Origin of the sequence: Pseudomonas sp. GV085 (genome assembly GCF_003050925.1) — a bacterium.
In the GTDB taxonomy this organism is placed as follows: domain Bacteria; phylum Pseudomonadota; class Gammaproteobacteria; order Pseudomonadales; family Pseudomonadaceae; genus Aquipseudomonas.
The window spans coordinates 726,458-784,128 of sequence record NZ_QAOV01000001.1 but is presented as its reverse complement, the minus strand read 5'-3'; the positions used below and the strand labels follow the sequence as shown (position 1 = coordinate 784,128).

Below are 57,671 nucleotides of genomic sequence, written 5' to 3'. Positions count from 1 at the left end.
TATTCCCGTACGGCCATCATTTTACACCAGTAAGGGTCGAACATCCGGGTCAGGTCTGAATTTTTCTTTCTCGCCCGGATGAAACACCTTAGCCAAGACGACCAATGGAAGATAAGCAATTATATGGCCCACAATGCCATATCGCCATCTTGGCCTGAGCGCACCAAAATATGATTCAATTGCTTATCTGACTCAGCAACTGCACGACTCATTTTAATAAGTTCGGGTCGAGCATCAACCGGAGCCATAACCTTGGGCAATCAACTGCCCTTAATAAAGTCCAGTTTCAATAGACGCTCTTTGATACCAGACACATCCAGAAGGACCGCCAATGCGGAACTATTATCAGGAGCACAATCCAGTCCAGCGCCTGACTCAACGATCACGCGGATCCCTCTCCTCGAAAAGCTGTCATGATTGGGCAACCGGCAGCAAGATGTGATTGGATTTTACTGTATAGTGCGTAGGACATATCCCCCACCACTTAAACCAACCAACAAAACTGAGAAACTCTCAAATATTTCCGACATCCAGCCCACAGAACGCCGCGCCGACAATAACAAATCATAAAAATAGTGATTATTTTGCTCTACTCCTGTAGCCACTCGAGCACACCACCGCTGCCAAAAGTTAATATTTCCTTCCAGTCTTAACAACCTGGCAGCATCTACCATCGCGCCCGTAAACTATGCGGCACAAATACCCCCAGCAAATACCACACCAAGTTACATCTCATTAAAAATCAAAGCCGACAGACGTTTCCCTCCTATATTATTGGGAAGCTGCGCTATCTACCGAATTGAAAAAAATTGCAGATATAAAAAATCGAAAATGATGATTTACCCATACCTCGAAAAACATCATTAATCCGTCAACCGAACACTCATCTCTTTATAATTTACTTGGCTGACGCTCGAGGCACCTTCCTGCCCCTAAGCAATAGCCAATACAATAGAGGTCCCAATACCATCCCTACCAACAGCGACAGCACTACAATTACCGACACGGGCAATGCAGGCCCTGTCCATCCAAGAAACACCATCGAAATGGCTTGTTGATTTTCCAGGACGAACACCAAGACCACTAAAGTCAATAGCAACAACAAAACCGCAAGAATTACGCGTTTGAAATTAGGCATTGGTAACAATCCAAACTCCATTTACTATCACGACACTTCCTCCTCATCCTCATTCACCCGATCACGCAACTCCTTGCCGGGCTTGAAATGCGGAACGAACTTGCCATCGAGACTGACAGACTGACCTGTTTTCGGATTACGCCCCACGCGCGGCGCGCGATAGTGCAGTGAAAAACTGCCGAAGCCACGGATCTCGATGCGATCGCCGGTGGCCAGGCATTGAGACATTTGCTCAAGCATGGTCTTGATGGCCAGCTCCACATCCTTTGATGAGAGCAGTCCTTGATGGGTGACAATTCGTTCGATCAACTCCGACTTCGTCATATTTTTCCCTTCTTTTTCAAGCAGCTAGATCAGCGCTTCAAAGGTTTTAGCACGCCCGGACGATTTTGAACAGCCCATTGTATTTACCCCATTCTCTCTCTGCATGAGCGTCCAATACAGAAGCGGCCGCGCCCCGGCACCCTGCTCGGCTACAGATAACCAACATGGTCCGTGTCAATAAACCCGCAGGATTGAAGCCAAAAAAGTATTCTTCTTCATGCTTGGCATCGTCGGACCTTGCCACCACCTTGTAACCTTCCCCCTTACATTCCCTGTCGGCACGCTTTTGACACCTCTCCCACCCCGATCCCAGCCCCGAGCGATCGATCTCGACGTGACTGACTCCGCGTCCCGCATGGATCCTGCACTAGTCGCACAACCCGCCAATATCAGTACGACAATCACGACGATGAGCCTTTTCATTCACATATTCATGCCAGAACCTTCGCCTGACCGTCGTTCGCCTTCAGGCATAAGACTAGCTGCAAATAAACGACTGATCCGATTAAAGAAAGAGACAATCTGAAGAGCCTTGGGTTTCTGCAACCCTCCCTGGGAACCAATATCCTGTTCAACCCGAGTGATAGCACAGGAGAATCAGTAGCTAATGGCTTGTCGCGCGGGTTCTGGATTACTTTTGGAGCGGCGAGGCCATCGTTTCGTACGCTACGCCGATGATGCGAACATTTATGTGCGCAGACGTCGTGCCGGTGAGCGAGTGATCGCCGGCGTCGAGCGGTTCTTGAGGCAGCGTCTGAAACTGACGCTGAACCGGGAAAAAAAGCCGGGTAGCCGGGTCAGGGATGTGTGACTACTTGGGCTACGGGATGAGCCGGCATCAACAGCCAAGGATGAGAGTGGCGACGATGAGTCTGGGTCGCTTGCGCGAGCGACTCGCAGAGCTACTGCGCGGAGCGCGGGGCCACAAGTTTGTATCATGCGGACAATGGGCTGGCAGGCGCGCTGGTGTACCTCGACAAGTATCAGACCTACTACAACGGAGCGGCTTTGGCCTCTTCCGGTAAGGTTGTAGCGCAGGCTCTCGCAGGATGAAAATTCAGCACAGACAATCGCCGCGCAGCGGAAAGATCAACACGGAACTCGTCTATGCCGACGGTACCTATAGGGTCGGTCCTCCTTGCGATACGGAAAAGGTAGCTTTGGCTGCAGCCAAGAAGGCTGAAGCGCAGAAGCAGCCCAAGCGATCCTATGCCAGGGACGGCTGGTGTGTTGTCGCAGACCAGTCTCAAAGCTGATAGCATGCCGGCCTTATGAGTATATGTTCACCCAAAGGACGACAGGCAATGACTTTGGCCAAGGTAATACCCTGTGCATCGCCGAAACGGATTACGTTGGCGGGGTTGGCCCTGGTTTAGATTTCTTCCTCTGCGCTGGGCTCGTCTTTGGTAGAGTAAGCAGCTGCAGCTTGGAAAACGGCAGATCAGGAAGCGAGAGATTGTAGTATCCCGGATATGGACCTGATTGATGCGGTCCCAAAATCCGTAAGAGATCAAGAGGGATGCCAAATCAAAGCAGGCTCGCGTTCTTGGACCCAGCAAATCCAATCTGACATGTCCTGTGCGATAGCTTCTCTGGATATAGTGGGGGGTGATCAAGCAGGAAAGTTACGACAGGGTATGCATCGTGGAGCTCACCCGAGCTAAGCGAGACTCGATTGTGGCAAGCGCCAAGTAGATCCCGAGGGCCCAATACACTTGCCGGCTATCGGCTTAGCATTTCAAGGAAATCAAGAATGTATTCATCATTCATCAATCGGGGCCATCTCTTGCTTGCCCCTGCTTTAGCGCTGTGTTCATGGATATCTTTGAATCCGTACTTTTTATGGGGCTCCAGTAGGCATATTGTACTTGCCGGACTAACGGCTGGCGTCATTGCGGTGCTCGCGTTTATCGCTGGTGATCGGCCACGTAAAAGTGAAATGATCGGCTTTGCCATGATGGCAATTTTTATAGTCTACATAAGCTTGCTCCCCAAAACGGACGGAAGCTTTACACGTTGGTATTTCGTTCTGCCGACTATGCTAGCGCTCTTCGTATTCGAAGACAGTCGGAGAGCCGAGCTTATAAAAGCATTTTCGATTATCTTCGGGTTGAGCTTGCTGCCAGGTATTTTGGTATCGATTGGCTCCATTCTCGGGCTTCAAATCAGCTTCGATCACAAGCCGCTTCTAAACCCTGTAATGGCCACAGCGGGGGGCTATTATCTCAATGTGCCCGGTGTGCTATTGCTTGGGAATAACGTGATGTCTCTACCATGGGGCGGAGCGCTCTTCCGTTTGTGTGCGGTTTATGATGAACCGGGGATGGTGGGTACCGTTTCAGCATTTCTGCTCGCTGCCCATAGGTTCCGGATCAGGTCCACAGCCACCATCCTACTTTTCGTAGGCGGGTTGCTCTCGTTTTCTTTGGCGTTTGCAGTGCTGACAGTCGCTGGTTTTGCTGCTCGGCTGGTGCTGACCCGATCCGCCAGAACCTTGGCGCCTCTCGCTCTGAGCGTAGTTGTGGGGCTGCTTGCCGCAGGAGTCATCAAGCCAGATTCTTTTCACACAGAAACGAATGCGAAAGGCCCTGGAGTTGAAGTCACTACATCGGCATCGGCGCCTAGCTTGACAAGACCATTGTCTTCTCCTCCGGAGCTAGTTGCTGGCCTTCCAGAGACGCAGGCATCGGACGCTTCGGTAGTGAAAAATACCACTGTATTACCGGCCTCAACCTTGCGTCAGACTCAATATATAAACAATAGATCGCTTCCTGAAATGCAAAAGCTGATCAATGACTATTGGTCTTCAGGTTTTAAGACTCTTATGTTCGGGGTAAGCTCTGACGCTAGCGTAACGTTTGGTGGAGTCTCTCAAGTAGTAACGAGAATATTCACGGACTTTGGGATCATCGGAATGATCCTTTTTGCCGGCTCTATGATTTTGCTTGCTATCGCACTTCTGCGTAGAGCTGATTTTCCGAAATGGGCATTACTGTTTTTCGCGCTGTTCCTGTTTAGTATATATCAGCGGCCAATTGTCTGGATGCCTTACGCGTTCACGCTGTTCATTTGTTGCCCGGTATTAGCTGGAGTTAACGTGAAGAAACGAATCAGCGTTACTTAAACGTTATGACTTCATAACAACTTCAATCTCAACATAACCCGCTACGGCGGGTTTTTTTATGCCTGGAGAAGGGTATGGGCAGCGGCAACCGGTTTAGTTGCGCAAGACGGGATGCCCGGACGCGTACCGAAATACGCACCTTGGATATAGCGCATAAGAAAAATGCCCTCATCTTGCGATTCGGGCATTTTCTTTAACTAGCCAGCAGATTGCCAGGTTTTCACACAGCCTGCAATGATCGGCCTTTTTCGTTCAATCACACACTTAGTTCAATTCGATCCTCTCGCGATTCCTGTCCAGAAGCGCTTTACCGATCCCCTTCACTTCCAGCAATTCATCTACCGACGCAAATGGTCCATTACTTTCACGATATGCAACAATCGCTTTGGCTTTGGCCTCGCCTATACCCGACAGTTCACGCTGCAGCGTTGCTGAATCGGCACTATTAAGATCGATTTTGCCCACTTGCTCCTTGGCGGCCACATCCAGTACCCGAGGTGCTTTGAGCATCTCGGGACTGCTCGCTGGAGCAGCGAAAGTAACGGCGGGAACACTGGTGAGAAGGGCAAAGACCAGAGAGTAAAAGTAGCCTGTACGCATGATTGAAGCTCCATGACGGCGTTTGAGAAAGCAGCTTTTCCGAAGCTGCTCCTCAAACTTAGGCTATGTAATGGCACTGTCAAAAATATGTACATTGCAAAATATTAAACAATCAGGGCTCGAGGCGCCGCTGCTGGTAGATCCAGTCGACGATTTCACCATCCGGGGAGTAGCCGCTAACCGTGTCGCGCAACAACTGGCGAACACGTGCATAATCGTCTTGATCAACAGCGCGGAGCAATTCGCTCAGCTTGACCTTCAGCACATCCCAGGACAGGTAATCCTCGTTGGCAGTCATGATCATCGGGTGCTGAGTGGCAGCCACGTTGTCACCGATCAACAATTCCTCATAAAGCTTTTCACCCGGACGCAGCCCCGTGAACTCGATTGAGATGTCGCCATGCGGGTTTTTTTCCGAACGGACACTCAAACCGGATAAATGGATCATCTTCTCGGCGAGCTCGACAATCCTGACAGGCTCCCCCATATCCAAAACGAAGACATCACCACCCTGCCCCATGGAACCCGCTTGAATAACCAGTTGTGCGGCTTCGGGAATGGTCATGAAGTATCGAGTGATCTTTGGGTGGGTGACCGTCAGCGGCCCCCCCGACTTGATCTGTTTGTGAAATAACGGAATAACCGAACCGGACGATCCCAGAACATTTCCAAACCGAACCATCGTGAAGCGCGTCTTGTTCACCCGAGAAACGTTGGTCGTGTCACCAAACAATACCGGCGCCAACTCTCGACTGAGCGCCTGCAGCGTCATCTCGGAAAGACGCTTGGTACTGCCCATTACATTGGTAGGCCTCACGGCCTTGTCGGTCGAAATCAATACAAAGTTGGAGACACCTGCCTGAAGTGCGGCCTGGGCTGTATTGAGCGTGCCAATCACATTGTTGAGCAGACCTTCGGCAATATTATGCTCGACCATTGGCACGTGCTTGTAGGCTGCGGCGTGATACACCGTATCCACGCGCCAGGATTTCATCACATCGAGAAGTTTTTCCTGGTTGCGCACGGACCCCAGGATTGGCAAAAGACGGATCGATAATGACTCTCGTGCAACTCTCTGTTCCAGCTCGGACAATATGCTGTAGAGATTGAATTCGCTATGTTCAAACAATAAAAGTGTCGTGGGCCCGAGCTCCAGAATCTGACGGCAGAGTTCGGAGCCGATGGAGCCTCCGGCACCCGTGACCAGAACGCACTGCCCCTTGATGCAGTGCTCAAGTAACTCCCCCTGGGCCGGAACAGCGTCACGGCCGAGCAGGTCAGCAATGTCTACCTCCTGGATGTCGTCCACCTTGACCCTGCCACTGGCCAGATCCATGAACCCCGGAATACTCCGAACATGCAGAGGGAAACCTTCGAGAAAACCAAGAATCTCGCGGCGGCGACCACGATTGGACGACGGGATGGCAAGGAGAATTTCCTGAGCGCCCGTATTGTCGATCATTTGCTGGATATGTTTAGGCTTATAGACTTGCAGCCCTGAAATAACCCTGTCGGCAATACCGCTATCATCATCGATAAAGGCAACAGGTCGCATGACCCTCCCCATTCGCAAGGCGGTAACGAGTTGATTGCCTGCGGCCCCGGCACCGTAAATCGCAACTTTTGGCAATCCGTCATCCCTGTTCGTGAACGGGACATGCTGAGCTGCGCTGAACCAATCACCCATAAAATACTGGCGCATGGCCAAGCGTAATCCCCCGATCATGATCAGACTCAACCACCAGTAGTTGAATATGATCGAGCGGGGAACGACGTTCTGATGATTGCTGTACCAGTACACCAAGACGCCGAGGATCAGGGACGATAATGTGACAGCCTTGATAATGGCAATAAGTGCATCATTGCCGAAATACCGCATCACCGCGCGGTACATGCCAAAGCGGATGAATAAAGGAATTGCCACGACAGGCGCGCTGACAAAAAGCCAAACATGCTGAGTGAGGGGATTGATCATCTCGTCCAGCCCCAGACGCACAACAAACGCCATCCACAAGGCAAACCAGACCAAAAAAATATCAGTCAATACCTGCAAAATGCGCTTATGTCGTCTTGGCAGACTTAATAAATTTGCCCGAATCTTATCCATAACCCCTCTAAACACCTCTCGAAGCCCCTAGCATTGATACAACAACTACAGCTTTTGGTATCGCTTGTGGACCAGGCATTGCGTGATAGCCAGAGCAACCATCACGCATTACTCGCGACTTCCAACTCGCCAGCGTGGAATTTGAAAGCCAGTGCCACCAACGGCACATAGGCCAGAATCAATCCCGTCGAACCATCCAGGTACCGCATGACGACCAATATAGCGACCGGCAATAACCACAACAAATTGATAGCGGCTATTGCAACCGTGACCACACGATGGCTGCCGAATTTCCGTGAAGCGTACTGGTATCCATGGCTGCGATGAGCCTCATAGACCTTGTCACCACGCAACAGGCGGCGCAGCAAGGTAAAGGTAGCGTCAACAATGAAGACTCCCAACAGGATAAGCCATGCCCACAGAAACACCGGGGCAGTCCATGCGGCATGCAGGGCCAACACCGCCAGTACCATGCCTAGAAAACCACTCCCGGCATCGCCCATGAAAATACGCGCAGGCGGGAAATTCCAGACAAGGAAACCGAGTACGGCCATTGTCAGCACAAACGGGGGAATGGAGAGACTCGGATGGCCACCAATCCAATACACCAGACAAGCGCCGACACAGGCGCAAATCGCTTCGACACTCGCCAGACCATCAATACCATCCATAAAGTTATAGAGGTTGAGCATCCAGACCAGAAACAACGCCCCGATGACATAACCAAACCATCCCAGGCTTATTTCGTAACCGAACACATTGATCGGGGCCATGCCGCCAATCCAGAACAATGCCCAGATGGCACCAGCGAAATGCGCCAGCAGGCGCCACCGGGCAGCAATGTGTCCGTGGTCGTCAAGAAACCCTATGACTGCAATCCATCCACCGGCTCCAAGTAGAGCCAACGCCATGGGCCAAGCCATGTCATCTACCCAGACAAGCGCCGGTAACGCAATCAGAAAACTCAGGACGATGGCCACACCTCCACCACGCGGTGTCGGGACCGAATGTGAACTTCGTGAATTCGGAATATCTATCAAACTGCGTGCCAAGGCATATTTGCGCAATGCACCCGTGGCCAAAAATGAAACACCAACCACAGCAGTCAACAACCAAATTGTGTTCAAAGATCAACTTCCTGAAACAGCCAAAATCAATTTTGCAATTGAACCAGCACTGCCGTTAGCCAGCTTATCGCTGCCTATCCTTGTAGTAGTTCGCAGCCGACACCAGAGCTTCATCGACGCTGACGGGAGGAGACCAGCCCAGCAGTTTTCGAGTTTTGCTTATATCGACCTGCAACGACCCGCAAAGCCGTTGCGATAAAGCCTGCTTGCCTAAAAGCTGCGCCCCACGCTCAAGCAGCACACTCGGAACAGGCAACAACCGTGCAGGCTTGCCCAGCGCTTGCCCCATGCGCCTCAACAGCTGCGTAGTGGACAGATCTTCCCCATCACTAACAAGGAAAATCTGATTAGCTGCAGCCGGGTGGCGAATACAGGTCGCTATTAAATCAACAAGATTGTCGAGCGCGACCAGACTGCGTCGATTATGGATAGCCCCGAATGGCAGCGGCACCCCTTTGTCCAGCCAGCGCATCATGTTCAGGAAATTAGCCCTTACACCCGCGCCGTAAACGAGCACGGGACGAATAATAACGACCTCCATCCCTGAATCGTTCGCGATTTCGAACAACCCTTGCTCGGCCTCCATTTTTGAAACGCCATAGGGGTCCGCTGGTGCGGGTGGAGCATCTGCAAGATAGGGTTCATTGAGGGGCGTACCCTCACCATTCACCTTGATCGAGCTGATGAACACAAAACGTCGAACCCCCTGGTCAGCTGCCTGCCGGGCAAGATTGAGTGTGCCTTCGACATTTACTTTGCGAAACGCCACAAGCGGATCGGACTCGGTGTCATTCATCACATGGACACGCGCCGCGCTGTGAATGACGACCTCCACCCGATCCAGCGCTTGGGACCAATCGGCATCACTTTCGAGCCCGACGGTTTGAATAGTTGTAACGCGCGCCGGACAGTCAGGCAGGGCATGCCCGCGAATGGCGGCCACCGGCTCCAGATCTTCAGAAGCCGCTAATCGGCCCAGGACTGCACGACCTACGAAACCGGTGGCACCTGTCAACAAAACACGCATTTTCAAACCTCGACGCCGCTCAGGGTTTCGACCAGACCGTACGGTTGATGTAGTCGGTATAACTCAATACGACCCGAACCACCTGCTTGGACACTGGACCCGCCTGGTAATCCCTGACCACAGGGATGACACGCTGATCACGATCATGCTGACTGGTCACCACACGTACGGCATTAAGAACGCCATCCACTTTCAGGCCACTCATAATGAGTGTCCCTTCGTCCATCCCCTCCGGACGCTCATGTGCATTACGGATGGTAATGGCAGGCAAGTTCAGCAGAGAGGCTTCTTCTGTGATGGTGCCACTATCGGACAGGACGCAAAATGCCGACATCTGTAGCTTGATGTAGTCAAGCAGACCGAACGGCTTGGAAAAGCGGATCAACGGGTGATCCAGCGATTCGCCTATCGCCTCCAGACGCTTGCGGGTGCGGGGGTGAGTGGAGACGATGATCGGAAACTTATACTCGTCAGCCAAGGCTCGCAGCGTCTTGAGCAAATCCCGGAGGTTTTCCGGCGTATCGACGTTTTCCTCTCGGTGAGCGCTGATGATGAAGAATTTATCCTGCTCCAGCCCTTCTCGAACCAGCACATCGGAGGTGAGAATTTTCGGCATGTAGTAGTCGAGCACTTCCTCCATATGCGAACCGGTCTTGATGATGGTTTCAGGACGAATCCCTTCAGCGATCAGATAACGCCGAGCATGCTCGGTCAGAACCATATTGATATCGCTCAGGTGATCGAGCACCTTGCGATTCAGTTCCTCGGGAACTCGCTGATCAAAACAGCGATTGCCGGCTTCCATATGGAATACCGGTATCTTGCGGCGCTTGGCGGCAATGACTGCTAGACAGGTATTGGTATCGCCATAGAGCAGAAGCGCGTCCGGCTTTTCAACTTCAAATACTTCATCCGCCTTCGAAATCACCTCGGCGATGGTCTTGGCAGCCGTATCACCGGCGGCGCCCAGAAAGTAATCAGGCTTTCGAATTTCAAGATCATCGAAAAATACCTGATTCAATTCGAAGTCATAGTTTTGGCCGGAGTGGACCAACACATGATTGACTTGCTTATCCAGCTCTGCAATAACACGACTCATCTTGATAAGTTCTGGTCGCGTGCCGACCAGCGTCATGACCTTAAGCATCAAGTTTCTCCTGAATGTATTCCAGATTCAAAAGAACTTTCTTCACGCCTTCAACATCGAGACGTTCCGTATTATGCGAGGTGTAATCTTCAAGATCGGAAATCTCCTGCTCACCCTCAACAAAGAACTTCTTGTAGTTCAGGTCGCGATTGTCAGCCGGGATTCGATAGTAACGCCCCATGTCTTCGGCTTTGGCCATTTCTTCACGGGAAATCAGCGACTCATAGAGTTTTTCGCCATGACGGGTGCCAATGACCTTGACAGTATTGTCACGAGAGAACAGCTCCTTGAGCGCTTGCGCCAGGTCCGCGACTGTTGAGGCAGGTGCTTTCTGGACGAAAATATCGCCTTGCTCGGCATGCTCGAAAGCGTGCAGCACCAGGTCGACAGAGTCCTCCAGCGACATCAGAAAGCGGGTCATGTTCGGATCGGTGACGGTCAGCGGCTCTTCATTTTGCAATTGGTTGATAAACAACGGGATCACTGACCCGCGTGAGGCCATGACATTGCCGTAACGAGTCGCGCAGATCACAGGTCCCGATGCCGGAATCATACGCGACCTGGCCACCATCAGTTTTTCAGCCATGGCTTTGGAAATACCCATGGCATTGATTGGATAAACAGCCTTGTCGGTACTTAGCACGACAACGCGCTTAACACCCGAAGCAATCGCCGAATTCAGAACGTTTTCGGTACCGATAATGTTAGTACGCACGGCTTCCATAGGGTAGAACTCACAGGAAGGCACCTGCTTCAATGCGGCCGCGTGAAAAATGTAATCCACGCCGACCATCGCCTGATCAAGGCTATCGCGATCGCGAACATCACCGATATAGAACTTCACCTTGTCGTTCGACAGGGCAATGCGCATATCTTCCTGTTTTTTTTCATCGCGGCTGAATACGCGAATTTCTTTTACGTCAGTATCAAGAAAACGCTTCAACACTGTATGACCAAATGACCCTGTGCCGCCCGTGATCATCAAAATTTTATTATCAAACATAACTACCGTCCAAAACTTGATTGTATTTAATGATCAACGCGATGCGCGCATTGATTTGACCAATTCCAACCATGAAGGTGGAGCATAACCGGTCGCGGATTGGAATTTTGATGAGTCCAGCGAACGATTGATAGAAAGATCACTGTCAGCGACGATATCGATTTCCTTCTCATAAACTTCTGCCACCAATTTCAGCAGAGACAATTTATCAATGGGTGCCACCGATACATGATAAAGGCCCTTAAGCTCCGGGTTCGGGATCACATAATCTCGAATGACACGCGCCAGCTCCACGGTAGGAAGCCCCGAAAAAATGGCCTTTTCGTAGCCCTTGACGACCCCGTTCTGGGATAGAAGCCAATCCACCAGCGAGTATTGGCTTCCGAGTTCGTGACCGATGATTGAAGTCCGGAGGGTGACTGCATTCGGCTGGGCATGAAGCTCGCCAATGTACTTGGACTTGCCGTAGAGATCCTCCGCATCGGAGATATCCTCTTCAGTGTAAAGCCCTTTACGCCCGGAAAACACGCAGTCGGTACTGATGTGAATCAAGCGAGCGCCAGACAGTTCGCACAACCTGGCAATGCGATGCGGCAACATGGCATTGATGGGAAGCGCTGAAAGGGGATCCTTGGCATCGGCCAGTTGCTTGATCAAGCCGACGCAGTTGATGACGACATCAGGCTTGACCTTTGCCAGCACCGAAACCAGCGAGTCCTGGTCCAGCACGTCAACATTGCTGATTAACGAACCGCGAGTTTCGTCTGAAAAGTATTTTGCGCCACCCGGGTTACGTAAAGTGCCCCACACCTCAAAACGTGGGTTTCCATGGAATTGCCTGAACACCGTGCTACCCAGCATCCCGGTGACCCCTAACACTAGAACTTTCATTTTGAGCTACCTTTCAATTCATTGATCCTGGTACAGAGGATTTCGACGAGACGCTGGCTTTGACGCTCCATTTCGAAATGCTCGAGGTAGTACGCCCTGCCCGACTGCCCCAATGATTCCCGTTCATCCGAACTCATGTGGAAAAGTTGCTCAATGCACCTGGCCATGCCTTCGGCATCTTGCGCCGGGCTCGTCAGGCCTGCATTGGCCTCTTGAATGATCCGAGCCCCTTCACCATCCAGCGCGGCGACAATCGGCCTTCCCGCTGCCAGGTAAGCCTGGACTTTACTGGGAATGGTATAGGAGAACGCCTCATCTTGCTTCAACGTCACCAACAATCCAGTGGCACGACTGAAAAAATGTGGCATTTCACTTACCGGAAACCGACCGGCGAGGACAAGGTTGTCCAATGATCGGGATTTTTTCTGGCTTTCGATCCAGCTCAGCATGCTACCGCTGCCGACCAGCACAATTCGGAGTTTGGATAGATGGCGAAGCCTGTCTGCTACCTCAACCAAGGTTTCGACCGATTGTGCGGTCCCCAGATTGCCAGCAAAAACGAGACAGAAATGGTTTTCGAGCTCCGCAAGCAGCGATGCAGGAATCAGAGTCTCTTCCGAGCCTGACGGAGTATCCTGATAGCAATTTGGGTAATATACGACCTTACCAGGATCAGCATAGCGAGCAACCGGCTCCCGGAATGCCCTCGACTGGACGAGTAAAGTGTCAACGCAGGCGTAAATGCCTCTGACTCCCCACCCTACCACGCGCAAGAGCGATTTATTCCGGATAAATCCCGTCGCACTCAAGCTCTCTGGCCAGAGATCCTGGACCCATACTGCCAGATGACTCTTGAGTTTCCATTTCAAATAGATGGCAGGAATGACTGACGTAATCGGGGAAGGTGCAAACACAAAGATTGCGTCATAACTCTCACCCTTTACAGCGTTCGGGTAAAATCTCAGTCCATTTACGATATAGGACAAATAGTTCAGTATCAGGTTTTTTGCGCCCGAAGAGCCGCGAGGTCTAAGCGGTGCACGGCATACTCTAACTGTCGTTTCGTAACTTTCTTCCTGATATCCGCAAGCTTGGTAGCCGTCGAACACAACACCATCCGGATAATTCGGCTTGCCGGTAAGAACTTTTACGACGTGCCCCTGGGCAGATAAGCGCTTGACCAGGTCGTTGATAATAAAAGATTCCGGCCAGAAATACTGCGATACCACGAGAACTCTCATTTATCAAACACCCACTTTGTGTAACTTAGCCAACACCAGCAGTTCGGAGCACTTTTTTCTTGAGGTATCTTCCCATTCAAACTTATCACTTTGCGCGACCGTCGCAACGGCCAGCTTTTTCAAAAGTTTGGGATTAGTTAAAACCTCTGTCAGTACCTGACCTATGTCTTGGGAATCAAACGGCGAAAAACAAACTGCTGCGTCCGATCCAAATTCCGGCATAGGCATAACATTAGAACAAATCATCGGCCGACCTGAAGCGAGCACATCAAGAAGGATGTTTGGGCAGTTGTCGCACGACGAGGCAAAGAGATTCAGATGAGCGTGGTGATACAGCAGGAGAAGCCCCTGACAAGGAGTAGCGCCCAGTAGCAGGGCCCGATCTTCCAGGCCTAGCGTTGCAATCAGAGCCTTTACACGCTCCGCTTCCGGCAGATTTGTTTCCCCGACAAGAATCAGCGAAAACCTTTCGCAAAGTTCCCTGGATAGCTCCCCACAAGCACTGACCACTTTAAAATGGTGTTTGTAATCGTCAGATCTCAACACATATGAAATGCACTTTTTCCCGGGCAAGAAGTCCGGACAAACAGCACTTTTACCGAGCGCCCAAAACACAGAGCCAATTCCATGATGGATAGTAACGAGTTCTTTAGCTTTGGTCAGCGACTCGATGATACTTCGTGCATAGTTTGAAATAAATATCGCCAGATCAGCTTCAGATATGCTCTTGAGCATAATGCGGTTCAACAACCAGTTTCTGAGTTGTTGCAACCCCAGCGATAAACTTTTTTGTACGCGCAAATCAAGTGGATTCATGCTCCAAAACATCTTCGCTACCTTGCAAGCTGCCGGTGCGCGAGTGCCCACTACTCCCCCGGGACAAAATGGTACGTCAGCCTTTTCAGCCTTCAAGATACCGGGCAGCACCCACTTTTCCCACAAGGCTCTGACAATCGAATTTTTTGTCGGCCAGGCAGGTTCGTCTCGACGGATCCTTGGGTGATCCCGCAGCTTGAGTGATGAAGGGGCGAACACGCGAATCTCAAGATCCTTGCCGAAGGGTAGGAACTGAAAAAGGTTAATCAGATATGTCTGACCTCCACCTAGATGGGCAGAGAGCGCACTGAAAACTATCTTCATGGAAAACCTTTTGCTCAATCTGAATTAGCGACTATTTTTATCAGGCTAGGATTGGAACATAAGAATATTCCACAAATGAAGACTACGATCGTACGTTCCGTTTTGATGCTGGAACCACGCTGGGCGAGTTTTCTGACAATCGAAATACCCCTCTCTCCTGATTCGCTCCTCAGCTAGCAAGCCCTCTACCCACCTCTCTCAATAGTCCACGCACCGTTGCGCCAGTAGAATAGAGAAGCCCGCCTTGGGTCTATCGAAGAACGAGGTAGGTACATATCTCTTAAGCAGTTCGCGAAGCAGCCATTTCCCGCCGCCATTTTTGATCAACTGCTCTGAAGACAAAAAAACGCCGGTTACGCGACTCGATGATCGAGCAAGGGTGCCCGGGTTTCGAGGCTCGCGCTCATGGCACCACGGTCGACCCTTACCAGCAGATCATCCGGCAAGTACTGAGAAACATCCCATCGGTGCATTTCTTCGATGTAATCGTCCATCGACCCCCAAGAGACGTCGCCCTGATCTTGACCGTCAATACCCAGCACCACATTGCCTGTAGGTTGCCATTGCGACTACATTTGCGCCAGAAAACCTCGACAACTAAAGCCAAAACAACAATGAATTCCCGTCTCAACGAACGCGCGCAGGATACCGCATCATTGCACCGGCTGAACACCAGAAAAAATTTCAATAAAATCAATGCTCAACTTACCATCCCCTAGTCCCGACCCTCAAGGTACAAGCAGACACAACACTGCCTCCCCACACAATCATTCCGACCAGGAATGAAACAACGCCAAAAATCGACAACTGAAGCTGCGGTGAAGAAAAACCTGAAAAGGAGACAGCAACAAACTGCTGATTTTCCAGCACGAAGAGCAGGCATGGAATTGATACAAACAACACAATCCCTGTGATCACGAATCGCTTGAAACGACTGCTGTCTCGCCAACTAATCATCACGGCAACCTTCCTCATCCTCATTCACCCGATCTCTAAGCTCTTTCCCTGGCTTGAAATGCGGAGTGAATTTTCCGTCAAGACTGACAGACTGCCCGGTTTTCGGATTACGGCCTACCCGTGGTGCGCGATAGTGCAGAGAGAAGCTGCCAACCCCCCGGATTTCGATACGATCCCCGGTAGCCAGACATTGGGACATTTGCTCAAGCATGGTCTTGATGGCCAGCTCCACATCCTTGGATGAGAGTAGCCCTTGATGGGTGACAATTCGCTCGATCAACTCCGACTTCGTCATATTTTTCCCTTCTTTTTCAAGCAGCTAGATCAGCGCTTTAGAGGTTCTAGTACGCCGGCATGATTTTGAACAGCCCGAGTTTTGCCATACATTCCCCAACCCCAAAATGCTTGATTCCTGAAAGACGCAAGACCTCTGAACGGTTACCAGCTCATCGGCAAATCACCAACATAGTGCGCGTCAGGAAACCTGCGGGGTTGAATCCAAAGAGGAAGCTTTCCTCCTCTTCCTTGACATCATCAGATCTCGCGACGACTTTGTAGCCTGCCCCTCTGCACTCCTTGGCCGCGCGTTTGTAACACCTCTCCCATCTCGAACCGAGCCCCGAACAATCGACCTCTATGCCGCTGACCCCGCGCACCACGTGAGTTTTGGCACTGGTGGTACAACCCGCTAGCGCCAGCACTGCTACTGCGACAATTAGCTTGTTCATTCACGTCCTTTTGCCAGAACGCCCACCGGGCGATCATTAGTCTCAGGCTAAAGACTAGCTGCAAATAAGTGCTTGATCCGACTAAACAATCAGACATTTTTTCAGCACCTTTGGTTCACGACTCGAGTAGCTACAGCCGAGCGAAATTCACCAAACTCCAGGCACAAAAAAGGGCGACCGAAGTCGCCCTTTTTTACAGAAAGTCAGAACTTAGTTCTGTTTTTCCATTTGTGCACGCAGCAGGTCACCCAGAGTGGTGGCCACAGGAGCATCAGTAGCTACTGGCTTGTCGCGCAGGCTCTGAATTGCTTCTTTCTCGTCTTCAACGTCTTTCGACTTGATCGAGAGCTGAATTACACGGCTCTTACGGTCAACGCTGATGATCTTGGCTTCTACTTCTTCGCCTTCTTTCAGAACGTTGCGCGCGTCTTCAACGCGGTCACGGCTGATTTCGGAGGCTTTCAGAGTCGCTTCGATATCGTCGGCCAGAGTGATGATGGCGCCTTTAGCGTCAACTTCCTTCACGATGCCTTTAACGATGGCGCCTTTGTCGTTCTCTTGAACGTACTCGGAGAACGGATCGCTTTCCAGTTGCTTGATACCCAGGGAGATGCGCTCGCGCTCTGGGTCAACCGACAGGATAACGGTGTCCAGCTCGTCGCCCTTCTTGAAGCGGCGAACGGCTTCTTCGCCCACTTCGTTCCAGGAGATGTCGGACAGGTGAACCAGACCGTCGATGCCACCGTCCAGACCAATGAAGATACCGAAATCGGTGATCGACTTGATGGTGCCGGAGATTTTATCGCCCTTGTTGAACTGGCCAGAGAAATCTTCCCATGGGTTGGATTTGCACTGCTTGATGCCCAGGGAGATACGACGACGCTCTTCGTCGATGTCCAGAACCATGACTTCCACTTCGTCGCCGACTTGTACGACTTTCGAAGGGTGGATGTTCTTGTTGGTCCAGTCCATTTCAGAAACGTGCACCAGACCTTCAACGCCTTCTTCCAGCTCAGCGAAGCAGCCGTAGTCGGTCAGGTTGGTTACACGCGCGGTAACGCGAGTGCTTTCCGGGTAACGGGCTTTGATAGCAACCCATGGGTCTTCGCCCAGTTGCTTCAGGCCCAGGGAAACACGATTGCGCTCGCGATCGTACTTCAGAACCTTGACATCGATCTCGTCGCCAACGTTGACGATTTCGGAAGGATGCTTGATACGCTTCCAGGCCATGTCGGTAATGTGCAGCAAGCCATCGACGCCACCCAGATCGACGAATGCGCCGTAATCGGTGAGGTTCTTGACGATACCTTTGACTTGTTGGCCTTCCTGCAGGGATTCCAGCAGAGCTTCGCGCTCGGCGGAGTTCTCGGCTTCCAGGACGCTGCGACGGGAAACGACAACGTTGTTGCGCTTCTGGTCCAGCTTGATGACCTTGAATTCCAGCTCTTTGCCTTCCAGGTGCGTGGTGTCGCGCACTGGACGGACGTCAACCAGAGAACCTGGCAGGAACGCACGGATGCCGTTAACGTCGACAGTGAAGCCGCCCTTAACCTTACCGTTGATAACGCCCTTGACCACTTCTTCGGCTGCGAAGGCTGCTTCCAGAACAATCCAGCATTCAGCGCGCTTGGCTTTTTCACGGGACAGCTTGGTTTCACCAAAGCCGTCTTCAACCGAGTCCAGAGCAACGTGAACTTCGTCACCGACGTTGATGTTCAGTTCGCCAGCGTCGTTGTAGAACTGCTCAAGCGGGATGAGTGCTTCAGACTTCAGGCCAGCGTGAACGGTTACCCAGCGAGCCTGGTAATCGATATCAACGATAACACCGGTGATGATGGAGCCTGCCTGAAGGTTCAGGGTTTTTAGGCTTTCTTCAAAGAGTTCCGCAAAGCTTTCGCTCATTTTAATTCCTGTTGATGAGGGCGAAGAATACGCCCATCTCCACACCCCAGACGGTGTGGGTTAGTTTCATTTAAAAGAAGCCACCGCAGGACTATGACTGGTCCCCTGCGGCCTTCTTGGTCACCCGGCGATATCGCGAATGGCGATCTCGCTCATGATGCGTTCCAGCACCTGGTCGATGGATAATTCCGTGGAATCCAGCTGTATGGCGTCAGCCGCCGGTTTGAGCGGGGCTACCGCTCGCTGGGTGTCACGCTCATCGCGTGCACGTATCTCATCTAGCAGACTCGACAGACTAACACCCTCGACTTTGCCCTTCAACTGCAAATATCGACGGCGTGCCCGCTCCTCGGCACTGGCGGTCAGAAAAATCTTCAGCGGCGCATCAGGAAAAACCACGGTACCCATGTCGCGACCATCCGCCACAAGACCCGGCGCTTCCTGAAAAGCTCGCTGGCGCTGCAGCAGCGCCTCGCGTACAGCAGGCAGCGCAGCGACCTGGGACGCGCCGGAACCGACGCTTTCGGTGCGAATGACATCGCTGACTTCATCACCTTCCAGAATGATGCGCTGCAACTGACCGTCCGTCGCCGCGATGAACTGCACATCCAGATGAGCGGCGAGTTTCTTCAGCAGCTCTTCATTGGTCAGGTCGACACCATGGTTATGCGCGGCGAAGGCCAGCAATCGGTACAACGCACCGGAGTCCAACAGGTTCCAGCCCAGGCGTTTGGCCAGAATCCCGGCTACCGTGCCCTTGCCCGAACCGCTTGGCCCATCGATGGTGATGACCGGTGCAATGCTGATCACGACTGTGCCTCTTGTGCCACGCGAATACCGACCTGCGCGCACAGCGCCAGGAAATTCGGGAACGACGTCGCGACATTGGCGCAATCATGAATGCGGATCGGGGCACTGGCGCGTAGCGAAGCAACGCTGAACGCCATGGCGATACGGTGATCGCCATGGCCGTGCACTTCACCGCCGCCGATCTGGCCGCCGTCGATGATGATGCCATCCGGGGTCGGTTCGCACTTGACGCCCAGTGCCAGTAGACCATCCGCCATGACCTGGATCCGATCCGACTCCTTGACCCGCAGCTCTTCGGCGCCACGCAACACGGTGCGCCCTTCGGCACAGGCAGCGGCGACGAAAAGCACCGGGAATTCGTCAATGGCCAATGGAACCAGCGCCTCGGGAATCTCGATACCTTTGAGTTTAGCTGCACGCACGCGCAAGTCAGCCACCGGTTCGCCGCCCACTTCACGCTGGTTTTCCAGGGTGATATCGGCGCCCATCAGGCGCAGGATGTCGATCACACCGGTACGGGTCGGGTTGATGCCGACGTGCTCGAGCACCAGCTCCGAACCTTCGGCGATCGAGGCTGCCACCAGGAAAAATGCCGAGGACGAGATATCACCCGGGACTTCAATGTGGGTCGCGGCCAGTTTGCTGCCAGACTCGACCGATGCGGTAGCACCCTTGACCGTTACCGGATAGCCGAAACCGCGCAGCATGCGCTCGGTATGGTCCCGGGTCGGAGCAGGCTCGGTAACCGTGGTCTTGCCTTCGGCATACAGGCCGGCCAACAGCAGGCAGGACTTAACCTGGGCACTGGCCATCGGCATGGTGTAGGTCAGGCCCTTGAGCTTGTTGCCACCACGAATGGTCATCGGTGGACGACCTTCGGCGGCGGTTTCGATCACGGCGCCCATTTCACGCAGCGGATTGGCCACGCGATTCATCGGGCGCTTGGACAGCGAAGCGTCGCCGGTCAGGGTGCTGTCGAAGCTCTGCGCAGCCAGCAGGCCGGACAGCAGACGCATCGAAGTACCGGAGTTGCCCAGATAGATCGGGCCCGGTGCCGGCTTCAGGCCATGCAGGCCGACACCGTGAATGGTCACGCGACCGTGGTGCGGGCCTTCGATGACGACGCCCATGTCACGGAATGCCTGCAAGGTCGCCAGGGCATCTTCACCCTCGAGGAAACCTTCGACTTCGGTGACGCCTTCAGCCAGGGAACCGAGCATGATCGAACGGTGGGAAATCGATTTGTCACCTGGTACGCGAATCCGACCGGACAAGCGGCCACCAGGTTGAGCCAGGAAAATCAGATCGTTGGAATTCATAGCGTCCACATAGGCCCTGCGGGCCAGGATTTTACTGAAATGCTCGCGGGCAACCCGGGCGCGAGTGAATACGCCCAACAATTGGTGCCCATCCCCTGCATCGACCGCGTCGCGCAAGGCGTCGAGATCGCTGCGAAATGTATCGAGTGTGCGCAGGACAGCTTCGCGGTTGGCGAGGAAGATGTCGTGCCACATGACCGGGTCGCTTCCGGCGATTCTCGTGAAATCGCGGAAACCGCCCGCAGCGTAACGGAAGATCTCAAGATTTTCATTGCGCTTGGCCAACGAATCGACCAAGCCGAACGCCAGCAAATGCGGCAGATGACTGGTCGCCGCCAAGACTTCGTCGTGACGTTCGACCTGCATGTGCTCGACGTCGGCGCCCAATTCGCGCCACAAACGGTCGACTACCGCCAGGGCTGCCGGATCGGTCTGATCCAGCGGCGTGAGGATCACTTTGTGGCGACGAAACAGCTCGGCGTTGGAGGCTTCCACTCCGCTCTGCTCGGAACCGGCAATCGGATGGCCCGGCACGAACCGCACCGGCATGCCGCCGAACGCCTCGGTTGCCGCACGCACCACATTGCCTTTGGCGCTGCCGACATCGGTCAGGATCGCTTGCCCCAGATCCATGCTCGCCAAACGCGCGAGCACTTTTTCCATGGCCAGAATCGGCACTGCCAGCTGAATCACATCAGCACCCTGACAAGCAATGCCCAGGTCTTCCTCACAGCGATCCACCACACCCAATTCGACCGCGAGTTTGCGCGATTGCGGATCGAGATCAACCCCAACCACTTCGCGGCATATGCCGCTCTCACGCAAACCCTTGGCAAACGAACCGCCGATCAACCCAAGACCGACCACCACCAGGCGACCGATCATAGGTTCAGCAGATTGCAGCGCAGTGACATCAACCACGAGCCAGAACCTTGGTCAGCGCCTCAAGGAAGCGGCTGTTCTCTGCCGGCAGACCAATGGTGACGCGCAGGTGATTCGGCATGCCGTAGTTCGCTACCGGACGCACGATCACGCCTTCACGAAGCAAGCCCTGGAACACTGGCGCTGCAACCTGAGCCAGGTCCACGCAAATGAAGTTGCCCCTGGACGCAATCCAGCTGAGCCCCAGCTCACGGAAACCGGCTTCCAGTTGCTGCATGCCGGACTCGTTCAACTGACGGCTTTGCGCCAGATACTCTTCATCCTTCAACGCCGCACAGGCCGCGGCCAGTGCCAGGCTGTTGACGTTGAACGGCTGGCGTACACGGTTCAGCACGTCCGCGACCACTGCCGTGGACAAGCCATAACCCACGCGCAGTGCTGCCAGGCCATAGGCCTTGGAGAAGGTGCGGGAAACCAGCAGGTTCGGATAAGCCGCCAGGAAGTCCAGGCCATCCGGCAAGTCGCTGCCTTCGGCGTACTCGATGTAGGCCTCGTCCAGCACCACCAGCACATGCTCCGGAACATCCTGCAGAAATTCGTCCAGCGCCTCGGCGTCGAACCAGGTCCCGGTCGGGTTGTTCGGGTTGGCGATGAAGACCACACGGGTATTGGCATCGATCGCCGCCAGCATGGCGGGCAGGTCATGCCCCCAATCCTTGGCCGGAACCACCTTGGCCTGCGCGCCGACCGCCTGAGTGGCAATCGGGTAGACAGCGAACGCATGCTCGCTGAATACGGCATTCAGGCCCGGTGCCAGATAGGCGCGCGCCACCAGCTCAAGAATGTCGTTGGAGCCATTACCCAGCGTCACTTGATTGAGCTCGACACGGCACTGCTCGGCCAGCAGGGTCTTGAGCGCAAAACCGTTGCCGTCCGGATAGCGGGTCAGCTCGACCAGCGCATCGCGGATGGCCGCCAGCGCCTTGGGGCCGGCGCCCAGCGGGTTTTCGTTGCTTGCCAGTTTGATGATGCTGGCTGGATCGAGATCGAGCTCGCGAGCCAGTTCGTCCACGGGCTTGCCCGGAACATAAGGCGAAAGTTGTTGCACGCCCGGCTGCGCCAGATCGAGGAAATTGCCACTCATTTGCTACCGCCCCTTAGAGAACTGCTTTCGGGTAGGAACCCAGCACTTTGAGTGCCACTGCTTCCTGACTGATCTTTTCCAGCACACTTTTGACCAGCGGGTCGCGGTGGTGGCCGACGAAGTCGATGAAGAACACGTAGGTCCACTTGCCGCTGCGCGACGGACGAGTCTCGATTCGCGTCAGGTCGATACCATTGTCGTGGAACGGCACCAGCAACTCATGAAGCGCACCCGGCTTGTTGCTCATGGAAACGATGATCGAGGTCTTGTCGTCGCCAGTCGGTGGCACTTCCTGGTTGCCAATCATCAGGAAGCGCGTGGAGTTGTCCGGGCGATCCTCGATCTTATCGGCCAAACGGGTCAGCCCGTACAGATCGGCCGCCATGTCACCGGCAATCGCCGCCGAGTTCCACTCGCCCTTGACCCGCTTGGCCGCTTCGGCGTTGCTGGACACCGCCACGCGCTCGACATTCGGGTAGTGGGCGTCCAGCCACTTGCGGCACTGGGCCAGGGACTGGGCGTGGGAGTAGATGCGGCTGATGCTGTCGGTCTTGGTGTTTTCACCGACCAACAGGTGATGGTGGATACGCAGCTCGACCTCGCCGCAGATCACCATGTCATGTTCCAGGAAGCTGTCGAGGGTGTGGTTGACCGCGCCTTCGGTGGAGTTCTCCACCGGGACCACGCCAAAATTCACCGCACCGGCCGCCACTTCACGGAACACTTCGTCGATCGCCGCCATCGGCTTGCTGATCACAGCGTGACCAAAGTGCTTAATGGCAGCAGCCTGGGTAAAGGTGCCTTCAGGGCCGAGATAAGCCACTTTCAGCGGCTGCTCGAGTGCCAGGCACGAAGACATGATTTCACGGAACAACCGTGCCATTTCTTCGTTGCCTAGCGGCCCCTGGTTACGCTCCATGACACGCTTGAGCACCTGAGCTTCGCGCTCAGGACGATAGAACACCGGCACTTCGCCTTCGGCCAGCGAGGCCATCTTTACTCGCGCGACTTCCTGGGCGCAGCGCGCACGCTCACTGATCAGCTCCAGGACTTTTTCGTCCAGGGCATCAATGCGCAGGCGCAGTGCCTTGAGTTCTTGCTCAGACATTAGCCGTGTTCCTTCTCGAACTCTGCCATATACGAAATCAGCGCATTGACGGCGTTGATGTCGACGGCGTTATAGATGGAGGCGCGCATGCCACCCACGGAACGGTGCCCCTTGAGGTTCAACAGGCCACGCTCATCGGCACCCGCCAGGAACGGCTTGTCCAGACGATCATCCGCCAGGCGGAACGGCACGTTCATCCACGAGCGGTCCGAATTGTTGATCGGGTTGCTGTACAGGTCGCTGGCATCGATGAAGCTGTACAGCGTGCGCTGCTTGACTTCGTTGAGCTTGCCGATGGCCTCGACGCCGCCCTGCTCTTTCAGCCACTCGAACACCAGGCCGGACAGGTACCAGGCCAGGGTCGGCGGGGTGTTGTACATCGAACCGTTATCGGCCGCGACCTTGTAGTCGAGCATAGTCGGGCACAGGGAACGGGCGTGGCCCAGCAGGTCTTCGCGAACGATGTTGACGACGATACCGCTCGGACCGATGTTTTTCTGGGCGCCGGCGTAGATCATGCCGAAACGTGAAACATCCACCGGACGCGACAGGATGTCCGAAGACATGTCGGCGACCAGCGGTACATCGCCGGTTTCCGGAATCCATTGGAATTCCAGGCCGCCGATGGTTTCGTTCGGCGCGTAGTGGACATAGGCTGCGTCTTTCGACAGCGTCCACTCGTTCTGGCCGGGAATGGCGAAATAATCGTAAGGCTTGGCGGTGCCGGCAACATTGACGTGGCCGTAGCGCGAAGCTTCTTCGATGGCTTTCTGCGACCAGATACCGGTGTCGATATAGTCGGCCGAGCCGTTTTCCGGCAACAGGTTCAGAGGAATCTGAGCAAATTGCTGGCTGGCGCCGCCCTGCAGAAACAGCACTTTATAGTTCGAGGGGATATTCAGCAGATCACGTAGATCCTGCTCGGCCTTGGTGGCAATGGACACGAACTCATCACTGCGATGGCTCATTTCCATGACCGACAGGCCCTTGCCGTGCCAGTCGAGGAGTTCACCCTGGGCGCGCTGCAGGACAGCTTCGGGAAGCGCCGCAGGACCGGCACAGAAGTTATAGGCTCTCTTGCTCACATCCAATCTCGCTCTGATTTGGTGGTATCACGCAATAAATCGCAACATCAATCGACACCCTGTAGGAGCGAGCTTGCTCGCGAAAAACCTGAGAACGCCGCGGGATGCCAGGCCTCCCGCGTAATCGTTAACGTCCATCGCGAGCGAGCTCGCTCCTACAGAAGGGACAAAATTATTCAAAGGGACAAACAACAAGGGGGCGAATTTTCATCCGCCCCCTGCTTACCCGCTTATTCCTGTGGTTCTTCGTCAGCGGCGGCGTCGAGTTGCTGGTCTTCGGCAACGTCGTCGATCACGACTTCACCGACAAATCCTTCACCCTCTTCACCTTCCAGCTCTTCGCCCTCGACTTCCGACGGCTCCTGAACCCGCTCCAGACCGACCAGCGTTTCATCGTTGGCCAGTTTGATCAGGGTCACGCCCTGGGTGTTACGACCCAGGCTGGAGACTTCGTCGACACGGGTACGAACCAAAGTACCTTGGTCGGAAATCAGCATGATTTCTTCGCCATCAAGCACCTGGACCGCGCCGACCAGACGGCCGTTACGCTCGTTGCTGACCATGGCGATAACGCCCTGACCACCACGCTTGTACTCAGGGAACTCGGTGATCGCGGTGCGCTTGCCGAAACCACGCGCCGAAGCGGTGAGGATCTGGCTGCCTTCTTCCGGGATCAGCATGGAAATCAGCTTCTGGCCTTCCGGCAGACGCATACCGCGGACACCGCGAGCGGTACGACCCATGGCGCGAACGTCGGTTTCCTTGAAGCGAGTCACCTTGCCACCGTCGGAGAACAGCATGACTTCACGCTCGCCATCGGTGATGGCGGCGGAGATCAATACGTCGCCTTCATCCAGTTCCAACGCGATCAGGCCGACGCTGCGTTGACGGCTGAAGGACTCCAGCGGGGTCTTCTTCACGGTGCCTTTGGCAGTCGCCATGAAGATGAAATGGCCTTCGGTGTATTCCTCGACGGGCAGCATGGTGGTGATGTATTCATCACTGTCCAGCGGCAGCAGATTGACCAGCGGACGACCACGGGCAGCGCGGGACGCTTCAGGGATTTCGTAGGTTTTCAGCCAGTACACCTTGCCCTTGCTGGAGAACAGCAGCAGCGTGGTGTGGCTGTTGGCAACCAGCAGGTGAGCGATGTAGTCCTCATCCTTGACGCCGGTTGCCGACTTGCCTTTACCACCACGACGCTGGGCCTGGTACGCAGCCAGCGGTTGGGTCTTGGCGTAGCCACCGTGGGAAATGGTCACGACGCGCTCTTCTTCCGGGATCATGTCACCCAGGGTCAGGTCGAGACGGGCGTCGAGGATTTCGGTACGACGCACGTCGCCGTATTCGGCGCGAATCACTTCCAGCTCTTCGCGGATCACTTCCATCAGGCGCGTGGCGCTGTTGAGGATGCGGATCAGCTCGCCGATCTGGTTGAGGATCTCTTGATACTCGGCCAGCAGTTTTTCGTGTTCCAGACCGGTCAGACGGTGCAGACGCAGTTCCAGAATGGCTTGCGCCTGTTCTGGCGACAGGAAGTACTTGCCGTCACGCAGGCCGTATTGCGGATCGAGGTTTTCAGGACGGCACGAATCGGCACCGGCACGCTCGACCATCGCCACCACGGCCGAGGACTCCCAAGGCGTGCTGATCAGCGCTTCCTTGGCTTCCGACGGGGTTGGCGACGCCTTGATCAGGGCGATGACCGGGTCGATGTTCGACAGGGCAACCGCTTGACCTTCAAGGATGTGACCACGCTCGCGCGCCTTGCGCAGTTCGAACACGGTACGACGGGTCACCACTTCGCGGCGGTGACGGACGAAGGCTTCCAGCAGGTCCTTGAGGTTCAGGATCCGCGGACGGCCGTCGATCAGCGCGACGATGTTGATACCGAACACCGCTTGCAGCTGGGTCTGGGCGTAGAGGTTGTTGAGGATGACCTCAGGCACTTCGCCGCGACGCAGTTCGATCACGACGCGCATACCGTCCTTGTCGGACTCGTCGCGCAGTTCGGTGATGCCTTCAAGCTTCTTCTCTTTTACCAGCTCGGCGATCTTCTCGATCAGACGCGCCTTGTTCAACTGGTAAGGGAGCTCGGTGATGACGATCTGCTGACGGCCACCGACCTTGTCGATGTCTTCGATCATCGAGCGGGCGCGCATGTAAATGCGGCCGCGACCGGTGCGGTAGGCTTCGATGATACCGGCGCGACCGTTGATGATCGCAGCGGTCGGGAAGTCCGGACCAGGGATGTATTGCATCAGTTCATCGACGGTCAGCTCGGGGTTGTCGATGAGCGCCAGGCAACCGTCGATGACTTCACCGAGGTTGTGCGGCGGAATGTTGGTCGCCATGCCTACGGCAATACCGCTGGAGCCGTTGACCAACAGGTTGGGAATACGGGTCGGCATGACCGCCGGGATCATTTCGGTGCCGTCGTAGTTCGGCACCCAGTCCACGGTTTCTTTGTGCAGGTCAGCCAGCAGCTCGTGCGCCAGCTTGGTCATGCGCACTTCGGTGTATCGCATGGCCGCGGCGTTGTCGCCGTCCACCGAACCGAAGTTGCCCTGGCCGTCTACCAGCAGGTAGCGCAGGGAGAATGGCTGCGCCATCCGAACGATGGTGTCGTACACCGCGGTATCACCGTGCGGGTGATACTTACCGATCACGTCACCGACAACACGGGCAGATTTCTTGTACGGCTTGTTGAAGTCGTTGCCCAGCTCGCTCATTGCGAACAGCACGCGCCGGTGCACGGGCTTCAAGCCATCGCGCGCATCCGGCAGTGCCCGCCCGACAATTACGCTCATCGCGTAGTCGAGGTAGGACTGCTTCAGCTCGTCTTCGATATTGACCGGGAGGATTTCTTTGGCCAGTTCGCCCATGAGAAGCCTGATTCCTTTTTCTGGTGAAACTTCGTCACATCCATATGGGACGAACGAAGCTCGCCGATGCAGACTGAGTGCCATGCACCGACTTACGACAAATCAACGAGTTATGCCATGGATCTGCGCAGTACGGGCCGCCACTTCGGGCAACCCTGGAAACCGCGGGATGTTATCACAAGAGCCGCCACGCACCTATCCCCCAGATGCGCATGGAGAGTAGTTAGTTGACCGGTGACAGGCTTGAAGGGGACGAGAGGGGCTTAGAGGTGTGATCAACCGGCATTCAACGGTATTTTTCACTTGCAAACACCGACCTGTAGGAGCTGCCGAAGGCTGCGATCATTTCGGGACCGTTACCGACTTATGCCGGGAAGATCAAAAGATCGCAGCCTTCGGCAGCTCCTACAGGGATTTCGTGCACCCCGAATGATTTAATGCAGACGCTTGCGGCACATCAACTGCGCCATTTTCGCGGTATCCGGGCGCTCGACGATGCCTTTTTCGGTGACGATCGCATCGATCAGGTCCGCCGGCGTCACGTCGAACACCGGGTTAAAGGCATGGACGTCGGCCCCGACGCGCTTGCCGCCAACCTCCAGCAACTCGCGACCATCACGCTCTTCAATCGGGATGTCATCGCCGCTGGCCAGGTTCATGTCGATGGTTGAACTCGGCGCCACCACCATGAAGCGCACGCCGTGGTGCATGGCGTTGACGGCCAGTTGATAGGTGCCGATCTTGTTGGCCACGTCACCATTGGCGGTGATCCGGTCAGCGCCGACGATGACCCAGGTAGGGCCTTTGGTCTTCATGATATGCGCAGCGGCGGAATCGACATTGAGGGTCACGGGAATGCCTTCATTGGCCAGTTCCCACGCGGTCAGCCGCGAGCCCTGCAACCATGGGCGGGTTTCGTCGACATAGACCTGCTCGACCATGCCCTCGATGAATGCGCCACGAATCACCCCCAGCGCGGTGCCAAAGCCGCCCGTGGCCAGCGCGCCGGTGTTGCAGTGGGTCAGGATCGCCTGGGCGTTGCCCTGATGCTTGCGGATCAGGTCCACACCCAGTTGCGCCATGGTCAGGTTGGCTTCGCGATCACTTTCATGAATGGCGATGGCCTCGGCCTCCAGCGCCGCCAGCGGATCGGCATTGTCTTTCAGGCGATCGAGCCGGTCGTGCATGCGACCCAGCGCCCAGAACAGGTTGACGGCGGTAGGACGGGAATCGGCCAACAGCATGAAATCTTCTTCCAGCGCAGCGTACCAGTCGCCACCTTCGGCAATCCGGGCACGAGCCGCCAGTACGATGCCATAAGCCGCACTGATACCAATCGCCGGCGCACCGCGCACCACCATCGAGCGAATGGCCTCGGCCACGCCAGCAGCACTGGTGTAGGCAATCCAGGTTTCCTCGAACGGCAAAATACGCTGATCCAGCAGATGGAGAGCGCCATCACGCCAATCGATGGCCTTTACCTTTTCCGCAGCCAACAGTCGATCGCGCATCCCTCACCCCGCACTCATGAACAAAAGCCGCCGATTATAGCGATCCCCCCGCGAAGACGCTCGGGTATACTTCGCCATCCTATACAAAAGCACTGGAACCCACCTTCGATGCCGAACACTGCCGCTGCGCTCGACCTGTTATTGCTGCCGACCTGGCTGGTACCCGTCGAACCCGCTGGTGTTGTCCTCAAGGAACATGGCGTGGGCATCCGTGATGGACGCATCGTGTTTATCGGCCCACGTTCTGCCGCACTGAAGCTTAACGCAACCGAAATCCGTGAATTGCCCGACATGTTGCTCAGCCCCGGTCTGATCAATGCCCACGGGCACGCGGCGATGACACTGTTCCGTGGCCTGGCCGATGACCTGCCATTGATGACCTGGCTGGAAAACCATATCTGGCCCGCCGAGGCCAAATGGGTCGATGAAGATTTCGTGCGCGACGGCACCGACCTTGCCATCGCCGAGCAAATCAAAGGCGGCATCACCTGTTTCTCTGACATGTACTTCTTCCCGAAGATTGCCAGCGAGCGCGTGCACAACAGTGGCATTCGCGCACAAATCGCGATTCCGATCCTCGATTTCCCGATTCCTGGCGCCGGTACGGCGGACGAAGCCATCCGTCAGGGCGTTGAGCTGTTTGGCGATTTCAAGCACCACGAACGCATCAAAATCACCTTCGGCCCCCATGCCCCCTACACCGTAGGCGACGAAAACCTGGAAAAAATCCGGATGATCGCCGAGGAACTGGACGCTTCGATCCACATGCACGTGCATGAAACCGCCTTCGAAGTACAACAATCAGTCGAACAGCGCGGTGAACGACCACTGGCCCGACTGGCGCGCCTGGGTTTGCTGGGGCCGCGCTTCCAGGCGGTTCACATGACCCAGATCAGCGAGGAAGACCTGGCACTGCTGGTAGAAAGCAACAGCAGTGTGATTCATTGCCCGGAGTCGAACCTGAAGCTGGCCAGCGGGTTCTGCCCGGTCGAGCGTTTGTGGCAGGCTGGGGTCAATGTCGCGGTCGGCACCGATGGCGCAGCCAGCAACAATGACCTGGACCTGCTCGGCGAAACCCGCACCGCGGCCTTGCTGGCCAAGGCTGTCGCTGGCTCGGCTACCGCGCTGGACGCCCATCGTGCCTTGCGCATGGCCACCCTCAACGGAGCCCGGGCACTGGGTATCGAGGCCGAAACCGGCTCACTGGAAATCGGCAAAGCCGCGGACATGGTCGCGTTCGACCTCTCCGGCCTGGCCCAGCAACCGGTCTACGATCCGGTTTCGCAGCTTATATACGCCACCGGGCGGGACTGCGTGAAACACCTTTGGGTTGCCGGCAAGCAGCTACTCGACGACCGTCGCCTGACACGCCTGGATGAACAACAGCTTGGCACTGTCGCGAGGGCCTGGGGCCAGCGCATCAGCGGCCGTACCGAATCGTAAGCCCCCTGGAGCACAACCCGGGGCAACAGGATTTTTCAAGTTTTAGAGGACTAGACCATGAGCAACGTCGACTACGCCGAAATCGCCAAATTCGAGGCCCTGGCCCATCGCTGGTGGGACCGCGAAAGCGAATTCAAACCGCTGCACGATATCAACCCGCTGCGAGTCAACTGGATCGACGAACGCGTCAACCTGGCCGGCAAGAAGGTCCTCGACGTCGGTTGCGGCGGCGGCATCCTCAGCGAAGCCATGGCTCAGCGCGGCGCGACCGTGATGGGTATCGACATGGGTGAAGCGCCGTTGGCGGTCGCGCAGTTGCATCAGCTGGAGTCGGGCGTCAACGTCGAATACCGGCAGATCACCGCCGAAGCCCTGGCCGAGGAAATGCCCGAGCAGTTCGACGTGGTCACCTGCCTGGAAATGCTCGAGCACGTGCCGGACCCTTCGTCGGTCATCCGCGCCTGCTTCCGCATGGTCAAGCCCGGCGGCCAGGTGTTCTTCTCCACCATCAACCGCAACCCGAAAGCGTATCTGTTCGCCATCGTCGGCGCCGAATACATCATGAAGTTGCTGCCGCGCGGCACCCACGACTTCAAGAAATTCATCCGCCCGTCCGAACTCGGCGCCTGGAGCCGCATGGCCGGCCTGACCGTCAAGGACATCATCGGCCTGACCTACAACCCGCTGACCAAGCACTACAAACTGGCGGCCGACGTGGACGTCAACTACATGATCCAGACCCTGCGCGAGGAGTAAGCCGATGCCAATCAGAGCAGTTCTTTTCGACATGGACGGCACCCTGCTCGACACCGCGCCGGACTTCATTGCGATCTGCCAGGCGATGCGTGCCGACCGCGGTTTGCCACCCATGAACGACAAGCATATCCGCGACGAGATTTCCGGCGGCGCCCGCGCAATGGTCGCAGTGACCTTCGCCATGGACCCGGAATCGCCGGGGTTCGAAGCGTTGCGCCTGGAGTTCCTGGAGCGCTACCTCGTGGGTTGCGCCGTTCATAGCAAGCTGTTCGACGGCATGGCTCAATTGCTCGCCGACATCGAAAAAGCCAACCTGGTCTGGGGTGTGGTCACCAACAAGCCACTGCGATTCGCCGAGCGGATCATGCAACAGCTGGGGCTGGCCGAGCGATCGGCACTGCTGATCTGCCCCGATCACGTGAAAAACAGCAAACCGGATCCCGAGCCGCTGATTCTGGCCTGCAAGATGCTCGACCTGGACCCGGCCAGCGTGCTGTTCGTAGGTGATGACTTGCGCGACATCGAATCGGGCCGCGATGCCGGCACCAAGACTGCTGCGGTGACCTTCGGCTATATCCACCCGGATGACAACCCGCGGCATTGGGGTGCAGATGTGGTGGTCGATCATCCGCTGGAGTTGCGCAAGGTGCTCGATAGCGCGCTGTGCAACTGCTAAGTCGAATCGCTTTTTTGTAGGAGGTAGGAGCGAGCTTGCTCGCGATGGTCGTCAACGATTACGCGCAAAGTCTGACACCCAGCGGCGTTCTCAGGTTTTTCGCGAGCAAGCTCGCTCCTACAAGGGCAGCGCCTGTCTTCTGATTTGTTGAGGTTTTTTTATGTTTGATTATTCCGCCCGCCCCGAACTGCTCAAGGATCGGGTCATTCTGGTCACCGGTGCAGGACGTGGTATTGGCGCCGCAGCGGCAAAAACCTACGCGGCCCACGGCGCAACCGTGCTGCTGCTGGGCAAGACCGAAGCTAATCTGACCCAGGTCTACGACGAAATCGAAGCCGCCGGCCATCCACAACCGGCAGTCATCCCCTTCAACCTCGAAACCGCCCTGCCCCATCAATACGATGAGCTAGCGGCGATGATCGAAAGCGAATTCGGGCATCTCGACGGCCTGCTGCACAATGCTTCGATCATCGGCCCGCGCACGCCGATCGAGCAGTTGTCCGGCGAAAACTTCATGCGGGTCATGCAAGTCAACGTCAATGCCATGTTCATGCTCACCAGCACTCTGCTGCCGCTGCTCAAGCTGTCGCAAGATGCTTCGGTGGTGTTCACGTCCAGCAGCGTCGGCCGCAAGGGACGTGCGTACTGGGGCGCTTACGGCGTCTCAAAATTCGCCACTGAAGGCCTGATGCAAACCCTGGCCGACGAAGTCGATACCGTGGCCCCGGTACGCTCCAACAGCATCAACCCGGGCGCTACCCGCACCAGCATGCGCGCCCAGGCTTACCCGGGCGAAAATCCGCTGAACAACCCGACGCCCGAGGAGATCATGCCGGTCTACCTTTACCTGATGGGCCCGGACAGCACCGGTATCAACGGCCAGGCGTTCAACGCCCAGTAGCGACCGTACGTCGCTTTTAAGTGCCGCGCCAGCTTACTGTCGCGGCACTCGAAGGCTCCCGGACTCGAGCCAGGCACCTGTCAAACAAACGTCACACGCGGTGCTACACAGGCAACAAAAAAACAACAATCCGTTGATTTAGCACAGCTTTTACTCAGATGAACCAAATGGCACGACTTTCGCTCCAAGTTTGCTCAGACACGAAACGTGAAAGCAGTCGGGACGAAGCTTGAGTGCGGCGATTACTTATCTCCTACAAAGCAGATTAAACTTGTACGAAATGTCCTACGGGACTGACGGACCAGTACGACGCGCAGCCTAAGCCGCTCTCACCCTGCTTGTAAGACAGCCTTACCGCTTAGGGGCGCACACCTTATGAAACCACCTTCCCAGACCAACGCAATTGACTTCGATAGCGCCAAATTGCAGCGCCTGGGCTTTGGTCAGCAGCCGCCTCCTCTGACAAGGCCTGTCAGTCTTGCGCAATTGCGCCAGCAACTGAGCCTGCAGCTGCAAACCAGTCTGGAACCGCAACGCATTCTTGGGACGTTCTATCGCGAGATTCAGCGATTGGTGCCGCTGGACGCTTTGTGCTACCTGCACAAGAGCAGTGACTTGCGTCTGGAGTTCGGCCAACGCGGCCACCATTCCATCAGTTACAGCCTCAGCCACGAAGGCGAACACCTGGGTGAGCTGATTTTCCGCCGCAATCAGCGTTTCAGCGAACAGGAACAGGGCAATCTCGAATCACTGCTGGCCGCGCTGCTTTTCCCGATGCGCAACGCGCTGCTTTACCGTACCGCCACCCAATGCGCACTGCGCGACCCGCTGACGGGCACCGGCAACCGAATCGCCATGGACCAGACGTTGCAAAGGGAAATCGAGCTATCCAGGCGCCATCTGCAACCGTTATCGGTGTTGATGCTGGACATCGATCATTTCAAGCAGGTCAATGACACCCACGGCCACAGCACAGGCGATGACGTGCTCAAGGCGGTCGCTGCCTCGATCAAAAACCAGCTGCGCAACGTGGACATGGTGTTTCGCTATGGCGGTGAAGAGTTCCTGATCCTGCTGTCGAACACCAGCCGTGAGGCGGCGGCCATGGTCGGCGAGCGGCTGCGTTTTGCAGTGCAGTCGCAAGAGTACCTGGCCGATAGTCATATGATCGTACTGACAGTCAGCCTCGGCTGTTCGACACTGTTACCCGGCGAGTCTGCCGAAAGCCTGTTGCGACGGGCAGACAGCGCATTGTATGTAGCCAAGCGCGAAGGTCGTAACCGACTGAAGATGGCGGGCTGAGTCATTAGCCGCGACACAAGACAATGTGGGAGCGAGCCTGCTCGCGAATGGGATCTGACCTTCAACGATGATGTTGACTGACAGTCCGAATTCGCGAGCAGGCTCGCTCCCACAGTTTTTTCAAGCAGCGATTGAATCAGCCTTCAGCCAGTGCCATCCGCTCACGCGCGACCGGCGCTCTTTCTGCGTGCTCCAACTGCATGCAACGTTCGAGAAACAGGTACATGTAGTCGTAGCTCTTGCACACAGCCTGGCGCAACTCCACCTGCAGGGACTTGCTCGGGTTGGTGCCTGCCAATGTGCAGATGATTTCCAGGGCTTCCCAAGGATGGGCATCGTCGTACTGGGCATGCATCTTCAGCCACTTCATCGCCCGCTTGCGATCCTCCTCGGGGAACGAGGTGGCGTAGATGCCGTTGGAACAGACTACCGCCGACCATTCCCCGGTCGCCCCTTCGATGGCGTAGTTGGTGGCGGCAATCGCAACGATCAGCGAGTCGGCTGAACTGGTATGCCAGCACCAATGACTCAAGGCATGAAGCTCCGGTGCAACCTGCTGCGCCTGAAGGTCTTCCAGGCTGACACCGTGCGCGCGGCTCCAGTGCACCCAGTAATCGGCGTGGTTCAATTCGACGCGGATATTACGCATCAGCCAGCGACGGGCCATGTCTTCGCCGGGATGACGGGCAAAGCGTGTCTTGGTGAGGTTTTGTGCCATATACAACGCGAACTGTTCGACCACCGGCCAGCCACCGATCAGGTATTGGCGCATGGTCTTTGCACTGAGTTTGTTGTCTCGCATGCGTTGGTACAGTTCGTGTTCGACAACCCGGCGCTTGCTCTCGCTGCAATCCTGGATCAGGCGTTGAGCCCAGGCAGGGTAACTTGCAGCTTCCATGAGCGGTCCGGTTCGGTTGAATGTGTCGATCACTGTCGAGCTCCTTTTGATTGTGATTGTAAGACCGGCAGGAGTTTCAACGGAACGTGCCAGGGGCCTTGAACAACAGCGGCTGAGGCCTGGCGGGACGACTTAGCAGGCTATCAAAGGTAAACAAATGCGGGCGTTCAATCACATACCCTTGAGCGTAATCCACCCCAATCTCCAGCAATGCCTGCTCGATCTGGGGCGTTTCGACAAACTCGGCAATCGTGCGCTTACCCATGACATGACCGATGTGATTGATCACTTCGACCATGGCGCGGTTGATCGGGTCGTCCAGCATATCCTTTACGAAACTCCCATCGATCTTCAGGAAGTCTACAGGCAAATGTTTCAGGTACGCGAATGAGGACATTCCGGCACAAAAATCATCCAGTGAAAAATAGCATCCTAAGCCTTTGAGTTCATTAATGAATCGAATGGCGCTGCCAAGATTTGAAATAGCACTGGTTTCAGTAATTTCAAAACAAATCATTTCAGGCGGAATCGAATACGTCACAAACTGTTCGCGCAGGAAGTCCAGGAACGCCTCATCCCCGATCGTCGTGCCTGACAGATTGATCGCACACATGGCCAGCGGCCCACGGTGTGGCTCGGCCCGGCATTGGGCAATGATCTTGAACACATTCTGCACAACCCAACGATCCAGCGAACTCATCAGGCCATAGCGTTCAGCTGCCGGAATGAAGCTGTCGGGCAAGATCATCCGCCCGGCTTCGTCATGCAATCGCAGCAGAATCTCAATGTGCCCGCCGCCCCGTTCGACATGACCCAAGGGGGCAATTTCCTGGGCGTACAGGCAGAAGCGGTCCTCCTCCAGCGCCATGTGCAAACGCTGCACCCAGGCCATTTCACCGAAGCGCAGGGACAATTCCGAGTCATCCGGATGATAGACCTGGACCCGGTTCCGGCCCTTTTCCTTGGCCATGTAGCACGCCATGTCGGCAGCACGCAGCGAGGCTTCGAGCGTCGTCGGATTCTGCGCAACATGGACCAGCCCGATACTGACAGTGGTCACGAAAGGCCGGCCCTTCCAGACAAAATGCAGATTCTGCACCGTCTGACGCAGGCTCTCGGCAATTTTCTCCGCCGCTTCCAGTGCGCAGTTTTCCAGCAGGATACCGAACTCGTCGCCGCCAAGGCGCGCCAGGGTATCGCCTTCGCGCAACCCGGATTGCAACAAGGCACAGATATGCCGCAACAGTTCGTCGCCCGCCGCGTGACCGCAGGTATCGTTGACCAGCTTGAACTGATCCAGATCGAGGAACATCAGGGCATGGCGACCCGAATGGCGGGTCAGGTTGTGCAGCGCCTGTTCCAGGCGATATTCGAATTCGCGGCGGTTGGCAAGCCCGGTCAAGGCGTCGTGGGTCGCCTGCCACGACAGATTGGCGATGTATTGCCGCTCCTGGGTCATGTCATGCAGCACCAGCACCGTTCCGCTGACTTTGCCGGCATTGCGGATCGGCGCCCCCACCAGCGTGACCGACACCGTGCTGCCGTCCAGGCGTTGAATCAACTTGGAGTGCTCACTGCCGCCACTGAGTTGGCCGCTCAGAATATGCTCGATCAGGGTGAAACCGTCGGTCTGTGCATTTTCATCCAGCAGGTTGAACAGCGCCGCCAGCGGCAACCCTGTCGCCTGCTCGGCCTTCCAGTGGGTCAATGCCTCGGCCGCCGGATTCATGTAGGCAATCGCACCGGAAACATCCGTGGTGATCACGCCGTCGCCAATCGATTGCAGAGTGATCTGCGCCCGCTCTTTCTCCAGTTGCAGCGCATCGGCGAAGGCATGGCGCTGTTTGAGCAGTTTATGGGTACGCATCAAGGCCAATACAATCAAGCCCAGGGCGGTGGCAAGGTTGATCACCAGCAACAGTCGCAGGATCATCCGCGAGCCTTCGCCCAAGGCATCGCTGAAGGCCTTCGCCGCCGGTGTCACACTTTCGTTGATGACGAAAATCTGATCCTTCCAGCGTTTGATATCGGCATCGGTGGCCTGTCTGGTGGTGATGCGCTGATGCATCTCCCGCGCAATGGCATCGAGTTGCACCAGATACGCGTCGCCCACCATCCAAAGGTCGATGGCTTTCTCGTGGTAACTGAAGTGCCGGAAATTCAGGTACAGCCAGATCACACTGGTGATGTCATCCGGATGGTTGCCGCCCTTGAGGATCGCCACACGTGCCGCCTCGATGTTCGGCGGCCGATGATCCAGCGCCACACGCAATTCATGCCCACCCTGAGGCACGGAAATGGCGTTCTGGTATTTATGAAAAATCGCTTCGTCGCCGTTGTCGGCGTAGAGATTGAGGTAGTAGATGGCGTCTTTCTGGCCCTTGGACCACAGGCTCTCACCGGCGACATAACCGCGAACAGCCGACAGTACATAAAGGCTGACACCGCCCAAGAGGGCCTGAAACACCACAACGGCGATAAATGGCCAGACGATGCCCAACAGCCGTGGCGTTCCGAGAGTCCGCTTTTGATTCATGAGGTCCCTTGTATTAGCACTGCTTGCTCGTCTTCCGGACGAAATCGCTACAGCTAGACTAGGTTGCGATCCCGGTCCCGGCAAGCGACAAGCTTTGCCTGGGGGGAACATCGCGGCCGCTGTATTCGGTCGCGATCATGTTTTTTTATCGTAGTGAATCGGCGGCTCGCTACAACTGCTGCAAATGCCCATACAGCTTGGCGTATAACCCACCATCGGCAATCAACTGCTGATGGTCGCCATCCTCGGCAACCTGCCCACCATCGAACACCAGCACCCGGTCGGCCTGCTTCACGGCCGACAACCGGTGCGCAATGATCAACGTGGTGCGGTTGCTCAGGAACCGCGCCAGTGCCTGGTGCAGGTTGTATTCGGTGGCGGCATCGAGCGCGGAGGTGGCTTCGTCGAGGATCACCACCTTGGGCTCGGCCAGGACCATCCGGGCGATGGCCAGGCGTTGGCGCTGCCCGCCGGACAAACGCACGCCGGAGCGACCGACGATGCTGTCCAGGCCATTGGGCAAATCCCGGACCGTAGCGTGCAACTGGGCGATTTCCAGTGCCTGCCAGCAGGCCTCGTCACTGCGTTCGCGGCCCATGGTCAGGTTGGCGCGGATGGTGTCGTTGAACAGCGCCGGATGTTGCAGGACCACGGCAACATTTTCCCGCACGGTTTCCAGGCCGATCTCTTGCTGGGTTGAACCACCGAAGCGAATGGTGCCGGCCAACGGCGTATACAAGCCCAGCAGCAGTTGCACCAGCGTGCTCTTGCCACCGCCACTGGCACCGACGATCGCGACCTTTTCGCCGGGGGCGATGGACAGGTTCATCCGGTTCAACACCAGTTCATCACCGTAGCCGAAACTCAACCCCTGTACTTCCAGCCCGACCGTCTCGCGACCACTGAACGGGTCGACTCCACCCGAGTACTCGGGCTCATCGTCACGGGACAGCAGTTCGTTGATCCGCGACAGCGCACCATCGGCTGCGTAGTAGGCATATTGCAGGTTCAGCAGTTGTTCCACCGGACCGATCATGAACCACAGGTAGCTGAACACCGCGAGCATCTGGCCGATTGAAAGGTCGGAAAACAGTACGGTAAGCATCGCCGCGGCACGGAAAATATCGATGCCGAACTGGAACAGCAAGCCGCTGGCGCGGTTCGACGCATCGGTTTTCCATTGCGAGTTCACCGCATAGTCGCGCACGTCCCGGGCGCGCTGCCCCAAGCGACCAAGGAAAAACCCCTGGCGGTTACCGGCGCGAACTTCCTGGATCGCATCCAGCGTTTCGGTCAGCGCCTGGGTGAAGCGCGAAGTGCTGTCGTTCTCGAGTTTCTTCAGGTGTTTGACCCGCTTGCCCAACTGCACCGTGGCGTAGATCACCAGGGGGTTGAACAGCAGGATCAGCAGCGCGAGTTTCCAGTGCATCCACATCAGGATGGAGGCGGTGCCCACCAGGGTCAGCATGGCCACGAGGAAACGGCTGAGGGTTTCACCGACGAACTTGTCCAGGGTGTCCAGGTCGGTGACCAGATGCGTGGTCACCGAGCCGCTGCCCAGGCTTTCGTATTCACCCAGCGAGATACGCTTGAGCCGTTCGATCAGGCGTATGCGAATGCGATAGACGATGTCCTTGGCCAGTCCGGCGAACAATTTCGCCTGCACTACGTTGAACATCAACGCCGCGCAGCGCAGGGTCAGAGTCACCAGCAGCATCAGGCCGATGTAGCCCGTGGCTTTCTGCCAGCCTTCAGGCAGCGCGAGGTTCATGATCTTCAGCGCCGCATCACCGTGCCCCAGCAACACCTCGTCCACCAGCAATGGCAGGAGCAAGGGAATCGGCACGCTGCACAAGGTCGCCAGCACGGCCACGCCGTTGGCGATCCACAGGGATTTCTTGTGATGCAGGGCCAGGCGACGGATTTCCGCCCAGCTCAGACGGTCGACACGTTTAGCGGGTGCAACATCATCGGGCAGGTCATGCACAGGCAGCACGCTCCAGCCAGCGGCCGAGCAGCGCAGACAACTCGCTCAATGGCTGATAGCCGTTGGTCAACAGCGCCAGTTGGCCGTTACGCTCAGCCAGCAGGGTGGGGAAACCGGCAATGCCCAGGTCCTGGACCCAGGTGAAATCAGCTGCCGTCGCGGTGTGCATATCGGCGCGGTCAAACGCGGCGGCGAATTCGATGCGCGGCAGACCGGCCTGTTCGGCCAGTTCCACCAGAACGCTGGCGCGGGTGACGTCGCGTCCTTCGGCATAAAATGCGTGCTGAATCAGCCCGAGCAGTTTCCAGGCACAATCCGGCGCCAGTGTGCGCGCCGTCACCAGTGCCCGGCAGGCAGGCTCGGTATCGTAGACAAAGCCATCGGGTAATGCGCCTTCAAGCTTGAAGGGCTGGCCGGTGGCCTCGGTGACCGCCTGCCAGTGCTCAAGGATATAGCGCCGGGTACTCGGCTCCAGCGCGGCACCACTGCCAGTGCGCAGACCGCCCACAATCAGGTGCACGTCCACGCCTGCGGCTTGCGCCTGCTCGACCAGTGCGTTGGCCACCGGGGCAAACCCCCAGCACCAGGAACACATCGGGTCCATCACATAGAGCAGGCGCGCAGACATGGTTCAGGCCTCGGAAGATGCTTGCTTGTAGTTGTAGCCGATCGGGTGAGGCTGGTTTCGAGCCTTGGCCAGCTCGATCTGCTTCTGCCGGTCGATCGCACTGCGACGGGTCTTCTCACTCAGCTTATCCCAGCAATGCGGGCAGCTGATGCCGGCCACGTAATGCTCGGACGCGCGGTCTTCCACGCTGACCGGCGTGCGGCAGGCATGACATTGATCGTAGTCGCCTTCGCTGAGGTCGTGACGAACGGTCACGCGGTTGTCGAACACGAAGCAGTCGCCCTGCCACTTGGTTTCTTCCTGCGGCACCTCTTCGAGGTACTTCAGGATGCCGCCCTTGAGGTGAAAGACCTCACCGTAGCCCTCGCTGAGCATGTAGCTCGAGGCCTTCTCGCAGCGGATGCCGCCGGTGCAGAACATCGCGACCTTCTTGTGCACGGCCGGGTCGAAGTTGGCTTTGATGTAATCGGGAAATTCGCGAAAACTGGTGGTTTTCGGGTCGATGGCGCCTTCGAAGGTACCGATCGAGACTTCGTAATCGTTACGGGTGTCGATCAACAGCACTTCGGGATCGCTGATCAGCGCGTTCCAGTCCTGCGGATCGACGTAGGTGCCGACCTTTTTGTTCGGGTCCACGCCATCCACGCCGAGGGTGACGATTTCTTTCTTGAGTTTGACTTTGGTGCGATAGAACGGCTGATCGTCGCAGTACGACTCTTTGTGATCGATGTCGTCCATTCGCGGGTCGTTCTTGAGCCAGGCCATCAGCCCGTCGATGCCTTCGCGGCTGCCGGACACGGTGCCGTTGATGCCTTCTTCGGCGATCAGCAGCGTGCCTTTGATGCCGTTGTCGACCATCGCCTGCAGCAGGGGCTCGCGCAGGGCGACGTAATCTTCCAGGGTGACGAACTTATACAGTGCCGCCACGACAATCTGTTGTGTCATGGGTAAATCTCCAGGTGGCTACCCTCGTAAGGGGTGAACCGGATGCGAAAAAAAACGCGCCGAGGGAGCGGCGCGTTGCGTAGTCTAACAAATATTTGTAGGAGCTGGCTTGTCGGGTCGCCGCATCGCAGCGAAGGCGTCCTCGAGATCGCTTTCGCTGGCAAGCCAGCTCCTACAGGGCAGCGTTAGTGCTTGCTGCCGCCGGCACAGGTCGGCGAGGCCGGGGCCGCGTCGATCTGTGCCCATTCGTCTGGCGTGTAGGTATGCAGCGCCAACGCATGGAACTCGCCCATCAGCTCGCCGAGCGTGCCGTAGACCTTCTGGTGGCGCTTGACCCGGTTCAGGCCTTCGAACTGCGCGCTGACCACCACAGCCTTGAAATGGGTCGAAAGCCCACGGCTGTGCATATGGCTCTCATCCAGCACTTGCAGATGCTCGGGCTGAAGCAGGGCCAGTGTCGATTCGATGCGTTGTTGCATGGTCATACCGAACTCCGCTTAAGGCTTTTTCTTGGCTGGCGCAGCCGCGTCTTTCGGCGTCAGTTCGGCGGTCATGTCAGCCAACAGCTTGTTGACCACCGGCACCGCGCTTTCCAGCTTGGCCTGGGTCATCTGGGCCGATTGCTGGGTCAGCTGGGGCATTTTTTCCAGGACTTTCTTGCCCAGTGGCGACTGGTAGAACGCAACCAGGTCCTTGAGCTCGGACTCGGTGAAGTTGGTGGTGTAGAGCTTGATCATGTCCGGCTTGAGCTTGTTCCAGCCAATGGCCTGGTCCAGAGCGGCGTTGGCCTTGGCCTGGTAAGTTTCCAGCACGGCTTTTTTCGACTCAGGGGCTTTGGTCTGTTCGAAACGCTGGGCAAACATCTGCTGTACTTGCATGTACACCGGGGTGCCCAGTTTGTCAGCGTGCGCCATGGTCAGGAAAGCCTCGGCACTGGCGTTATGGCTGGCGGTGTCGGCAAGAACCTGGCCGCTGGCGCAGACCAAAGCAACGGCGGTACAGATGGCACGAAGACGAGTCATCGAGTTTCCTTATCTAGCTGGCGAGGTAAGACCCCAAGGGCGTCCATTCTGCGCCTAAAAAAGTCTGTCGCTCAACCCCAAGCCTTGTCGCACCTGATTTAGAGGGGTTGAATGGTCAAATTCAGACTAATGGAACCACGGCCGTCGATCACGGCCTAAACTGCGCAATCGGACCTACAGGAGTGAGCAAGATGAGCCGTATCGAAACCGACAGCCTCGGCGAGGTTGAAGTCCCGGATGAAGCCTACTGGGGCGCTCAGACGCAACGCTCGCTGATCAACTTCGCCATTGGCAACGAACGCATGCCGCTGGCGGTGTTGCATGCCCTGGCGCTGATCAAGAAAGCCGCGGCACGGGTCAACGATCGCAACGGCGACGTGCCCGCCGACATCGCCCGCCTGATCGAGCAGGCAGCCGACGAAGTGCTCGGCGGCGACCACGACGACCAGTTTCCGCTGGTGGTATGGCAAACCGGCAGTGGCACCCAGAGCAACATGAACGTCAACGAAGTCATCGCCGGTCGCGCCAACGAGCTGGCGGGCAACCCGCGCGGCGGCAAGTCCCCGGTGCACCCCAACGATCACGTCAATCGCTCCCAGAGTTCCAACGACTGCTTCCCCACTGCCATGCACATCGCCGCCGTCCAGGCGGTGCAACAGCACTTGCTGCCGGCGATCAGCGAACTGTCCGGCGGGCTGGCCGAGCTGTCCGCCCGCCATATGAAACTGGTCAAGACCGGCCGCACCCACATGATGGATGCGACTCCGATCAGCTTCGGTCAGGAAATCTCGGCGTTCATCGCGCAACTCGATTACGCCGAGCGGGCGATCCGCAGCGCACTGCCCGCGGTCTGCGAGCTGGCCCAGGGCGGAACGGCCGTCGGCACCGGGCTCAATTCACCCCACGGCTTCGGTGAGGCCATCGCCGCAGAATTGGCCGCCCTCTCCGGCTTGCCGTTTATCACCGCACCGAACAAGTTCGCCGCACTGGCCGGCCATGAGCCGCTGACCACGCTGTCGGGCGCGCTGAAAACCCTCGCCGTGACCCTGATGAAGATCGCCAACGATCTGCGCCTGCTGGGTTCCGGTCCGCGCGCCGGCTTCGCCGAAGTCAGGCTGCCGGCCAATGAACCGGGTAGTTCGATCATGCCGGGCAAGGTCAACCCGACCCAGTGCGAAGCCTTGTCGATGCTGGCCTGCCAGGTGTTGGGCAACGACGTCGCCATCGGCTTTGCCGCCAGTCAGGGCCACTTGCAGCTGAACGTGTTCAAACCGGTGATCATCCATAACCTGCTGCAATCGATCCGTTTGCTGGGTGATGGCTGCAGCAACTTCCAGCAGCACTGCGTGGCCGGTCTGGAGCCTGATGCGCAAAAGATGGCTGAACACCTGGAGCGAGGCCTGATGCTGGTGACGGCGCTCAACCCGCACATTGGCTATGACAAATCGGCGCAGATCGCCAAGAAGGCCTACAGCGAAGGGCTGACCTTGCGCGAGGCGGCGTTGCAGCTCGGGTATCTGACTGACGAAGAGTTCGATGCGTGGGTGAGGCCGGAGAACATGCTGGAGGCTGGGGCCAAGGGCTGAGTTTTGCGGTGATTGAAAGTCCGTCTTCGCGAGCAGGCTCGCTCCCACACTGGATCTCTGTGGGAGCGAGCCTGCTCGCGAAGGGCGCGATGAAGATTTTCAGCCAACGACCATTTTGGCTTTTCTGGCCTTCAACCCGGCAATCAACGAAGGCCCCAACGCCACCAGCGCCGACCCCAGCACCACCAGCACCGCGCCGCCATATCCCAGACCATTGATCGTCTCGGCATGCACGTAGTCGGGCCACAGCCACGCAGCCATGGCAACCGCCACAAAGGTCACCAGCGGCGTGATGGCCAGCGTCGCGCTGACCCGGGAGGCTTCCCAATGGGCCAGGGCCTCGGCAAACGCGCCATAGGCAATCAGGGTGTTGAGGCAGCACGCCAGCAGCAACCAACCCTGCAACGGGTTCAATTGCAACGCTTCGAGCGGATGCACCCACGGCGTCAACAGCAGCGCGCAAAACAGGTAGATCACCATCATCACCTGCAACGAATTCCACACCGTCAGCAATTGCTTCTGCCCCAGGGCATAGAAGGTCCAGACCGTGGACGCCAACAGCACCAACAGCACGCCGGCGGTGTAGTCGGTCAGCGACGTGAGCAATTCACTCAAGCGCTGGTTGAAAAACAGCGCAAAACCGATCAGCAGCACCAGCAGGCCAATCCCCTGCCCCAGGCTGAAACGCTCCTTGAACACAAACAGACTGGCGATCAGCAGCATGATCGGCCCCATCTGCACCACCAGTTGCGCCGTGCCGGGGCTGAGCAGGTTCAGGCCCATCAGATACAGCACATAGTTACCGACCAGGCCGAGCACCGCCATCAGTACCAGCCAGCCACCGCGAGGACCGAGCACTTCGCGGCTGGGCAGACGCCTGGTGGCCGCCAGATAAATGAACAGGCAGCCGCCAGACACCAACAGGCGAAACCAGGTCACCGTCACCGGGTCCATCACCAGCAGCACTTGCTTGAGCTTGATCGGCAGGATTCCCCACAACAACGCGGTCAACAAGGCCAGGAACAGACCGTAACCCCAGCGACCCGATGAAATGTGCATGTGAACCCCAACGCCAACTGACAGGAGTCGCCATTCTAGGCCCGCAGCGGTGGCGTACACAGGCACAGTTTGGGTCTGGCCGCGAATGAAACTGTGCGGGTCGTAATGTTTGGGGGATGTTTTTGACCGCGGCGCGCCCATCGCGAGCAGGCTCGCTCCCACAGGTTTTGTGGCGTACACAACATTTGTGATCGCAGCTGAACACTGTGGGAGCGAGCCTGCTCGCGATGGCTATCTAACTGACAACGAAAAATATCGAGGCTTAACGCACCGCCTCAAACAACCCCGTAGCCCCCATCCCGCCCCCCACGCACATGGTGACGATGCCGTAACGCAGACTGCGTCGCTGCAATTCACGAACCAGATGCCCGACCTGACGCGAACCGGTCATGCCGAACGGGTGACCGATGGAAATCGAGCCACCATTGACGTTGTACCGGGCATTGTCGATTTCCAGTCGGTTGCGGCTGTACAGGCACTGCGAGGCGAAGGCTTCGTTGAGTTCCCACAGGTCGATGTCGTCAATCCGCAAACCTTTGGCCTTAAGCAGTTTCGGTACCGAAAACACCGGGCCGATGCCCATCTCGTCCGGTGCGCAACCGGCCACGGTAAAACCGCGGAAGAACGCTTTCGGCTTGAGCCTCAGTTCCAGCGCTTTTTCCAGGCTCATTACCAGGGTCATTGACGCGCCGTCAGACAGTTGCGACGAGTTGCCGGCCGTGACCGAGCCATCTTCGGCGAACACCGGTTTCAACCCGGACAGACTTTCCAGGGTGGTGTCCGGGCGGTTGCAGTCATCACGATCAACGACACCGTCGACGATCTGCACCTGACCGGTGCTTTTGTCTTCGACGCGATACTTCACCGCCATCGGCACGATTTCATCAGAGAACAGCCCGGCGGCTTGCGCCTCTGCGGTACGCTGCTGGCTTTGCAGCGCATACAGGTCCTGCTCTTCACGGCTGACGCTGTACCGACGCGCGACAATTTCAGCGGTCTGGCCCATCGGGAAGTAGATGCCCGGCACCTGCTCCTTGAGCAGCGGGTTGATCAGGTTGTCGGTGTTGACGCTCTTCATGGTCAGGCTGATGGACTCGACACCGCCAGCGACGATGATGTCGCTGCAACCCGAAGCGATCTGGTTGGCGGCAATGGCGATCGCCTGCAAGCCCGAGGAACAGAAGCGGTTGAGGGTCATGCCGGCCGTGCCGATGCCCAGGCGCGACAGCACCGCGACATTGCGACCGATATTGAAACCCTGGGCGCCTTCGTTGGAACCGGCGCCAACGATGCAGTCCTCGACGCTCGCCGGATCGATACCGGAACGCGCCAACAGTGCATCGACACAGTGTGCCGCCATGTCGTCCGGGCGGGTCATGTTGAATTTACCGCGAAAGGATTTGGCCAGGCCGGTCCGCACGCTGTCGACGATCACCACTTCACGCATGACATACCTCGTTGTTGTTATCGGTTGAGAGTGGACCGAGCATAAGTCCAGCTCTTCACCGACCGCGACAATCATTCACCTCGCGTATGCGTAACCATCGCTTCAATCCTTGTCCTTACGCTTCTTGTTCTCACGCCGGTCGGATTTTTCGAAAGCCTCCTCCAGTGCGCGATTGATGGTGCGCAAGACTTTGACCCGTGCCCAGCGCTTGTCGTTGGCTTCCACCAGGGTCCATGGCGCAATCTCGGTGCTGGTACGGTCGACCATGTCGCCAACCGCCGCGCGATAATCATCCCACTTTTCACGGTTGCGCCAGTCATCGTCAGTGATCTTGAAGCGTTTGAAGGGAATCTTTTCGCGCTCCTCGAAGCGCTCCAGTTGCGTCTGTTTGTCGATGGACAGCCAGAACTTGACCACGATCACCCCGGCGTCGGTGAGCTGCTCTTCGAAATCGTTGATTTCACCATAGGCCCGCAGCCAGTCCGCCGGGCTGCAAAAACCTTCAATGCGCTCCACCAACACCCGGCCATACCAGGAGCGGTCGAACACAGTGAACTTGCCCCGGGCCGGCAGGTGCCGCCAGAAGCGCCACAGATAGGGCTGTGCTCGTTCTTCTTCGGTGGGCGCGGCAATCGGCACGATGCTGTACTGGCGCGGATCAAGCGCTGCCGCCACCCGACGGATCGCCCCGCCCTTGCCCGCCGCGTCGTTGCCCTCGAACACCGCCACCAGTGCATGGCGGCGCATGCGCTTGTCGCGCATCAACCCGGAAAACCGCGCCTGTTCGGTGATCAGCTGTTCTTCGTAATCATCCTTGTCCAGGTTCAGGGTCAGGTCCAGGCTGTCGAGCAGGTTCACTTGATCGACGCTGGGGAACACTGGCGCGGCGCTGACCTTTTCCGGGTGGATCGTCGGCCGCTGCAATGCGCCGTGCAGGCCAGCAAGCAGAATCCGCCCCACGGCCAGACTGCGATAATGCGCATCCGCCCCGGCAATCACATGCCACGGCGCATAGTCACGGCTGGTGCGCCGCAGCACCCGCTCACCATATTTCACGAACCTGTCGTAGGTTTGCGACTGCTGCCAGTCCAGCGGGCTGATGCGCCAGCTGTGCAGCGGGTCGTCGGCCAGCGCCTTGAGGCGTGCCTTCATTTGCTTCTTGGAGAGGTGAAACCAGAACTTGAAGATCAGCGCACCTTCATCGCAGAGCATCTTTTCCAGGCGCTCGGCGCCGTTGATCGCCTGGTCGAGGCGCGGATCCTTGAACTCGCCATGGACCCGCCCCTGCAGCATCTGGCTGTACCAGTTGCCGAAGAAAATCCCCATGCGCCCCTTGGCCGGCAGCATCCGCCAGTACCGCCAGGCCGGTGGCCGCGCCAGCTCTTCGTCAGTTTGCTGATCGAAGGTGCGAACCTCGATCAGACGCGGATCCATCCATTCGTTGAGCACCTTGATCGTCTCGCCCTTGCCCGCACCTTCGATGCCATTGATCAAAATGATCACCGGAAAGCGGCGTTGCTGCTGCAATTCGAATTGCGCTTCGAGCAACGCTTCGCGCAGGGCCGGGACTTCGGCGTCATAGGTGTCTTTGTCGATGGCGTGACCGATTTCAGCGGATTCAAACATGAGCGGCTCCCTTCCGGATGTGAGCAAGACTAGCGGACGGACCTATTCTGCGGGAAAGAAATCCATTCATGGAGCAGATACGAAACCTGTGGCGAGGGAGCTTGCTCCCGCTCGGCTGCGAAGCAGCCGCAAACTGGCAGATCTGTTCCCAACGCAGATTTGCAAACGTTGGGACAGCTTCGCTGTCCAGCGGGAGCAAGCTCCCTCGCCACAAAAAGCCTCACCATGTCATCGATTTTCGATGACATGGTCAGTGCATGCCTTGCCACGGATCAAGCACCACGCCATCGATCGGATAGAATGACGGCCTTGCCGTTGCCGAGCCTGCCATGAAACCTGAATTGCCCCACGCCCAGCTCGACTGGGATGACCAAGGTCGTCCGTATTCGCGAGTATTCGACGACGTGTATTTCTCCGACCAGTCGGGGCTGGACGAAACCCGCTATGTGTTTATCGAGCAGAACCGCTTGGCGGAACGCTTCGCTGCCTTGCCGGAGGGCGGACGCCTGGTCATCGGTGAAACGGGGTTCGGCACCGGGCTGAATTTTCTGTGTGCCTGGCAGGTGTTCGAACAACACGCGGCGGCCGGAGCGCGGCTGCATTTTGTCAGCGTCGAAAAGTACCCGTTGAGCCCGGCCGACTTGCAACGAGCCCTGGCGCTGTGGCCGGAACTCAAGGTGTTTGCCGATCAATTGCTGACGCAGTACGTGGCGATCCATCAGGGTTTTCAGCGCCTGACGCTGGATAACGGTCGCGTGACCCTGACGCTGCTGATCGGCGATGCACTGGAGCAACTGCCTCAACTCGATGCCCGAATCGACGCCTGGTTCCTCGACGGTTTCGCTCCGGCGAAGAACCCCGACATGTGGACCGCCGAACTGTTTGCCGAACTGGCGCGCCTGGCCGCTCCCGGTGCATCCATCAGCACCTTCACCAGCACCGGTTGGGTGCGGCGCTTGCTCAACGCCGCCGGTTTCAAGATGAAACGCACCCCAGGCATCGGCCACAAATGGGAAATCCTGCGCGGCGAGTTCCTCGGCTGGCCCCAGGACGTGCCCGCCCCAGCGCCCGATAAACCCTGGTTTGCCCGCCCGGCTCCACTGACCGGCGAACGCCAGGCACTGGTGATCGGGGCCGGGCTGGCCGGTTGCGCCAGCGCCGCCAGCCTCGCCGCGCGGGGCTGGCAAGTGACATTGCTGGAGCGCCACGACGATATCGCCCAGGAAGCCTCGGGCAACCCACAGGGCGTGCTGTACCTGAAGTTATCGGCCCATGGCACGGCGCTGTCGCAAATGATCGTCAGCGGATTCGGCTACACCCGACGGCTGCTCGAACATTTGCAACGGGGTCGCGACTGGGACGATTGCGGCGTGTTGCAACTGGCCTTCGATGCCAAGGAAGCCGAACGCCAAGTGCAATTGGCCGCGGCGTTTCCAGCGGACTTGCTGCACCTGCTGGATCAACCCGAGGCACAGGCCGTGGCCGGTATCGGGTTGGCACAGGGGGGCCTGTTCTATCCCGAAGGCGGCTGGGTTCACCCACCGGCGCTGTGCCAGTGGCAGGCCGCACACCCGCGAATTCAATTGCTCACCCATCGCGATGCGCTGGAACTACGCAAGGTTGACGATCAGTGGCAAGCCTGGAACGGCGAACGCCTGCTCGCCAGCGCCCCCGTGGTGGTGCTCGCCGGCGCGGCTGAAATCCGGCGATTCCCCGAGAGTGCCGAGTTACCGCTCAAACGCATTCGCGGGCAAATCACCCGCCTGGCGCAAACCCCGCAAAGCCAGGCCCTGAGCACCGTGGTGTGTGCCGAAGGCTATGTCGCCCCTGCACGTTTGGGCGAACACACGCTGGGGGCCAGTTTCGATTTCAAGAGCGATGACCTGACGCCGACCACGGCCGAACACCTGGGCAACCTGACCATGCTCGAAGAGATTTCCCACGATCTGGTCGAGCGTCTACAGGCCGACAAACTTGCGCCTGAAAGCCTCCAGGGGCGCGCCGCTTTTCGCTGCACCAGCCCTGACTACTTGCCAATCGTCGGACCTTTGGCCGACACCCAGGCGTTCGCTCAGGCGTATGCAGCGCTGGGCAAGGATGCCCGACAAGTGCCGAACGTCGAATGCCCATGGCTTGACGGTTTGTACATCAACAGCGGCCACGGCTCGCGCGGCCTGATCACCGCGCCGCTGTCCGGGGAACTGCTGGCGGCCTGGCTGGACAACGAACCCCTGCCGTTGCCCAGAAGCGTGGCCGAAGCCTGCCATCCCAACCGGTTTGCCTTGCGACGCCTGATCCGGGGCAAGTAGTCGATGCGGTAGTCGAAGTCGCACTTACGGGGCGATTCGGCCGTGGTCTGTCACACATATAACTCATCGGTCTAAAACTCCCCTTACCGAGGAGGGTCACTTTCTGAGTACCCGCCGTTTTGGCGCGGTATCGATTGACCCTCCCCAACGGAAAAACCGGTAAGGAATTTATGTGCGGATTAGCTGGCGAGTTACGTTTTGATCATCAACCTGCAGACCTTGCAGCCGTTGAACGAATCACCCATCACCTGGCCCATCGCGGCCCCGACGCTTGGGGTTTTCATAGCCAGGGGCCGGTTGCCCTGGGCCATCGGCGCCTGAAAATCATGGACCTGTCGGACGGCTCGGCGCAGCCGATGATCGACCCGCAACTGGGCTTGTCCCTGGCCTTCAACGGGGCGATCTACAACTTTCCGGAATTGCGCGCGGAACTGGAAAGCCTGGGTTACGCCTTCTACTCCGGTGGCGACACCGAAGTGCTGCTCAAGGGCTATCACGCCTGGGGTGAAGCCTTGCTGCCGAAACTCAACGGCATGTTTGCCTTTGCCGTTTGGGAGCGCGATGCCCAACGCCTGTTCATCGCTCGCGACCGACTCGGCGTGAAACCGCTGTACCTGTCGCGCACCGGCCAGCGCCTGCGCTTCGCCTCGGCGCTGCCGGCATTGCTCAAGGGCGGCGACATCAACCCGCTCCTCGATCCGGTGGCGCTCAATCACTATCTGAATTTCCACGCCGTGGTCCCGGCACCGCGCACCTTGCTGGCGGGCATTGAAAAATTGCCGCCGGCCACCTGGATGCGCATCGAAGCCGACGGCCGCACCGAGCAGAAAACCTGGTGGACCCTGCCCTACGGCCCTCACGCCGATGAGCAGAACCTGACCCTCGAAGACTGGCGTGACCGTGTGCTCGACAGCACCCGCGAAGCGGTAGCGATTCGTCAGCGCGCGGCGGTCGATGTCGGCGTGCTGCTGTCCGGTGGTGTCGATTCAAGCCTGCTGGTGGGCCTGTTGCGGGAAGTCGGCGTGGACAATCTGTCGACCTTCTCCATCGGCTTCCAGGATGCCGGCGGCGAACGCGGCGACGAGTTCCAGTATTCCGACCTGATCGCCCAACACTACGGCACACAGCACCATCAACTGCGCATCGACGAAAAAGAAATCATCGAACAACTGCCCGCCGCCTTCCGCGCCATGAGTGAGCCGATGGTCAGCCACGACTGCATCGCTTTCTACCTGTTGTCCCGGGAAGTGGCCAAACATTGCAAGGTGGTACAGAGCGGCCAGGGCGCCGACGAACTGTTCGCCGGTTACCACTGGTATCCGCAAGTGGACGGCGCGAGTGATCCGTATGCTGCGTACCGCGAAGCGTTTTTCGACCGCAGCTACGACGACTACGCCGCCACCGTGCAACCGAAATGGCTGACCGCGAATGACGCCGCCGGTGACTTCGTCAAAACCCATTTCGCCCAACCCGGTGCCGATGCGGCGGTGGACAAGGCCTTGCGCCTGGACAGCACGGTGATGCTGGTGGACGACCCGGTCAAACGCGTCGACAACATGACCATGGCCTGGGGCCTGGAAGCCCGCACGCCGTTTCTCGACTATCGCCTGGTGGAGCTGTCGGCACGAATTCCGGGGCGTTTCAAACTGCCGGACGGCGGCAAGCAAGTCTTGAAAGAAGCCGCGCGACAAGTGATTCCCAGTGAAGTGATCGACCGCAAGAAAGGTTACTTCCCGGTGCCGGGCCTCAAGCATTTGCAGGGCGATACGCTGGAGTGGGTGCGCGAGTTGCTGCTCGATCCCAGCCAGGATCGCGGCCTGTTCAATCCCGCGATGCTCGACCTTCTGCTGACTGACCCACAGGGACAACTGACGCCGTTGCGCGGCTCGAAGCTATGGCAACTGGCGGCCCTCAACCTGTGGCTCAGCGAACAAGGAATCTGACCGATGAAACCTCATGCCACAGCGATCAGCCAACGCCTGTTGCGCGGCCAGTCGCCCTCCTACGAACGCCTGCAGGCACGCCTGGCCGAAGACGGCAGTGCGCTCGGCGCGGCACCGATTGCCGTGCATTGCGGCTGGGGCCGCTTGCTGATCGGGCACACCTTCGCCGATGCCGCGAGCCTCGCCGGAGAGTTGCTCAACGAGCGGCCCGGCGAACGGGATATTGCCCTGTACGTCGCCGCGCCCCAACAAGTGCTGGGGCTGGTGCCGACGCAGCTGTTCCTCGACCCGTCCGATACCTTGCGCCTGTGGTTCAGCGATTACCGTCAGGCGACCCGGGTGTTTCGCGGTTTCCGCATTCGCCGCGCGCAAAGCGATGCCGACTGGCAGGCGATCAATCAGCTGTATCAGGCGCGCGGCATGCTGCCGATCGACGCCACCCTGCTCACTGCGCGTCACCTGGGCGGCCCGATGTACTGGCTGGCCGAAGACGAGGACAGCGGCGCAGTCATCGGTAGCGTCATGGGCCTCAACCACCACAAGGCCTTCAACGATCCCGAACACGGCAGCAGCCTGTGGTGCCTGGCGGTCGACCCGCACTGTGCGCGACCGGGTGTCGGAGAGGTGCTGGTGCGGCATCTGATCGAGCACTTCATGAGTCGCGGGCTCGCCTACCTCGACCTGTCCGTGCTGCACACTAACCGACAGGCGAAAAACCTTTACGCCAAGCTCGGTTTTCGCAACCTGACGACCTTCGCCATCAAGCGCAAGAACGGCATCAATCAGCCGCTGTTTCTCGGGCCCGGTCCGGAAGCCGCGTTCAACCCGTACGCGCGGATCATCGTCGAGGAAGCACATCGTCGTGGCATTGATGTGCACGTCGATGACGCCGACGCCGGGATGTTCACCCTCAGCCATGGCGGGCGCCGGGTACGCTGCCGTGAATCCCTGAGCGACCTGACCAGCGCCGTCAGCATGACCCTGTGCCAGGACAAAAGCCTGACCCACAAAGTGCTCAAGGCAGCCGGGTTGAACCTGCCGGCGCAGCAATTGGCGGGTAACGCCGATGACAATCTGGCATTCCTCGATGAACACCAGCGCGTGGTGGTCAAGCCACTGGATGGTGAACAGGGGCAAGGGGTTGCGGTGGATTTGCGCACCCTTGAGGAAGTGCAGCAAGCCATAGAAGCCGCTCGCCACTTCGACAGCCGCGTGCTGCTGGAAAGTTTCCACGAAGGCCTGGACCTGCGCATTGTGGTGATCGGTTTTGAAGTGGTCGCCGCCGCCATTCGCCGGCCGGCCGAAGTGGTCGGCGACGGCCAGCACTCCATCGGTGCATTGATCGAAGCCCAGAGCCGGCGGCGACAAGCGGCCACAGGTGGCGAAAGCAAGATCCCGCAGGACCGGGAAACCCTGCGTACCTTGCGTGCCGCCGGTTACGACTACAACAGCATTCTGCCGGCCGGTGAGCACCTGTTCGTACGACGCACGGCGAATCTTCATACAGGCGGTGTTCTTGAGGATGTAACGGCGATCCTGCATCCAACGCTGGTGGGCGCCGCCGTGCGGGCCGCGCGGGCGCTGGACATTCCCATGGTCGGCCTCGACCTGATGGTGTCCGCCGCTGACCAGCCGGAGTATGTATTTATCGAAGCCAACGAACGGGCCGGCCTGGCCAATCACGAACCGCAACCCACGGCGGAGCGGTTTGTGGATCTGTTGTTTCCGTACAGCCAGCCGGTGATCTCTTAGTGATGTGTTGCCCGGGCTGACCCCTTCGCTGTAGGAGCGAGCTTGCTCGCGAAGGGGCCAGCCCAGGCAACAAAAACCCCCTCATCGAAACCGTCGATGGCCTCAATACATCAGGAGTTTCCATGACCAGCAAAATCCCCGAACCGGACCTCGGTTACCTGCAGAAAGTCCTGCTGGAAATGCTCGCCATTCCCAGCCCCACCGGGTTCACCGACACCATCGTGCGCTACGTCGCCGAGCGCCTTGAAGAAATGGGCATTCCCTTCGAGCTGACCCGTCGCGGCACCATTCGCGCCACGCTCAAGGGCAAGAAGAACAGCCCCGACCGAGCCGTATCCGCCCACCTGGACACCATCGGCGCGGCGGTGCGGGCGGTGAAGGACAACGGCCGCCTGGCCCTCGCGCCGCTCGGCTGCTGGTCCAGCCGCTTTGCCGAAGGCAGCCGGGTCAGCCTGTTTACCGACAACGGCGTGATTCGCGGCAGTGTCTTGCCGCTGATGGCGTCCGGGCACGCGTTCAATACTGCCGTGGATGAGATGCCGATCAGTTGGGATCACATCGAGTTGCGCCTGGATGCCTACTGCGCCACCCGTGCCGACTGCGAGTCGCTGGGCATCAGCGTCGGCGATTTCGTCGCCTTCGACCCGCTGCCGGAGTTCACCGAAACCGGCCACATCAGCGCCCGCCACCTCGACGACAAGGCCGGGGTGGCCGCGCTGCTGGCGGCGCTCAAAGCCATTGTCGACAGTGGCGAAGAGTTGATGATCGACTGCCATCCGCTGTTCACCATCACTGAGGAAACCGGCAGCGGCGCCGCGGCGGCGTTACCCTGGGACGTCAGTGAATTCGTCGGCATCGACATCGCACCGGTCGCGCCAGGCCAACACTCCAGCGAGCATGCGGTGAGCATCGCGATGCAGGATTCCGGCGGGCCGTATGACTATCACCTGTCGCGCCACCTCCTGCGCCTGGCCAGCGACAACGAATTGCCCGCCCGCCGGGACCTGTTCCGCTACTACTTCAGTGACGCCCATTCGGCGGTGACCGCCGGCCACGACATTCGCACCGCCCTGCTCGCCTTCGGCTGCGACGCCACCCACGGTTACGAACGCACCCACATCGACAGCCTCGCCGCCCTGAGCCGCCTGCTCGGTGCATACATCCTCAGCCCGCCCGTGTTTGCCAGCGATGCGCAACCGGCCAAGAGCTCACTGGACCGATTCAGCCATCAGCTTGAACATGACACCCAGATGGAAAGCGATACGCGGGTGCCTTCGGTGGACAGCCTGGTGGGGCAGCGGTCTGAGAACTGATCCGGGTTCTTCTTCACCAGGTAAACCGCCTTCGCGAGCAGGCTCGCTCTCACATTCGCCCGCATTCTTATGGAAGAACCGGGTCACCTGTAGGAGCGGGCTTGCCCGCGAAGACGCCGGACCAGACAACACATTAGCCCAAGGCTAGCCGCAACAGCCCAATCGCCGTAGCATCCCGACATTGATCCAACCGAGGTGCCTATGCTGATTCCCTACGACCAACTTCAAGTCGACACCCTCACCCGCCTGATCGAGGATTTCGTGACCCGCGACGGCACGGACAATGGTGACGACACGCCACTGGAAACCCGCGTACTGCGCGTGCGCCAAGCGCTGACCAAGGGCCAGGCGCTGATTGTCTTCGATCCGGAAAGCGAGCAATGCCAACTGATGCTCAAGCACGACGTGCCCAAGCACCTGTTTGACTGAGGCCTTCAGCGCACCTTGGTTTTCGCCAGTTTGTTCTGGATGCGTTCGTAGATTTCCGAACGGTGCACTTTGACGTCCTGCGGCGCTTCGACACCAAAGCGAATGCTGCTTCCGTTGATCGCGAGAACACGCAAGGAAATGTTGTCACCGATGGAAATGGTTTCGCCCACAATGCGAGTGAGTACGAGCATGAGGAGTGTCCTTCAGGGGTTACTGGCCCTTGAAGATGCCCGGCCCGCGGTATGCCTACAATGCTCCGACAGCAAACCAGACCGGACTGACAGCCATGACGCACCAAGCTTACGGAAAGGTCTGACAATCCGGCTGATTGTAGGACCGATCTGTCAGGACGCGGAGAATCGCGGCCCGAACAGGATGATGCTCGCGCCGATCACACACAACGCCACGCCAAGCCAGTCCGAACCCAGCGGACGAATCCGCTCGACCACGGCCAACCAGCCGATTGACGCAATGATGTAGATGCCGCCGTAAGCGGCGTAGGCGCGGCCGGCGTAGGTGGCTTCGATACGGGTCAGCAGCAGGGCGAACAGGGTCAGGCTGAGGAGCGCCGGCACCACCCACCACATGCTTTTACCCTGGCGCAGCCACATCCAGAAGGCGAAGCAACCGGCAATTTCGAACAGCGCGGCGAAAAAAAACCACAGGTAATTGAGCATGCAAGCGTCTCGCGAGGATGGCCGATGGCGGCCACCCTAACCACAGCGATGCCTGCGAGCAAGATCAGCTTGCGGATTGCCTGGCCTTGGCGCGCATTTTGTCGGCCATGACGGTCATTTCGTTGTAGAGCAGTTGCGGGTTCTTCTGCTTGAGCGCCCAGGCCATGCGGCCCTGCTCGTGGGGCAGGATCATGAACTCGCCGGCGGCGACCTGCCGGTAGATGTAGTCGGCGATGTCAGCGGCGCTGATCGGCGAGCTTTCCAGCAACTTGCCGACCTGGGCTTTCATGGCCGGGGTCGGACCGCGAAAGGAGTCCAGCAGGTTGGTCTGGAAGAACGATGGACACACCACATGCACGCCGACTTCCTGATGCGCCAGTTCGATCAACAGGCTTTCGGACAACGCCACCACGCCCGCCTTGGCCACGTTGTAGTTGCTCATCGCCGGGCCTTGCATCAACGCGGCCATGGACGCGATGTTGATGATCCTGCCTTTGCTTTTTTCCAGCAGCGGCAGGAAAGCCTTGCAGCCCTTGACCACGCCCATCAGGTTGATCGCGATCTGCCAGTCCCAGTCCTCCAGGGACAACTCACTGAAGAACCCGCCAGACGCCACACCCGCGTTATTGACGATGACATCGATGCCGCCGAGTTTGACTTCGCAGGCCTGGGCGAACGCCGTCAACTGGCTGTAGTCGCGCACGTCGCAGCGCTGGATGAATCCGTCGCCACCGGCTTCGCGGACCAGCTTCAGGGTTTCCTGCAAACCGGGCTCGCTGACGTCCGACAACGCCAGTTGCCAGCCTTCACGCGCCCAGCGCAACGCGATTTCGCGACCCAGGCCAGAGCCTGCACCAGTGATCATCATGCGATTTTGCATAGCGAACAGCCTTGTTGTTCTCGGAAGATGCACCGAGTGTAGCGAAGGATATTGCCCGACCCACGCTCCATCAGATTGCTGAATGGCCCGAGCAAACCGCGGGAGCCTTTGAAGTAACCAATGCAGCAAAAAAAAGATAGAGACCCGCCAGGCAAAAAAAAAGAGGCTCTTGAAGAGCCTCTTTTTCTATTGCGTCACAACTTACTGCGGCGTGCCGTGAACTACACCGGCAGTGTTGTCCAGCAGACTCTTGGTCGCGGTTTGCAGGAACGCTTCGAGCTTGAGTTTCAACTCAGCGGTACCCGGTGCATCCGCAATGATCTCGGCATGCGGTGTAGCGCCCATTTCGTACTGGT

At 57.6% G+C, this 57,671-nt stretch carries 47 protein-coding genes and 4 pseudogenes (1 of these 51 cut by a window edge); 13 read left to right on the top strand and 38 right to left on the bottom strand.

All coding sequences use genetic code 11. The features are described 5' to 3' along the window. Positions 1–131: 131 nt before the first annotated feature. The 3 genes and pseudogenes from C8K63_RS30700 to C8K63_RS30695 form a co-directional block, all read right to left on the bottom strand. Positions 132–248, bottom strand: a pseudogene (locus C8K63_RS30700) (UDP-N-acetylglucosamine 2-epimerase (non-hydrolyzing)); the annotation flags it as partial. A 917-nt stretch (positions 249–1,165) separates the two neighbouring features. Further along, on the bottom strand, positions 1,166–1,462 hold the full coding sequence (gene ihfB / locus C8K63_RS03690; protein WP_108215432.1) for an integration host factor subunit beta: 297 nt from the start codon (positions 1,460–1,462) through the stop codon (positions 1,166–1,168). Positions 1,463–1,613: 151 nt separating this feature from the next. Further along, positions 1,614–1,885: pseudogene (locus tag C8K63_RS30695) on the bottom strand (hypothetical protein); the annotation flags it as partial. A 214-nt stretch (positions 1,886–2,099) separates the two neighbouring features. Between C8K63_RS30695 and C8K63_RS30690 the strand changes: the two are divergent. After that, positions 2,100–2,400: pseudogene (locus tag C8K63_RS30690) on the top strand (reverse transcriptase domain-containing protein); the annotation flags it as partial. 815 nt (positions 2,401–3,215) lie between these two features. Further along, positions 3,216–4,586, top strand: a complete 1,371-nt coding sequence (locus tag C8K63_RS03670; protein WP_108215430.1) for a hypothetical protein — start codon at positions 3,216–3,218, stop codon at positions 4,584–4,586. A 264-nt stretch (positions 4,587–4,850) separates the two neighbouring features. On the opposite strand, the gene C8K63_RS03665 is transcribed toward C8K63_RS03670, so the two are convergent. The 21 genes and pseudogenes from C8K63_RS03665 to mtnA all read right to left on the bottom strand — a co-directional run bounded on the left by C8K63_RS03665 (position 4,851) and on the right by mtnA (position 29,200). Continuing rightward, entirely contained in the window at positions 4,851–5,186 is a 336-nt protein-coding gene (locus C8K63_RS03665) for a helix-hairpin-helix domain-containing protein (protein WP_108215429.1), read from the bottom strand. A 112-nt stretch (positions 5,187–5,298) separates the two neighbouring features. Further along, a complete protein-coding gene (locus C8K63_RS03660; RefSeq protein WP_108215428.1) occupies positions 5,299–7,293 on the bottom strand; it encodes a nucleoside-diphosphate sugar epimerase/dehydratase in 1,995 nt (664 codons plus the stop codon). A gap of 101 nt (positions 7,294–7,394) precedes the next feature. Further along, complete coding sequence (locus C8K63_RS03655) at positions 7,395–8,420, bottom strand: glycosyltransferase family 4 protein (protein WP_108215427.1); 1,026 nt, start codon at positions 8,418–8,420, stop codon at positions 7,395–7,397. Between the two features lie 64 nt (positions 8,421–8,484). Then, the gene (locus C8K63_RS03650) at positions 8,485–9,447 is read right to left on the bottom strand and encodes an SDR family oxidoreductase (RefSeq protein ID WP_108215426.1); all 963 of its coding nucleotides are present in this window, start codon (positions 9,445–9,447) and stop codon (positions 8,485–8,487) included. Between the two features lie 19 nt (positions 9,448–9,466). Further along, on the bottom strand, positions 9,467–10,594 hold the full coding sequence (gene wecB / locus C8K63_RS03645) for a non-hydrolyzing UDP-N-acetylglucosamine 2-epimerase (protein WP_108215425.1): 1,128 nt from the start codon (positions 10,592–10,594) through the stop codon (positions 9,467–9,469). Beyond that, positions 10,587–11,597 (bottom strand): polysaccharide biosynthesis protein, encoded by a 1,011-nt coding sequence (locus C8K63_RS03640; protein ID WP_108215424.1) that lies wholly within the window; start codon positions 11,595–11,597, stop codon positions 10,587–10,589. The genes wecB and C8K63_RS03640 overlap by 8 nt, the downstream gene beginning before the upstream one ends. 33 nt (positions 11,598–11,630) lie before the next feature. Then, positions 11,631–12,488, bottom strand: coding sequence for an SDR family oxidoreductase (locus C8K63_RS03635; RefSeq protein ID WP_108215423.1), 858 nt, complete (start codon positions 12,486–12,488; stop codon positions 11,631–11,633). Beyond that, a complete protein-coding gene (locus tag C8K63_RS03630; RefSeq protein ID WP_108215422.1) occupies positions 12,485–13,729 on the bottom strand; it encodes a glycosyltransferase family 4 protein in 1,245 nt (414 codons plus the stop codon). The genes C8K63_RS03635 and C8K63_RS03630 overlap by 4 nt, the downstream gene beginning before the upstream one ends. A 3-nt stretch (positions 13,730–13,732) precedes the next feature. After that, positions 13,733–14,869 carry a glycosyltransferase gene (locus tag C8K63_RS03625; RefSeq protein WP_108215421.1) on the bottom strand — a complete coding sequence of 379 codons (1,137 nt, stop codon included), beginning with the start codon at positions 14,867–14,869 and terminating at the stop codon, positions 13,733–13,735. Between the two features lie 45 nt (positions 14,870–14,914). After that, a pseudogene (locus C8K63_RS31185) lies at positions 14,915–15,196 on the bottom strand (asparagine synthase-related protein). A gap of 26 nt (positions 15,197–15,222) precedes the next feature. Continuing rightward, positions 15,223–15,363 (bottom strand): asparagine synthase-related protein, encoded by a 141-nt coding sequence (locus C8K63_RS03610; protein WP_146176366.1) that lies wholly within the window; start codon positions 15,361–15,363, stop codon positions 15,223–15,225. 455 nt (positions 15,364–15,818) lie between these two features. Beyond that, a complete protein-coding gene (gene ihfB / locus C8K63_RS03600; RefSeq protein ID WP_108215417.1) occupies positions 15,819–16,121 on the bottom strand; it encodes an integration host factor subunit beta in 303 nt (100 codons plus the stop codon). A 151-nt stretch (positions 16,122–16,272) separates the two neighbouring features. Next, positions 16,273–16,554 (bottom strand): hypothetical protein, encoded by a 282-nt coding sequence (locus C8K63_RS30595; RefSeq protein WP_108215416.1) that lies wholly within the window; start codon positions 16,552–16,554, stop codon positions 16,273–16,275. A 210-nt stretch (positions 16,555–16,764) separates the two neighbouring features. After that, the gene (rpsA, locus tag C8K63_RS03590; RefSeq protein WP_007973639.1) at positions 16,765–18,456 is read right to left on the bottom strand and encodes a 30S ribosomal protein S1; all 1,692 of its coding nucleotides are present in this window, start codon (positions 18,454–18,456) and stop codon (positions 16,765–16,767) included. 120 nt (positions 18,457–18,576) lie between these two features. Continuing rightward, complete coding sequence (cmk, locus tag C8K63_RS03585) at positions 18,577–19,266, bottom strand: (d)CMP kinase (RefSeq protein WP_008049002.1); 690 nt, start codon at positions 19,264–19,266, stop codon at positions 18,577–18,579. Beyond that, positions 19,263–21,470 (bottom strand): bifunctional prephenate dehydrogenase/3-phosphoshikimate 1-carboxyvinyltransferase, encoded by a 2,208-nt coding sequence (locus tag C8K63_RS03580; protein ID WP_256594890.1) that lies wholly within the window; start codon positions 21,468–21,470, stop codon positions 19,263–19,265. The genes cmk and C8K63_RS03580 overlap by 4 nt, the downstream gene beginning before the upstream one ends. Positions 21,471–21,498: 28 nt before the next feature. Beyond that, positions 21,499–22,611: a histidinol-phosphate transaminase gene (gene hisC, locus C8K63_RS03575; RefSeq protein ID WP_108215414.1), complete on the bottom strand. Its 1,113-nt coding sequence runs from the start codon at positions 22,609–22,611 to the stop codon at positions 21,499–21,501. A 13-nt stretch (positions 22,612–22,624) separates the two neighbouring features. Then, complete coding sequence (gene pheA, locus C8K63_RS03570) at positions 22,625–23,719, bottom strand: prephenate dehydratase (protein ID WP_108215413.1); 1,095 nt, start codon at positions 23,717–23,719, stop codon at positions 22,625–22,627. Next, a complete protein-coding gene (gene serC, locus C8K63_RS03565) occupies positions 23,719–24,804 on the bottom strand; it encodes a 3-phosphoserine/phosphohydroxythreonine transaminase (protein WP_108215412.1) in 1,086 nt (361 codons plus the stop codon). The genes pheA and serC overlap by 1 nt, the downstream gene beginning before the upstream one ends. Positions 24,805–25,034: 230 nt before the next feature. After that, positions 25,035–27,689 (bottom strand): DNA gyrase subunit A, encoded by a 2,655-nt coding sequence (gene gyrA, locus C8K63_RS03560; RefSeq protein WP_108215411.1) that lies wholly within the window; start codon positions 27,687–27,689, stop codon positions 25,035–25,037. Between the two features lie 434 nt (positions 27,690–28,123). Further along, positions 28,124–29,200 carry an S-methyl-5-thioribose-1-phosphate isomerase gene (mtnA, locus tag C8K63_RS03555; RefSeq protein WP_108215410.1) on the bottom strand — a complete coding sequence of 359 codons (1,077 nt, stop codon included), beginning with the start codon at positions 29,198–29,200 and terminating at the stop codon, positions 28,124–28,126. A 108-nt stretch (positions 29,201–29,308) separates the two neighbouring features. On the opposite strand from mtnA, the gene C8K63_RS03550 reads away from it, so the two are divergent. The 5 genes from C8K63_RS03550 (at position 29,309) to C8K63_RS03530 (ending at position 34,278) form a co-directional block, all read left to right on the top strand. Continuing rightward, positions 29,309–30,643 (top strand): TRZ/ATZ family hydrolase, encoded by a 1,335-nt coding sequence (locus C8K63_RS03550; protein ID WP_108215409.1) that lies wholly within the window; start codon positions 29,309–29,311, stop codon positions 30,641–30,643. 57 nt (positions 30,644–30,700) lie between these two features. Continuing rightward, on the top strand, positions 30,701–31,399 hold the full coding sequence (gene ubiG, locus C8K63_RS03545) for a bifunctional 2-polyprenyl-6-hydroxyphenol methylase/3-demethylubiquinol 3-O-methyltransferase UbiG (protein ID WP_007985381.1): 699 nt from the start codon (positions 30,701–30,703) through the stop codon (positions 31,397–31,399). 4 nt (positions 31,400–31,403) lie between these two features. Beyond that, positions 31,404–32,075 carry an N-acetylmuramic acid 6-phosphate phosphatase MupP gene (gene mupP, locus C8K63_RS03540; protein ID WP_108215408.1) on the top strand — a complete coding sequence of 224 codons (672 nt, stop codon included), beginning with the start codon at positions 31,404–31,406 and terminating at the stop codon, positions 32,073–32,075. A gap of 160 nt (positions 32,076–32,235) precedes the next feature. Further along, positions 32,236–32,976: a YciK family oxidoreductase gene (locus C8K63_RS03535; RefSeq protein ID WP_007999919.1), complete on the top strand. Its 741-nt coding sequence runs from the start codon at positions 32,236–32,238 to the stop codon at positions 32,974–32,976. A gap of 375 nt (positions 32,977–33,351) precedes the next feature. Beyond that, positions 33,352–34,278, top strand: a complete 927-nt coding sequence (locus tag C8K63_RS03530) for a GGDEF domain-containing protein (protein ID WP_108215407.1) — start codon at positions 33,352–33,354, stop codon at positions 34,276–34,278. 136 nt (positions 34,279–34,414) lie between these two features. Here the strand turns inward: C8K63_RS03530 and C8K63_RS03525 are convergent, their stop codons facing one another. The 7 genes from C8K63_RS03525 to C8K63_RS03495 form a co-directional block, all read right to left on the bottom strand. Beyond that, positions 34,415–35,176 (bottom strand): iron-containing redox enzyme family protein, encoded by a 762-nt coding sequence (locus tag C8K63_RS03525; protein ID WP_263292617.1) that lies wholly within the window; start codon positions 35,174–35,176, stop codon positions 34,415–34,417. Between the two features lie 76 nt (positions 35,177–35,252). Continuing rightward, positions 35,253–37,712 carry an EAL domain-containing protein gene (locus C8K63_RS03520; RefSeq protein WP_108215405.1) on the bottom strand — a complete coding sequence of 820 codons (2,460 nt, stop codon included), beginning with the start codon at positions 37,710–37,712 and terminating at the stop codon, positions 35,253–35,255. Between the two features lie 169 nt (positions 37,713–37,881). Next, positions 37,882–39,699, bottom strand: coding sequence for an ABC transporter ATP-binding protein (locus C8K63_RS03515; protein WP_108215404.1), 1,818 nt, complete (start codon positions 39,697–39,699; stop codon positions 37,882–37,884). Beyond that, positions 39,692–40,294, bottom strand: coding sequence for a DsbA family protein (locus C8K63_RS03510; RefSeq protein WP_177413213.1), 603 nt, complete (start codon positions 40,292–40,294; stop codon positions 39,692–39,694). The genes C8K63_RS03515 and C8K63_RS03510 overlap by 8 nt, the downstream gene beginning before the upstream one ends. Positions 40,295–40,330: 36 nt before the next feature. Continuing rightward, a complete protein-coding gene (locus C8K63_RS03505) occupies positions 40,331–41,272 on the bottom strand; it encodes a rhodanese-related sulfurtransferase (protein WP_108215402.1) in 942 nt (313 codons plus the stop codon). Between the two features lie 185 nt (positions 41,273–41,457). Next, on the bottom strand, positions 41,458–41,757 hold the full coding sequence (locus C8K63_RS03500) for a BolA family transcriptional regulator (RefSeq protein WP_108215401.1): 300 nt from the start codon (positions 41,755–41,757) through the stop codon (positions 41,458–41,460). Between the two features lie 12 nt (positions 41,758–41,769). After that, positions 41,770–42,294: a DUF2059 domain-containing protein gene (locus tag C8K63_RS03495; RefSeq protein WP_108215400.1), complete on the bottom strand. Its 525-nt coding sequence runs from the start codon at positions 42,292–42,294 to the stop codon at positions 41,770–41,772. Between the two features lie 191 nt (positions 42,295–42,485). Between C8K63_RS03495 and C8K63_RS03490 the strand changes: the two genes are divergently transcribed. After that, positions 42,486–43,880 (top strand): class II fumarate hydratase, encoded by a 1,395-nt coding sequence (locus C8K63_RS03490; RefSeq protein WP_108215399.1) that lies wholly within the window; start codon positions 42,486–42,488, stop codon positions 43,878–43,880. Positions 43,881–43,979: 99 nt separating this feature from the next. Here C8K63_RS03490 and C8K63_RS03485 read toward each other — a convergent pair whose 3' ends face one another. From C8K63_RS03485 to pap, 3 genes are all read right to left on the bottom strand, one after another. Beyond that, positions 43,980–44,939: a DMT family transporter gene (locus tag C8K63_RS03485; RefSeq protein WP_108215398.1), complete on the bottom strand. Its 960-nt coding sequence runs from the start codon at positions 44,937–44,939 to the stop codon at positions 43,980–43,982. Between the two features lie 262 nt (positions 44,940–45,201). Next, positions 45,202–46,386 (bottom strand): thiolase family protein, encoded by a 1,185-nt coding sequence (locus C8K63_RS03480; protein WP_108215397.1) that lies wholly within the window; start codon positions 46,384–46,386, stop codon positions 45,202–45,204. A 102-nt stretch (positions 46,387–46,488) separates the two neighbouring features. Further along, positions 46,489–48,012: a polyphosphate:AMP phosphotransferase gene (gene pap, locus C8K63_RS03475; protein ID WP_108215396.1), complete on the bottom strand. Its 1,524-nt coding sequence runs from the start codon at positions 48,010–48,012 to the stop codon at positions 46,489–46,491. A gap of 329 nt (positions 48,013–48,341) precedes the next feature. Between pap and mnmC the strand changes: the two genes are divergently transcribed. The 5 genes from mnmC (at position 48,342) to C8K63_RS03450 (ending at position 55,758) form a co-directional block, all read left to right on the top strand. Then, positions 48,342–50,321, top strand: coding sequence for a bifunctional tRNA (5-methylaminomethyl-2-thiouridine)(34)-methyltransferase MnmD/FAD-dependent 5-carboxymethylaminomethyl-2-thiouridine(34) oxidoreductase MnmC (gene mnmC / locus C8K63_RS03470; protein WP_108215395.1), 1,980 nt, complete (start codon positions 48,342–48,344; stop codon positions 50,319–50,321). Positions 50,322–50,491: 170 nt separating this feature from the next. Then, positions 50,492–52,264 carry an N-acetylglutaminylglutamine amidotransferase gene (locus C8K63_RS03465; protein ID WP_108215394.1) on the top strand — a complete coding sequence of 591 codons (1,773 nt, stop codon included), beginning with the start codon at positions 50,492–50,494 and terminating at the stop codon, positions 52,262–52,264. Positions 52,265–52,267: 3 nt separating this feature from the next. After that, the gene (gene ngg, locus C8K63_RS03460) at positions 52,268–54,016 is read left to right on the top strand and encodes an N-acetylglutaminylglutamine synthetase (RefSeq protein WP_108215393.1); all 1,749 of its coding nucleotides are present in this window, start codon (positions 52,268–52,270) and stop codon (positions 54,014–54,016) included. 122 nt (positions 54,017–54,138) lie between these two features. Next, the gene (locus tag C8K63_RS03455) at positions 54,139–55,329 is read left to right on the top strand and encodes an osmoprotectant NAGGN system M42 family peptidase (RefSeq protein ID WP_108215392.1); all 1,191 of its coding nucleotides are present in this window, start codon (positions 54,139–54,141) and stop codon (positions 55,327–55,329) included. 201 nt (positions 55,330–55,530) lie between these two features. After that, positions 55,531–55,758: a YheU family protein gene (locus C8K63_RS03450; protein ID WP_008017754.1), complete on the top strand. Its 228-nt coding sequence runs from the start codon at positions 55,531–55,533 to the stop codon at positions 55,756–55,758. Positions 55,759–55,763: 5 nt separating this feature from the next. On the opposite strand, the gene csrA is transcribed toward C8K63_RS03450, so the two are convergent. The 4 genes from csrA to C8K63_RS03430 form a co-directional block, all read right to left on the bottom strand. Continuing rightward, positions 55,764–55,949, bottom strand: coding sequence for a carbon storage regulator CsrA (gene csrA / locus C8K63_RS03445; protein ID WP_108215391.1), 186 nt, complete (start codon positions 55,947–55,949; stop codon positions 55,764–55,766). A 153-nt stretch (positions 55,950–56,102) separates the two neighbouring features. Beyond that, a complete protein-coding gene (locus C8K63_RS03440) occupies positions 56,103–56,435 on the bottom strand; it encodes a YnfA family protein (protein WP_108215390.1) in 333 nt (110 codons plus the stop codon). A gap of 64 nt (positions 56,436–56,499) precedes the next feature. Beyond that, complete coding sequence (locus C8K63_RS03435) at positions 56,500–57,315, bottom strand: SDR family oxidoreductase (RefSeq protein WP_108215389.1); 816 nt, start codon at positions 57,313–57,315, stop codon at positions 56,500–56,502. A 201-nt stretch (positions 57,316–57,516) separates the two neighbouring features. Then, positions 57,517–57,671, bottom strand: the 3' portion of a protein-coding gene (locus C8K63_RS03430; protein ID WP_108215388.1) for an LTA synthase family protein. It continues 1,939 nt past the right edge of the window; only the last 155 of its 2,094 coding nucleotides appear in the window; its start codon lies beyond the right edge, outside the window; its stop codon occupies positions 57,517–57,519.

Coding starts and splice junctions, on each gene's coding strand:
- C8K63_RS03530 (WP_108215407.1), top strand. CDS start 33,352: ATGAAACCACCTTCCCAGACCAACGCAATTGACTTCGATAGCGCCAAA.
- C8K63_RS03610 (WP_146176366.1), bottom strand. CDS start 15,363: ATGGACGATTACATCGAAGAAATGCACCGATGGGATGTTTCTCAGTAC.
- C8K63_RS03625 (WP_108215421.1), bottom strand. CDS start 14,869: ATGAAGATAGTTTTCAGTGCGCTCTCTGCCCATCTAGGTGGAGGTCAG.
- C8K63_RS03535 (WP_007999919.1), top strand. CDS start 32,236: ATGTTTGATTATTCCGCCCGCCCCGAACTGCTCAAGGATCGGGTCATT.
- C8K63_RS03495 (WP_108215400.1), bottom strand. CDS start 42,294: ATGACTCGTCTTCGTGCCATCTGTACCGCCGTTGCTTTGGTCTGCGCC.
- C8K63_RS03525 (WP_263292617.1), bottom strand. CDS start 35,176: ATGGAAGCTGCAAGTTACCCTGCCTGGGCTCAACGCCTGATCCAGGAT.
- pap (WP_108215396.1), bottom strand. CDS start 48,012: ATGTTTGAATCCGCTGAAATCGGTCACGCCATCGACAAAGACACCTAT.
- C8K63_RS03455 (WP_108215392.1), top strand. CDS start 54,139: ATGACCAGCAAAATCCCCGAACCGGACCTCGGTTACCTGCAGAAAGTC.
- ngg (WP_108215393.1), top strand. CDS start 52,268: ATGAAACCTCATGCCACAGCGATCAGCCAACGCCTGTTGCGCGGCCAG.
- C8K63_RS03505 (WP_108215402.1), bottom strand. CDS start 41,272: ATGACACAACAGATTGTCGTGGCGGCACTGTATAAGTTCGTCACCCTG.
- C8K63_RS03520 (WP_108215405.1), bottom strand. CDS start 37,712: ATGAATCAAAAGCGGACTCTCGGAACGCCACGGCTGTTGGGCATCGTC.
- C8K63_RS03640 (WP_108215424.1), bottom strand. CDS start 11,597: ATGTTTGATAATAAAATTTTGATGATCACGGGCGGCACAGGGTCATTT.
- pheA (WP_108215413.1), bottom strand. CDS start 23,719: ATGTCTGAGCAAGAACTCAAGGCACTGCGCCTGCGCATTGATGCCCTG.
- C8K63_RS03660 (WP_108215428.1), bottom strand. CDS start 7,293: ATGGATAAGATTCGGGCAAATTTATTAAGTCTGCCAAGACGACATAAG.
- hisC (WP_108215414.1), bottom strand. CDS start 22,611: ATGAGTGGCAATTTCCTCGATCTGGCGCAGCCGGGCGTGCAACAACTT.
- C8K63_RS03450 (WP_008017754.1), top strand. CDS start 55,531: ATGCTGATTCCCTACGACCAACTTCAAGTCGACACCCTCACCCGCCTG.
- C8K63_RS03490 (WP_108215399.1), top strand. CDS start 42,486: ATGAGCCGTATCGAAACCGACAGCCTCGGCGAGGTTGAAGTCCCGGAT.
- ihfB (WP_108215417.1), bottom strand. CDS start 16,121: ATGACGAAGTCGGAGTTGATCGAGCGAATTGTCACCCATCAAGGGCTA.
- C8K63_RS03670 (WP_108215430.1), top strand. CDS start 3,216: ATGTATTCATCATTCATCAATCGGGGCCATCTCTTGCTTGCCCCTGCT.
- C8K63_RS03665 (WP_108215429.1), bottom strand. CDS start 5,186: ATGCGTACAGGCTACTTTTACTCTCTGGTCTTTGCCCTTCTCACCAGT.
- mnmC (WP_108215395.1), top strand. CDS start 48,342: ATGAAACCTGAATTGCCCCACGCCCAGCTCGACTGGGATGACCAAGGT.
- C8K63_RS03630 (WP_108215422.1), bottom strand. CDS start 13,729: ATGAGAGTTCTCGTGGTATCGCAGTATTTCTGGCCGGAATCTTTTATT.
- gyrA (WP_108215411.1), bottom strand. CDS start 27,689: ATGGGCGAACTGGCCAAAGAAATCCTCCCGGTCAATATCGAAGACGAG.
- ihfB (WP_108215432.1), bottom strand. CDS start 1,462: ATGACGAAGTCGGAGTTGATCGAACGAATTGTCACCCATCAAGGACTG.
- C8K63_RS30595 (WP_108215416.1), bottom strand. CDS start 16,554: ATGAACAAGCTAATTGTCGCAGTAGCAGTGCTGGCGCTAGCGGGTTGT.
- csrA (WP_108215391.1), bottom strand. CDS start 55,949: ATGCTCGTACTCACTCGCATTGTGGGCGAAACCATTTCCATCGGTGAC.
- C8K63_RS03510 (WP_177413213.1), bottom strand. CDS start 40,294: ATGTGTTCCTGGTGCTGGGGGTTTGCCCCGGTGGCCAACGCACTGGTC.
- C8K63_RS03635 (WP_108215423.1), bottom strand. CDS start 12,488: ATGAAAGTTCTAGTGTTAGGGGTCACCGGGATGCTGGGTAGCACGGTG.
- C8K63_RS03485 (WP_108215398.1), bottom strand. CDS start 44,939: ATGCACATTTCATCGGGTCGCTGGGGTTACGGTCTGTTCCTGGCCTTG.
- C8K63_RS03500 (WP_108215401.1), bottom strand. CDS start 41,757: ATGACCATGCAACAACGCATCGAATCGACACTGGCCCTGCTTCAGCCC.
- C8K63_RS03550 (WP_108215409.1), top strand. CDS start 29,309: ATGCCGAACACTGCCGCTGCGCTCGACCTGTTATTGCTGCCGACCTGG.
- rpsA (WP_007973639.1), bottom strand. CDS start 18,456: ATGAGCGAAAGCTTTGCGGAACTCTTTGAAGAAAGCCTAAAAACCCTG.
- mtnA (WP_108215410.1), bottom strand. CDS start 29,200: ATGCGCGATCGACTGTTGGCTGCGGAAAAGGTAAAGGCCATCGATTGG.
- C8K63_RS03435 (WP_108215389.1), bottom strand. CDS start 57,315: ATGCAAAATCGCATGATGATCACTGGTGCAGGCTCTGGCCTGGGTCGC.
- C8K63_RS03440 (WP_108215390.1), bottom strand. CDS start 56,435: ATGCTCAATTACCTGTGGTTTTTTTTCGCCGCGCTGTTCGAAATTGCC.
- C8K63_RS03650 (WP_108215426.1), bottom strand. CDS start 9,447: ATGCGTGTTTTGTTGACAGGTGCCACCGGTTTCGTAGGTCGTGCAGTC.
- C8K63_RS03580 (WP_256594890.1), bottom strand. CDS start 21,470: ATGATCGGTCGCCTGGTGGTGGTCGGTCTTGGGTTGATCGGCGGTTCG.
- C8K63_RS03480 (WP_108215397.1), bottom strand. CDS start 46,386: ATGCGTGAAGTGGTGATCGTCGACAGCGTGCGGACCGGCCTGGCCAAA.
- wecB (WP_108215425.1), bottom strand. CDS start 10,594: ATGCTTAAGGTCATGACGCTGGTCGGCACGCGACCAGAACTTATCAAG.
- ubiG (WP_007985381.1), top strand. CDS start 30,701: ATGAGCAACGTCGACTACGCCGAAATCGCCAAATTCGAGGCCCTGGCC.
- C8K63_RS03465 (WP_108215394.1), top strand. CDS start 50,492: ATGTGCGGATTAGCTGGCGAGTTACGTTTTGATCATCAACCTGCAGAC.
- mupP (WP_108215408.1), top strand. CDS start 31,404: ATGCCAATCAGAGCAGTTCTTTTCGACATGGACGGCACCCTGCTCGAC.